This is a genomic window from Streptomyces sp. NPDC044033, from assembly GCF_056434425.1.
In genome coordinates this window covers 57672-109171 of record NZ_JBWKFF010000019.1, presented here as the reverse complement: position 1 = coordinate 109171, position 51500 = coordinate 57672, and the positions used below count along the sequence as shown (strand labels likewise).

General features: G+C 71.7%; 48 protein-coding genes (1 of these 48 only partly in view). 29 read left to right on the top strand and 19 right to left on the bottom strand.

The genetic code is table 11. The annotated features are described in order from the left end of the window. From AC07AB_RS29525 to AC07AB_RS29510, 4 genes are all read right to left on the bottom strand, one after another. On the bottom strand, nucleotides 1-1103 hold a 1103-nt coding region (locus AC07AB_RS29525; protein WP_478573042.1), incomplete at its 3' end, for a helix-turn-helix domain-containing protein. A gap of 186 nt (nucleotides 1104-1289) precedes the next feature. Further along, nucleotides 1290-2042, bottom strand: coding sequence for an SDR family NAD(P)-dependent oxidoreductase (locus AC07AB_RS29520; RefSeq protein WP_478573040.1), 753 nt, complete (start codon nucleotides 2040-2042; stop codon nucleotides 1290-1292). Then, nucleotides 2039-4606: an MFS transporter gene (locus AC07AB_RS29515; RefSeq protein WP_478573037.1), complete on the bottom strand. Its 2568-nt coding sequence runs from the start codon at nucleotides 4604-4606 to the stop codon at nucleotides 2039-2041. Before AC07AB_RS29515 ends, AC07AB_RS29520 begins: the two co-directional genes overlap by 4 nt. Then, entirely contained in the window at nucleotides 4603-5136 is a 534-nt protein-coding gene (locus AC07AB_RS29510) for a 2,4'-dihydroxyacetophenone dioxygenase family protein (RefSeq protein WP_478573034.1), read from the bottom strand. Before AC07AB_RS29510 ends, AC07AB_RS29515 begins: the two co-directional genes overlap by 4 nt. 319 nt (nucleotides 5137-5455) lie before the next feature. Between AC07AB_RS29510 and AC07AB_RS29505 the strand changes: the two genes are divergently transcribed. Continuing rightward, entirely contained in the window at nucleotides 5456-7030 is a 1575-nt protein-coding gene (locus AC07AB_RS29505; protein ID WP_478573031.1) for an MFS transporter, read from the top strand. Between the two features lie 438 nt (nucleotides 7031-7468). Then, on the top strand, nucleotides 7469-8008 hold the full coding sequence (locus AC07AB_RS29500) for a YceI family protein (protein WP_478573029.1): 540 nt from the start codon (nucleotides 7469-7471) through the stop codon (nucleotides 8006-8008). Between the two features lie 65 nt (nucleotides 8009-8073). Here the strand turns inward: AC07AB_RS29500 and AC07AB_RS29495 are convergent, their stop codons facing one another. Then, nucleotides 8074-8448 carry a VOC family protein gene (locus AC07AB_RS29495; RefSeq protein WP_478573026.1) on the bottom strand — a complete coding sequence of 125 codons (375 nt, stop codon included), beginning with the start codon at nucleotides 8446-8448 and terminating at the stop codon, nucleotides 8074-8076. Nucleotides 8449-8746: 298 nt separating this feature from the next. On the opposite strand from AC07AB_RS29495, the gene AC07AB_RS29490 reads away from it, so the two are divergent. After that, a complete protein-coding gene (locus AC07AB_RS29490; protein WP_478573023.1) occupies nucleotides 8747-10900 on the top strand; it encodes an alpha-amylase family protein in 2154 nt (717 codons plus the stop codon). A gap of 7 nt (nucleotides 10901-10907) precedes the next feature. Here AC07AB_RS29490 and AC07AB_RS29485 read toward each other — a convergent pair whose 3' ends face one another. From AC07AB_RS29485 to AC07AB_RS29460, 6 genes are all read right to left on the bottom strand, one after another. Then, nucleotides 10908-12011 (bottom strand): TolB family protein, encoded by a 1104-nt coding sequence (locus tag AC07AB_RS29485; protein WP_478573021.1) that lies wholly within the window; start codon nucleotides 12009-12011, stop codon nucleotides 10908-10910. Nucleotides 12012-12030: 19 nt separating this feature from the next. Beyond that, on the bottom strand, nucleotides 12031-14301 hold the full coding sequence (locus AC07AB_RS29480) for a xanthine dehydrogenase family protein molybdopterin-binding subunit (protein WP_478573019.1): 2271 nt from the start codon (nucleotides 14299-14301) through the stop codon (nucleotides 12031-12033). Then, a complete protein-coding gene (locus tag AC07AB_RS29475; protein ID WP_478573016.1) occupies nucleotides 14298-15302 on the bottom strand; it encodes an FAD binding domain-containing protein in 1005 nt (334 codons plus the stop codon). Before AC07AB_RS29475 ends, AC07AB_RS29480 begins: the two co-directional genes overlap by 4 nt. Before the next feature lie 4 nt (nucleotides 15303-15306). After that, entirely contained in the window at nucleotides 15307-15825 is a 519-nt protein-coding gene (locus tag AC07AB_RS29470) for a (2Fe-2S)-binding protein (protein ID WP_478573013.1), read from the bottom strand. A 33-nt stretch (nucleotides 15826-15858) separates the two neighbouring features. Then, a complete protein-coding gene (locus AC07AB_RS29465; RefSeq protein WP_478573010.1) occupies nucleotides 15859-17022 on the bottom strand; it encodes a MalY/PatB family protein in 1164 nt (387 codons plus the stop codon). An 88-nt stretch (nucleotides 17023-17110) separates the two neighbouring features. Further along, nucleotides 17111-18220 carry a hypothetical protein gene (locus AC07AB_RS29460; protein ID WP_478573007.1) on the bottom strand — a complete coding sequence of 370 codons (1110 nt, stop codon included), beginning with the start codon at nucleotides 18218-18220 and terminating at the stop codon, nucleotides 17111-17113. A 4-nt stretch (nucleotides 18221-18224) separates the two neighbouring features. Between AC07AB_RS29460 and AC07AB_RS29455 the strand changes: the two genes are divergently transcribed. The 15 genes from AC07AB_RS29455 (at nucleotide 18225) to AC07AB_RS29385 (ending at nucleotide 35644) form a co-directional block, all read left to right on the top strand. Then, nucleotides 18225-19760: an MFS transporter gene (locus tag AC07AB_RS29455; RefSeq protein ID WP_478573004.1), complete on the top strand. Its 1536-nt coding sequence runs from the start codon at nucleotides 18225-18227 to the stop codon at nucleotides 19758-19760. A 204-nt stretch (nucleotides 19761-19964) separates the two neighbouring features. Further along, nucleotides 19965-21278 carry an acyl-CoA dehydrogenase family protein gene (locus AC07AB_RS29450; protein WP_478573001.1) on the top strand — a complete coding sequence of 438 codons (1314 nt, stop codon included), beginning with the start codon at nucleotides 19965-19967 and terminating at the stop codon, nucleotides 21276-21278. A 154-nt stretch (nucleotides 21279-21432) separates the two neighbouring features. Beyond that, on the top strand, nucleotides 21433-23058 hold the full coding sequence (locus AC07AB_RS29445; protein WP_478572999.1) for an acetolactate synthase: 1626 nt from the start codon (nucleotides 21433-21435) through the stop codon (nucleotides 23056-23058). Between the two features lie 5 nt (nucleotides 23059-23063). Continuing rightward, nucleotides 23064-24122: an LLM class flavin-dependent oxidoreductase gene (locus tag AC07AB_RS29440; protein WP_478572996.1), complete on the top strand. Its 1059-nt coding sequence runs from the start codon at nucleotides 23064-23066 to the stop codon at nucleotides 24120-24122. A 113-nt stretch (nucleotides 24123-24235) separates the two neighbouring features. Then, nucleotides 24236-24925 (top strand): HAD family hydrolase, encoded by a 690-nt coding sequence (locus AC07AB_RS29435; RefSeq protein WP_478572993.1) that lies wholly within the window; start codon nucleotides 24236-24238, stop codon nucleotides 24923-24925. Next, nucleotides 24925-25944, top strand: a complete 1020-nt coding sequence (locus AC07AB_RS29430; protein WP_478572990.1) for a carbohydrate kinase family protein — start codon at nucleotides 24925-24927, stop codon at nucleotides 25942-25944. Before AC07AB_RS29435 ends, AC07AB_RS29430 begins: the two co-directional genes overlap by 1 nt. A 155-nt stretch (nucleotides 25945-26099) precedes the next feature. Beyond that, nucleotides 26100-27011 carry an ABC transporter substrate-binding protein gene (locus tag AC07AB_RS29425; RefSeq protein ID WP_478572988.1) on the top strand — a complete coding sequence of 304 codons (912 nt, stop codon included), beginning with the start codon at nucleotides 26100-26102 and terminating at the stop codon, nucleotides 27009-27011. Nucleotides 27012-27042: 31 nt separating this feature from the next. Continuing rightward, nucleotides 27043-28092, top strand: a complete 1050-nt coding sequence (locus AC07AB_RS29420) for a beta-ribofuranosylaminobenzene 5'-phosphate synthase family protein (RefSeq protein ID WP_478572985.1) — start codon at nucleotides 27043-27045, stop codon at nucleotides 28090-28092. A gap of 35 nt (nucleotides 28093-28127) precedes the next feature. Beyond that, complete coding sequence (locus AC07AB_RS29415) at nucleotides 28128-29111, top strand: phosphoribosylaminoimidazolesuccinocarboxamide synthase (RefSeq protein ID WP_478572983.1); 984 nt, start codon at nucleotides 28128-28130, stop codon at nucleotides 29109-29111. Next, a complete protein-coding gene (locus tag AC07AB_RS29410) occupies nucleotides 29111-30469 on the top strand; it encodes an adenylosuccinate synthase (RefSeq protein WP_478572980.1) in 1359 nt (452 codons plus the stop codon). The genes AC07AB_RS29415 and AC07AB_RS29410 overlap by 1 nt, the downstream gene beginning before the upstream one ends. Further along, entirely contained in the window at nucleotides 30466-31176 is a 711-nt protein-coding gene (locus AC07AB_RS29405) for a glutamine amidotransferase-related protein (protein ID WP_478572979.1), read from the top strand. The genes AC07AB_RS29410 and AC07AB_RS29405 overlap by 4 nt, the downstream gene beginning before the upstream one ends. Before the next feature lie 103 nt (nucleotides 31177-31279). Beyond that, on the top strand, nucleotides 31280-32536 hold the full coding sequence (locus AC07AB_RS29400) for a metal-dependent hydrolase family protein (RefSeq protein WP_478572976.1): 1257 nt from the start codon (nucleotides 31280-31282) through the stop codon (nucleotides 32534-32536). Nucleotides 32537-32548: 12 nt separating this feature from the next. Further along, entirely contained in the window at nucleotides 32549-33643 is a 1095-nt protein-coding gene (locus AC07AB_RS29395) for an LLM class flavin-dependent oxidoreductase (protein WP_478572973.1), read from the top strand. After that, entirely contained in the window at nucleotides 33643-34380 is a 738-nt protein-coding gene (locus AC07AB_RS29390) for a hypothetical protein (RefSeq protein WP_478572970.1), read from the top strand. Before AC07AB_RS29395 ends, AC07AB_RS29390 begins: the two co-directional genes overlap by 1 nt. A 58-nt stretch (nucleotides 34381-34438) precedes the next feature. Next, nucleotides 34439-35644, top strand: coding sequence for a CaiB/BaiF CoA transferase family protein (locus AC07AB_RS29385; RefSeq protein ID WP_478572967.1), 1206 nt, complete (start codon nucleotides 34439-34441; stop codon nucleotides 35642-35644). A gap of 29 nt (nucleotides 35645-35673) precedes the next feature. Here the strand turns inward: AC07AB_RS29385 and AC07AB_RS29380 are convergent, their stop codons facing one another. From AC07AB_RS29380 to AC07AB_RS29360, 5 genes are all read right to left on the bottom strand, one after another. Then, a complete protein-coding gene (locus AC07AB_RS29380) occupies nucleotides 35674-36234 on the bottom strand; it encodes a TIGR03086 family metal-binding protein (RefSeq protein ID WP_478572965.1) in 561 nt (186 codons plus the stop codon). A gap of 46 nt (nucleotides 36235-36280) precedes the next feature. Continuing rightward, nucleotides 36281-36865, bottom strand: coding sequence for a hypothetical protein (locus AC07AB_RS29375; RefSeq protein ID WP_478572962.1), 585 nt, complete (start codon nucleotides 36863-36865; stop codon nucleotides 36281-36283). 77 nt (nucleotides 36866-36942) lie between these two features. After that, nucleotides 36943-37500 (bottom strand): NUDIX hydrolase, encoded by a 558-nt coding sequence (locus AC07AB_RS29370; protein ID WP_478572959.1) that lies wholly within the window; start codon nucleotides 37498-37500, stop codon nucleotides 36943-36945. Between the two features lie 33 nt (nucleotides 37501-37533). Next, complete coding sequence (locus tag AC07AB_RS29365) at nucleotides 37534-38742, bottom strand: acyl-CoA dehydrogenase family protein (protein WP_478572956.1); 1209 nt, start codon at nucleotides 38740-38742, stop codon at nucleotides 37534-37536. Between the two features lie 68 nt (nucleotides 38743-38810). Beyond that, entirely contained in the window at nucleotides 38811-39926 is a 1116-nt protein-coding gene (locus tag AC07AB_RS29360) for an acyl-CoA dehydrogenase family protein (RefSeq protein ID WP_478572953.1), read from the bottom strand. Nucleotides 39927-40493: 567 nt separating this feature from the next. Here AC07AB_RS29360 and AC07AB_RS29355 point away from each other — a divergent pair. The 10 genes from AC07AB_RS29355 to AC07AB_RS29310 all read left to right on the top strand — a co-directional run bounded on the left by AC07AB_RS29355 (nucleotide 40494) and on the right by AC07AB_RS29310 (nucleotide 47734). Next, complete coding sequence (locus AC07AB_RS29355) at nucleotides 40494-41423, top strand: isopenicillin N synthase family oxygenase (protein ID WP_478572951.1); 930 nt, start codon at nucleotides 40494-40496, stop codon at nucleotides 41421-41423. A 140-nt stretch (nucleotides 41424-41563) separates the two neighbouring features. Further along, complete coding sequence (locus AC07AB_RS29350) at nucleotides 41564-42292, top strand: phosphoribosylaminoimidazolesuccinocarboxamide synthase (protein WP_478572948.1); 729 nt, start codon at nucleotides 41564-41566, stop codon at nucleotides 42290-42292. Continuing rightward, entirely contained in the window at nucleotides 42282-42983 is a 702-nt protein-coding gene (locus AC07AB_RS29345; RefSeq protein WP_478572945.1) for an SDR family oxidoreductase, read from the top strand. Before AC07AB_RS29350 ends, AC07AB_RS29345 begins: the two co-directional genes overlap by 11 nt. A 138-nt stretch (nucleotides 42984-43121) precedes the next feature. After that, complete coding sequence (gene hisG / locus AC07AB_RS29340; protein ID WP_478572942.1) at nucleotides 43122-44006, top strand: ATP phosphoribosyltransferase; 885 nt, start codon at nucleotides 43122-43124, stop codon at nucleotides 44004-44006. A 174-nt stretch (nucleotides 44007-44180) separates the two neighbouring features. After that, nucleotides 44181-44720, top strand: coding sequence for a hypothetical protein (locus AC07AB_RS29335; RefSeq protein ID WP_478572940.1), 540 nt, complete (start codon nucleotides 44181-44183; stop codon nucleotides 44718-44720). 344 nt (nucleotides 44721-45064) lie between these two features. Beyond that, nucleotides 45065-45319, top strand: a complete 255-nt coding sequence (locus AC07AB_RS29330; RefSeq protein WP_478572938.1) for a hypothetical protein — start codon at nucleotides 45065-45067, stop codon at nucleotides 45317-45319. Further along, nucleotides 45307-45459 carry a hypothetical protein gene (locus tag AC07AB_RS29325; protein WP_478572936.1) on the top strand — a complete coding sequence of 51 codons (153 nt, stop codon included), beginning with the start codon at nucleotides 45307-45309 and terminating at the stop codon, nucleotides 45457-45459. The genes AC07AB_RS29330 and AC07AB_RS29325 overlap by 13 nt, the downstream gene beginning before the upstream one ends. A 102-nt stretch (nucleotides 45460-45561) precedes the next feature. Continuing rightward, nucleotides 45562-46338 carry a GNAT family N-acetyltransferase gene (locus AC07AB_RS29320; RefSeq protein WP_478572934.1) on the top strand — a complete coding sequence of 259 codons (777 nt, stop codon included), beginning with the start codon at nucleotides 45562-45564 and terminating at the stop codon, nucleotides 46336-46338. 33 nt (nucleotides 46339-46371) lie between these two features. After that, entirely contained in the window at nucleotides 46372-47166 is a 795-nt protein-coding gene (locus tag AC07AB_RS29315; RefSeq protein WP_478572931.1) for a maleylpyruvate isomerase family mycothiol-dependent enzyme, read from the top strand. A 124-nt stretch (nucleotides 47167-47290) separates the two neighbouring features. Beyond that, nucleotides 47291-47734: an SRPBCC family protein gene (locus AC07AB_RS29310; RefSeq protein ID WP_478572928.1), complete on the top strand. Its 444-nt coding sequence runs from the start codon at nucleotides 47291-47293 to the stop codon at nucleotides 47732-47734. Between the two features lie 42 nt (nucleotides 47735-47776). On the opposite strand, the gene AC07AB_RS29305 is transcribed toward AC07AB_RS29310, so the two are convergent. The 3 genes from AC07AB_RS29305 to AC07AB_RS29295 all read right to left on the bottom strand — a co-directional run bounded on the left by AC07AB_RS29305 (nucleotide 47777) and on the right by AC07AB_RS29295 (nucleotide 50684). After that, nucleotides 47777-49030, bottom strand: a complete 1254-nt coding sequence (locus AC07AB_RS29305) for a glycosyltransferase (RefSeq protein ID WP_478572926.1) — start codon at nucleotides 49028-49030, stop codon at nucleotides 47777-47779. Nucleotides 49031-49098: 68 nt separating this feature from the next. Continuing rightward, nucleotides 49099-49839 (bottom strand): metallophosphoesterase family protein, encoded by a 741-nt coding sequence (locus AC07AB_RS29300; protein WP_478572923.1) that lies wholly within the window; start codon nucleotides 49837-49839, stop codon nucleotides 49099-49101. A 203-nt stretch (nucleotides 49840-50042) separates the two neighbouring features. Then, complete coding sequence (locus AC07AB_RS29295) at nucleotides 50043-50684, bottom strand: hypothetical protein (RefSeq protein WP_478572920.1); 642 nt, start codon at nucleotides 50682-50684, stop codon at nucleotides 50043-50045. Nucleotides 50685-51453: 769 nt separating this feature from the next. Between AC07AB_RS29295 and AC07AB_RS29290 the strand changes: the two genes are divergently transcribed. After that, nucleotides 51454-51500 carry the 5' end (the start) of a hypothetical protein gene (locus tag AC07AB_RS29290; protein WP_478572918.1) on the top strand. 775 nt of this gene lie beyond the right edge of the window, so the window shows 47 of its 822 coding nt (coding positions 1-47); its start codon is at nucleotides 51454-51456; its stop codon lies beyond the right edge, outside the window.

Here is a 51500-nt window from a genome sequence, read left to right as displayed (position 1 = left end):
ATGGCAATGGGGGGGTGAGTCCCCCCCCCCCCCCCCCCCCCCCCCCCCCCCCCCCCCCCCCCCGCTCCCCCCCCCCCCCCCCCCCGGGCCGCGCCGGGGGTGCGGTCGAAGCGGTCGCCGAAGACCCGGGTGAAGTGGGCCTGACTGGCGAAGCCCCAGCGGTGGGCGATCTCGGCGACCGTCAAATGGCGGGAGCCGGCGTCGGCGAGCTGCTCACGCGCCCCGGCCAGCCGCAGTTCGAGGATGCGGCGGGACGGGCTCACCCCGGACGGCTCGAAGATCCGGCTCAGCTGCCGCGCGGATACCCCGACCGCTCCGGCCACCCGCCCGGCGCTGAGCCCGGGGTCGGAGAGGTGCCGGCCGATGTAGTCCTCCGCCACGGCCAGCCGCGTCGCCCGCCCGGCCGTCGCCGCGCCGTCGCCCAGTCGGGGCCCGGCCAGTGAACGGACCAGGTCCAGCACGGTGGCCGCCGTGGCGGCGGGGTCCCCCGTCCCGCCGCGCGCGGCCCAGTCCGTCAGCACGGACCGCAGCGCGGAGACCAGCGCGCCCCCGGCCGCCGACCGCCCGCCGAACAGCAGCGGCGTCGGCACACCCCCGGCGGCGCAGCTCTCCGTGAACACCTCGCGCGGGATGTCCACCAGCAACTGCCGCATGGTGCACGGGAATCCGAAGAGATACGAGCGCCGGGTGTCGTAGAGGACCAGGTCGCCCGCCACCGGGGTGAGGCAGCCGCCGCCGTGGAAGAAGACGCCCTGCCCGGACACCAGCAGGGAGGCGAAGACCGAGTCCTTGGGCAGCGCGCGGCAGGTCTTCGCGGTCCGCTCGATGACGTGCTCGTTGCCGGTGATCTCGGCCAGCCGCAGCCCGCCGAGCCGGAAGTTGGTCTGCCGCGCCAGCAGGCCCTGCTCGGAGTACGGCGAACACGTCAGACCCACCAGGGCCCGCCGGTTGTAGTCCTCCCACAGCTCCACCCGGTCCGCCGGATCGACGGATCGCGTCGAGACGGTCGAGACGGAGGAGACGGCAGGGACCGCGGGCGTGGTCCGGGGGGCGGGGGAGGAGGGGGAGAGGGGAGAAGCGGTGGGTGTGGTGTGCTCGGGCATCGGGGGCCTCCTTACCGTGCGCCTGCCCGCCGCGTGGGGCGCGTACGTGTCCCACGGCTCCCGCGCCCGGCCCGGGGCAGCCGCAGCGTAACGCCCGGCGCGGACCACGGCCAGCGCCCCGGGCCGCCCCCTTCGGCCGGCCCACGCCCGTCACGGCATCAGACGGTCGAGTGCCGCAGTCGCCTCTCAGACGGCCGAGTAGCCGCCGTCGACCGTGAGGACCGCCCCGGTCACGTACGCGGCGGCCGCCGAGCACAGGAACGCGATGGCCGACGCGACCTCGCGCGGCCTCCCCAGCCGCCCGAGCGGGAGACGGGAGAGCACCGCCCGCGCCGCGTCCGGATCGTCCAGGACGCCGCGGGCGAGCGGAGTGGCGACGAAGCCCGGCGCGACGGCGTTGACCCGGATGCCGTCGGCGGCGTACTCGGCCGCCAGGGACCGGGTCAGCTGGGTGACGCCGCCCTTGCTCGCGCTGTAGGCGGGCCGGTCGCGGCTGCCGAAGAGGGCGAACATCGACGAGACGGTCACGATGCTCCCGCCGCCCGGTGCGAGCAACGGACGAGCCGCCTGACAGGCCGTCATGGTCGCGTCCAGGTTCACCGCCAGCACATGGTCCCAGGCCCCGCGGCCGTACTCCTCGCGGTCCCGGCTGACGCCCGCGCAGGCGACCAGGCAGTCGAGGCTGCCGCACTCCGCGACCCGGCGGGCGAGCCCGTCCCGGTCGGTGACGTCCTGCTCCACGACGCGGACGCGTCCGTGGTGCGGCAGCTCCCGCGGGGAGGCGGGCGGCAGGCCGAGCGCCCGTACCTCCGCGCCCAGTTCCGCGAGGAGCACGGCCGTCGCGGCGCCGATGCCCGAGGTGCCGCCGGTGATCAGTACGCTCCGGCCGGCGAAGGAGCCGGGGGCGAACGCGCCGGTCACATCAGGGGCGCCGGTCATGTCGCGGGCTCCGTTCCGTCGGCGGGAGAGAGCAGGGCGGCGGCCGGTCTCACCAGGATCTTGATCTGCGCGCCCGGCCCCTTGGACAGCGGGTGCAGACCGTCGGTCACCACATCGTCGAGCGCCACGGTCGACGTCACCACGGGCGTGAGGTCCACACCGCCCCGCCCCACCAGGCGGATGAGCTCGGGATAGGTGTCGCGGTAGCCGACGCTGGCCACGATGGACTGCTCGTTGTTGACCAGGGCGTAGGCGTCGAGCCGTACCTCGCTGCCCAGCCCGACCAGGACGACCCGGCCGCCGCGCCGGGTCGCGGCCAGACAGGTGTCGAGCGCGTCCCCCGACCCCACCACCTCGAACGCGACGTCGACGCCCTCCCCGCCGGTCAGCTCCCGGATCGCCGCGCCCGCCCCGCTCGCCCGGCCGGCGTCCACCGCGTCGGTCGCACCCAGCCGTACCGCCAACTCCAGCCGGTCCCGGGCGATATCGGTGGCGATGATCCGCGGCACACCGCGTTCGGCGGCGAGCCGTACGGTCAGCAGGCCGATGGGGCCGAGCCCGACGACCGCGAGGGTCGTGGGAGCGCCCCCGGCGCGCCGCAGCGCGTGCAGGGCGACCGACGCGGGCTCGAAGAGCGCCGCCTGCTCCAGCGGGACGTCCGGGGGGAGCCGGTGCACCATATAGGCGGGCAGCGCGGCGAATTCGGCCAGGCCGCCGTCGCCCATCAGACCGGCGAAGCCGAAGTGCCGGCAGATGTTGTACTCCCCGGCCCGGCAGCGCGGGCAGTCGCCGCACCGGTAGTGCGGTTCGACGGCCACGCGGTCGCCCACGGCGAGACCGGACACGGCCGGGCCGAGGGCGGCCACGGTCCCGCAGAACTCGTGGCCGAGGACGAGCGGGGCCCTCGCGCCGGAGGCGGGGTGCGGCGCGGCGACGGGGATCGCGTGCGGCCCGTCGGCGTACTCGTGCAGATCGCTGCCGCAGATGCCGCAGTACGCGACCGCCACCAGCACCTCGCCGGGGCCGGGTTCGGGCACGGCCCGCTCGACGACGCGGACGTCCCCGGGCCCGTACCAGACAGCGGCCCGCATCCGCCGCCCTCCCTGTGCGCCGGGACCCTCGCCCTGGCCCGAGCCCACGGCCGTACGCGCGTCCGCGTCCTTACACGCGTCCGCGTCCGCATCCGTATCCGCGCTCCCGTCTGTACGCGCCTCCGCGCCCGCATCCGGGCCTGTGCCCATGTCCGCACCGCTGCTCGCACCCGCACCCGCACCCGTACTCCGGACGCGGGCCGCCTCCCGCAACGCCCGTCGCCGCAGTACCTCCGGGGCCGTCTCGCGCAGCCCGAAGGAGAGCAGCACCACGACCACCGCGCCGCCCGCGGAGATGAACATGGCGGTCTGCGGCCCCCAGGCGTCCGAGGCGCGCCCGGCGATCACCGGCGCGAGGAATCCGCCCGCCAGCTCCCCGGCCCCCATGACGAGTCCCAGGGCCGTGGCGAGCGACCCGCGGGGCACGGTCTCGGCGGGAATCGTGGCCATGATCAGGGTGAAACAGCCCAGACCGGTGTACGTGAGCACCACGACCGCGCCCAGCGCCAGCGGATCGTCGAGGTAGACCACGGCGAGCGGGCACAGCGCGGCGACCGCGGTGAAGAGGATCATGGTCTTCCTGCGGCCGATGCGGTCGGAGACCGCCGGAGTGACGAAGCCCCACAGCACCCACGCCACGCCGAAGCACGTCATCACGCGGCTCATGGTCCCCGCCGAGAAGCCCTTGACGTCCTGGAGATAGGTGGGTGTGAACGTGATGATGACGATGAACCAGGTCAGATAGCAGCAGGCGGCCAGCACGCACAGCACGATGTTCCGGTGCCCGAGGAGCTCCCGTACGGACAGGTGATCGCCGGCCGGCGCGCGGGGTGCGGCGGCGACGGGCCCGGCCGGTGCGTACGGGCCGGGCGGCCGTTCCCGTACGGACCGCCAGATCCAGGCCGCGACGAGCAGCCCGGGGACGATCGTCAGCAGGAACGCCGTCCGCCAGCCGTACTGCCCCGCGACCCACACCACGGCCAGCGGCGAGAGGATGCCGCCCAGCAGCCCGGCCGACGAGCCCTGGAGCAGCCCCATGTTCAGGCCGCGGCGCTCCGCCCGGGACGCCTCCACCATCAGCGACTGCGCCAGCGGCAGGACCGCGCCCTCCGCCACCCCCATGAGCGCCCGGGCGAGCAGCAGGCCCGTGAACCCCGTCACCAGGCCGCCCGCCGACGAGAAGCAGGAGAAGAGCACGACGGCGCCGATCAGGATCGGTTTGCGGCGGCCGAGCCTGTCCGACAGCCGGCCGCACACCAGCCCCGACAGCGCCCAGGTGAGCGCCAGCACTCCGGACAGCGTGCCCAGTTGGGTGTTGGAGAGGTGGAAGTCGTCGCTGATGAAGGGGGCCAGGAAGGACAGCGCCTGCCGGTCGAAGAAGACGAAGCCGAAGGCCAGGAAGAGAATCAGCAGCAACCTGTTCTCGTAGGCCCGGGCCGCGCCGTCCGGCGGCGGGGACGGCGCCCGGGTCACCGGAACAGCGAATCGACGTAGTCGGCGCCGATGCCCACCTGGTCGTAGTGGGCGCGGCACATGGCGATGTAGTCGTGGACGTCGAAGTACCCGGCGCTCTCGCCGTTCTCGTCCAGCCAGATCAGCGGGCCCTTGACGATGAAGAGCGTCTTCATCGGCTCGCCGCTGTCGTAGGACACCAGGGTGTGGCCCTCGCCCGGCGCCTCGTACACGAAGTCGCCGGCGCGTGCGGTCCAGGGGCGTTCGAGATAGCCCCAGGTGCCGGAGATCGTGTACGCGAACACCTCGTGCGGGTGGTAGTGCCGGTTGACCAGCCCGGCCTCCCGCGCCCGCAGGATGTCGGCCCAGGAGTTGTCCTTCACATTGATCCACAGCGGCCGTGAGCCGACGGTCTCGGTGAACGGCACGTAGTACCGGTCGTCGTCGGTGGCCGCTTGCGCGAGATAGACCTCGGGCAGCGCGTCGGGTTTGAAGGAGTTGCGGATCGGCTTGAGCTCCTTCCAGAACTCGTTGCCGGGCTCCTCGGGCATGGCGGCCTCCGCTTCGTCGTTCGGTGTCCGGCAGTGAACCCCCGGCCGCACGGGCGTGTCTTTCCTCTGGCGGACATCTCCGCTTGCCTGTTCGGGACATGCGCCGCCACGCCGCCACGCCGCCACGATGCCGGGCTGCGGGCTGCGGGCTGCGGGCCGTGTCGCTGTGTCGCCGTGACGCCGTGACGCCGTGACGGCAGGGCGTCGTCCGGACGGGCGGCGGTCCCGGGCGCCGCAGGCCGAGCGACGAGTTCTACGGTCGGGCCCGGCGCCGCCCGCCGACCCGCCGACACCAGAAGATTCCGCCCCGCGGAACACAGTGGAAGGCTTCGCTGAGCGGTTCGGCACCGGCGCCGACCGGTCGTGCCGCGTCGGACCGTCCCCTCGCGACCGCCTCGCCCACCTGGAGACCCCCATGCAGGACGCTCCCGAGGACATCCCGAGTTCCGTACCGGCCGGCCGCCGGCTCCAGCCCTGGCACACCCTCTGGCTCCTGCTCCTCCTGGGCTGGACGGTGAGCGCCGCCGACCGGGCCGTGACCGGCCCCGTCGTCACCTGGATGATCGACAACGGCGTCGGCTTCCTCGCGGACGCGCGCCACCCGCACGCGCTCGGCGGCCTCATCGGCGGCCTGTTCTTCGCCGGCTACATGCTCACCCAGTTTCCCGGCGGCTACCTCGGCGACCGCCACGGCCACCGCACGCTCATCGTCGTCAGCCTGGTATGGGCCGGCGTGGCCACCATCGCCACCGGGTTCGCGGGCGGCCTTGTCGCGTTCATCGTGCTGCGCGTCGTCACCGGCCTCGGCGAGGGCGCGTTCTACTCCAACGACCGCACCCTGATCACCGCCGTCACCCCCGAACGCCAACGCAGCCTGGGCATGGGCGTGGTCATCACCGGACTCGCGCTCGGCATCACCGTCGCCACCGTCTTCACCCCCCACTTCATCGGCATCGGAAAGCACGTGCTGCCCCGCGCCGAGGCATGGCGGATGGCGTTCTGGATCCTCGGCGTCGCGACGCTCGCCGTGGCCCTGCTGCTCACGGTGCGCTTCCGCGCGCACCTGAGACCACGGATCGTGGCCCGCGCCACGCTGCAACTCGCCGGATACTCGGCCGTGTCACTGGTCCTGGTCATGGCCGTCTATCTGCTCGGCGACCGGGCGGGCGTCTCCGGCCTGTGGATCGCCCTGCTCGAAGTCGCCCTGGCCATCGCCTTGGTGCTCTTCGCCCTGGCCCGCAAGGGCGCCGAACTCGGCCCGGTGCTCAAGAACCGCGACCTGAACCTGATCTACCTCGCCAACATCGCGATCCTGTGGAACCTGTGGTTCTTCAGCTTCTGGTCGGTGTCCATCGTCGCCGGAGCCGCCCACTCCTCCTTCATGAGCGCCGCCCTCACCGCCGGCTTCAACGCGGGGGCCGGACTCCTCGGCTTCCCGGCGGGCGGGTGGCTCTCGGACCGCACCCGGCGGCGAGGGTGGAGCCGCAAATCCGTCATGCTCGCCTGCACCGGCGTCCAGGCCCTGCTCACCGTCGCCTTCGCCTGGTACCTGACCGCCGCCGCCCACCCCGCCCTGTGGGCCATGGGCCTGCTGCTGTTCACCGCGAGCCTGTTCTTCAACGCGCTCCAACCCGTCGGCCACGCCTGGACGGCCGAGATCGCCGAGCCGCGCATGCGCGGCTCCGCCTTCGGCATGGAGAACCTCATCGGCGAGATGGGCGCCGTCCTCGCCCCCGCCGTCGGCGGCGCGCTCCGCGACCGCACCGGCGACTGGACCGCCGCCCTGTGGCTTGACGCCGCGATCGTCGGCGCCGGCTTCGTCCTGCTCGCCGCCGTACGGGTCCACCCCCCGGCCCGTACCGCCGAAGCGCCCGCCGCCGCCACCGTGCCCTGAACCCAGAGGCGCCCCCCCCGAACCGCCTCCGGAAGGAATGCACCTTGCGCACCGTACGAGCCGCCGCCTTCGACGTCCTGCGCCGGCACCACCTGACCACCATCTCCGCCAACCCCGGCTCCAACGAGGCCCCGACCGTGCTCGCCGATCCGCGGGGCGCCTCCCCGGCATACCGCGTGGAAGCCTGGGCCCGGTCGCTCCCGTACGGCCTTTCGCCATCCTGGACGAGGCGGCCGCCCTGGCGGCGGACAGCGAGTACGGGCTGTCGCTGGGCGGCCCTCCGCCTGGACGTGTTGCCGGTTCCGCGCGCTCCCGGTACTGGAGCACGTATCGCGCGGTCACCGGGAAGCGGCGCGATCGACGATTGCCAATGGGCGGGCGCCGCGAGAAGCTGACGCGACGGCAAGGTGCCGGATACGGGCGGAGGCGACGGTTTAGATGGCAACCGAGGGCGCAGAACAGCAAGATGCGGAGCAGCGAAACGAACCGTCGCCCGGTCTCTACCGCATCGACCCGGACGCGTCGGCGGTCCACTTCACCACGCGCGCCATGTTCGGGCTGTTCCCGGTGCGGGGCACCTTCGCCATCGATCGGGGACAGATCTCGATCGCCGAGGCCGAGAAGGACTCCGCGGTGGAGGCGGTGATCAGCGCGGCCAGTTTCGCGAGCGGCATCGCGAAGCGTGACGAACACGTACGGTCCGCCGACTACCTCGACGCGGCGGCGCACCCCGAGATCCATTTCCGAGGCCAGGGCGCGCGGCGGAGCGCCGGGGAGCTCACCGTGCACGGGGAGTTGACCGTACGCGGCATCGCCCGGCCGATGGTGCTGACGCTCGGGACCGTGGCCGCCGACGGCCCGCGACTGACCGTCGGGGCGACGGCCGTCGTCGACCGCTACGCCTTCGGTATGACCAACGCCAAGGGCATGACGGGCCGCCGCCTCGACGTCGTCCTCGAAGTCGTCGCCGTGCGCTGACACATGACTCCTCGGTGAGAAACGCCGAGACCGGTGGGTCCGGCGACGGGAGACACGGGATTCGCTCAGGCCGTAGCGCTGTTCACCGAGAACAGGACCCGGAACGGGGCGCGGAGCGCGGCCTGCCGGCCTATTCCCTTCGAGGACTCGGCGGGCAGGGCCAGCGTGGCGCCATGCTCGATGGCGATGGCGACGGCGGCGCAGTCCTCGACCGCGAGGTACGGGTGCAACCCCGGGTCCGTCGTGCACAGCTGCGTCCGCCACAGCGCGCCGGGGACGTCGACCGTGCCGAGTTTTCCGGCCCGGCCGGACTCCCGGACCGCGAACCGCGCGTGGTCGGGGTCGCTGAAACCGGCGGCCCTACAGCCTCCGACGGCCTCGGACGGCGCGAGCCGCACGGCACCGCCGGCCCGCTCGACCGCCTCGGCCGTCGCTTCCACGCCCGCGCAGCGGAAGGACGGCGTCCACGCGGAGCCCGTCCCCGCCGCCCGCCATTCGCGGCGCGGCTTCTTTTCCGCCTTGACGCGCGGGAAGCCGCGGCGTATGAGAAACCACCGCTGACGGACCGTTGTCTCATTTCTCCCGTAAACTGCAAGTCGCGATCGAGACGTTTCCCCTCCACGGATGAAATCTCTCTCTGATTTCCAGAAATGATCAGTAAACGATCAGGCACAATTCTCGGACACCGGACGGAACCGGCAGAACCGGCGGAACCGACACGAGAATGAGGGAGAAGCCGTGAACCGAGAGCGAAGATTCGGCCGCAGAAGGCTCTTACAGGCGGGTCTGGGGGTCGGCGGCGCGGCCCTGGCGGCGAATCTGCTGTCCGAACTCCCGGGTGCGCAGGGCCGGGCCGCCTGGGCCGTGCCCGCCGAGGCGCCGCCCGGAGCGGGCCGCCTGGGCGGCGGCTTCCCGGACTGGAGCAGGTACGCGCGGCTGGCCGACGCCACGTTCGACGACGACGCCGAGGCCGGGGCGCTGAAGCCGGTGATCGCCGCCCTCAAGGCGCAGCACGTCAGCGTGATCGAGGTCGACACCATCCTGTCGAACTGGCTGACGGACGCCGAGTACACCGCGCACCTGAAAACGATCAAAACCTTTGCGGGGCTGGCGCACCAATCCGGAATGCGGGTCGTCATGTATTACCCGTCGCTCGAATTGATCAGCGCGGGCGGTGAGAAGGGCCCCTCGTTCTACAAGAACAGCAACGGAAAGGCGTGGGTGCAGCACTCCCTGGACGGGAAGCCCAATGTCTTCTACGGCAGCCTGGTCGTATGGGTGGACCCGGGCGACGAAAGCTGCTGGATGAGCCCCAACTCCCCGTGGAGCGACTACTACCTGGGCCGGATCAAGCTGCTCGCGGCCACCGGCGTCGACGCGATCTGGCCGGACGTCCCGATCTACTTCGACGGCGCGGCCGACTGGTGCGACGCCTCCACCTGGGCGGCGACCGCCTTCAAGGCGGACACCGGTCTCGACCTGCCGGTCAAGAAGGACTTCAACAACCTGACCTTCCGCCGCTTCGTGGAGTGGCGCCACCGCAACCTCCACCAGTGGCAGGTCGACATCGCCGCCGCCGGCAGGTCCGTCAACCCGGAACTGGTCACCTTCTCCGAGACGGTGAGCATGGACTACCAGTACGCCACCCTGATCGGGCTCGACGGCGCGTACACGCGGCAGTCCCCGGGGCTCAGCCAGTGCTGGGAGGTGGACATCCTCAGCAACTACGACGGGATGCGCCACGCCACCGCGTCGGACTGGACCTGTCTGATCTCGATGTACAAGTACGCGCGGGCCGCCAGCGGCGCGAAGCCGGCCTGGGCGTTCTCCTACGGCTGGAAGGCCGATGACGCCTCCCTGGTGATGGCCGAGGTACTGGCGACCGGCTGCAACGCGTACGAGGTCAAGACGCCCTTCAAGAGCGACAGCGCCGACCTGCCGATGCGCAGCCGCATGTACGGATTCATCGAGGCACACGAGAAGCAGCTGTACGACGCCACGCCGCTGGCGGCCGTCGGCATCTACCACTCCGGCGCCTCCCGGGACTTCGTCAGCCCCTCCCCGGGCAACGGCATGTACGTCAACACCAAGAAGCCCGCCGGGGTCAAGGAGTGGTGGGCCGGCGAGGCGGAGGAGAGCTGCACCCGGCAGCAGTGGCTCGGCGAGTTCCGCGGCACCGTCAAAGCCCTGGTGTTCGAGCACATCCCGTTCACCACCGTGACCAGCCCCGGGCTCACCGCCGCCGACCTCACCGGCTACCGGGCGCTGCTGCTGCCCAACCTCCAGGCGGTCTCGGACGCCGAGGCCGAGGTGCTGCGCGGCTTCGTCTCCGGCGGCGGCACCGTCGTGATCACCGGCCCGGCGCCCACCGCGTACGACTCCTTGGGCACGGCCCGCACCGAACTGGCCCTCGCCGACGTGCTCGGCTTCCGCAAGGCCGACCCGCGGCCCGAGAGCAAGGAGAACCGGTTCGGCTCCGGCGTCTGCTGGTACTTCAAGGCCCTGCTGGGCCTCGGCTATCTGTCGACCACCGACCAGGCCGCCGCCGACCAACTGCTCGCACCGGTCCGCGCGGCGGCCCCGGCACAGGTCAAGTACGCCGGCGACCACCGCGTCCACCTGGAGGCGAGCCGGCTCGGCGACGACACCATCGTGCAACTGGTCAACTTCAGCGGCTTCGGGGACACCCCGGCCGCCTTCCGCGTCACCCCGGCGGCCTGCTCGGTCTCGCTCGTCGTACCAGCGGGCAAGCAGGTGACGGCGGCCACGGTCAGCTCGCCGGACAACCCCTCGCCCGCCCCGCAGCCGGTCCCCTGGACGGTCGCCGGAGACGAGGCCACCGTCGCCCTGACCGTCAAGCAGTACTCACTCGTGACGATCACCACGGCCTGACCGCGCGCTACGCCCCGGGGACGCGGATCCGCCACAGAGACGTCGGCCGCTCCTCGTCCCCGGGATGGGACTCGAAGGCGATCCACCGCCCGTCCGGCGACCAACTGGGCGCACCGTCATAGCTGTTGTTCCGCGTCACCCGGACCGGACGGCCGCCGTCGACCGCCATCACGAAGATCTGCGGCACCTCCAGCCCGCCCGAGGTGGAGGAGAAGACCACCGAACGGCCATCGGGCGACCAGCTGGCGTCGGTGTGCTCCCCGGCGCCCGCCGCGAGCCGCCGCGGCCCGCCGCCGTCCGCGTCGACGACGTACAGCTCCCACGCGTCGCTGTGCTGCTCACGGCGCTGGAAGACGAGCCGGCCGCCCCGCGGCGACCAGTTGGGCTGCCGGTTGTCCGTACCGGTGGCGGGGCCGTCCAGCAGCCGGGTCTGCCCGCTCCCGTCCCGCCGGACCTTCCAGAGGGAACCGAGCGCGGCACGTTCCGGCCGCGCCGCCGCTTCCTCCTGCCCGTCGCCGGTTTCCGGGTCCTCCCGCTGGACGCTCTCCTGGAAGGCGATCCAGTCGCCGCGCGGGGAGAAACTGGGCTCCAGATACCCCGAGTCGCCGTCGTGCCTGGTCACCCTGGTGGGTCGGCCGCCCGGGCGCAGTACCCAGATCTCGTCCCGCTCCGCCCGGTCGGAGGCGAAGGCCACCCCGGCCGACCGGTTCCAGCTGGAGCCGGGCAGGTTCACCGCGGCCTGATCGGCCTCGTCGAGCAGCGTCCGGGGGCCGCCGCGCGCCGCGCGGCCGGACGGCCCGTCAGGGCCCGGCGGGAGCACCCGCAGCGCGGCGGCGCCCTTGTTGTAGCCGTCGTGGAAGAGGGTGAAGAGCGTGGACTTCCCGTCCGGTGAGAACGCGGGGTTCTGCGCGCTGGCCCGCCCGCTCGCGCGGTACGCCAGCTCGGCGCCGTCCCCTCGGGTCACCCGCTTGTCGGCCGGCCCCGTGGGGTCCTTGGATTCGGCCGTGTCCGACCCGCTGGGCTTGGGCGGGCGCGGTGGCTCGCCCTGGGAGCCGCACGCCGTCAGAACGAGGGCGGACAGGAGAGCTGCGACGTACGGACGGCTGCGCATCGCCCCGACAGTACTGGAGTCAACTCCAGTATCCCGCCGGCGAATTGATATTCCGGCCACCCTTTCGCCCCGCCGTCCCCGCTCCGAGCACGTCCTCCACCCGGATGGGCAGCGCCCGATGCCGACGGCCCGTCGCGTGGTGGATCGCGTTGGCGATGGCGGGGGCCACCCCCACCAGCGCCACCTCGCCGCACCCCTTCACCCCGAGGGGGTTGACCAGCGGATCGGGCGTGTCGATGAAGTCGACGTCGATCCGGCCGACGTCGGCGTTGACCGGGACGACGTACTCGGCCAGATCGGCGTTGTGGAACCCGCCGAAGCGGGGATCGGGTTCGCTGCGCTCGCGCAGCGCGGCGCCGATGCCCCAGACGACGCCGCCGCGGAGCTGGCCGGCGGCGGTGACCGGGCTCGCGACCCGCCCGCAGTCCACGACGCTGACCACCCGCGGCACCCGGACCCGCCCGAGGGCCGGCTCGACGCGGACCTCCACGAAGTGGGCGATGAAGCTGAACGCCGAGAAGCCGGGGTACTCCGGCCCGGCCGGAGTCGGCAGCCCCGCCCGCAGCCGGTCGGCGGCCTGCGCGGACTGGCCCGGCGGCAGGGAGGTGGCCTCGACCACGGTCTCCGGCCGCCCCGCCGCGACCAGCGCGGCCGCCGCCGCGACCGTATCGACCGGCCCGGCGTCCGGCGCCCCGAGGCGCACCCGCAGCTCCCGCAGCGCGGCATGGACCGCGGGCAGCGCCGTGGCCGTCCCCCACGACCCGGCGGTCAGATGCTGCGGCACCCCGCCGGTGTCGCCGACGCCGATCCGTACGCCGTCGGCCGCGATACCCAGGTCGAGGGCGACCGTACGGGCGATCGCGGTCCGGATGCCCTGACCCATCTCGTGCCCCGACACCTCGACGGAGATCCCGCCGTCGGCCGCCAGCCGCACCCGCGCGACGGCGGGACCGGCCGAGGCGCGGTACGCCCCGGCGGCGACGCCCCACCCGATGAGGGCGCCGTCGGCGGCGCGCATCGAGCCGGGCCGGGCGGTACGGGCCGACCAGCCGAACCGTTCCGCGCCCCGGCGCAGACACGCGGCGAGATGCCGGGAGGAGAACGGCCGGCCGGTCACGGGGTCGGTGCCGGTGTCGTTCGCCAGACGCAGCGCCACCGGGTCGCGGCCCGTGGCGCAGGCGATCTCGTCCACCGCCGATTCGAGGGCGAACACCGCGGCGTGCTCGAAGGGGGCGCGCATGAAGCCAGGGGTCTGCACATCGGTGCGGGTGAGCCGCTGATGGCCTCGGAAGTCCTCGATCCCGTACATGCGCGCGGTGACCGACGTGAAGTCGGAGGCGAACAGGTCGTGCCGCGACGTCTGCTGCCGTGTCTCGTGGACGGCGGCCGTCAGGCGCCCCGATCGGTCGGCGCCGAGCCGTATCCGGTGGCGGCTCGCCGGCCGGAACGTACTCCCGTGGAACGTCTGCGACCGGGGTACGACGAGCTTGACCGGCCTGCCGAGCCGGCGCGCGGCGACGGCCAGCGGGCCGACATGCGACTGGAGCCAGGTCTTCTGCCCGAAACCGCCGCCGACCTGCGGGGAGATCACCCGGACGCGGGCGGGGTCGATGCCCAGCTGCTGGGCCAGGCCGTGCTGTACCGCCCCCGAGTTCTGCGTGCACTCGTGCACCACCAGGTCGTCGCCGCGCCACTCGGCGACCGTGCCCAGCAGCTCCATCGGGACCTGGTGCTGCGGACTGATGCCGAACTCCGCGTCGAGGCGCACCGGGCTCCGCGCGAACGCGGCGTCGGCGTCGCCCACCGCCGTGTCCGCGAACATCGGCTGGGGGAGGGCCGCCGCCTGCCCGACCGTCTCGGCCCCCGGCGCGTCGAGCGTCACGGCCACCGGCTCCGCCTCGTACCGTGCCTCGATCAGTGCGGCGGCCTCGGTGGCCGCGACCAGCGTGTCGGCCACGACCAGCGCGATCGGCTGGCCGCGGTAGGCGATGCGGTCGTCCAGCAGCGGCTGCAGGGTCTGGAAGCCGTAGCCGCCGCTCAACCGGTAGCCGGCGGGGCGCAGTTCGTGTTCCTCGAAGCGGGTCAGGACCAGCAGTACGCCCTCGACGGCACGGGCCGCGGCGGTCTCGACGCGCGTGACGCGGCCCTTGCCGACGGTGGCGACCGCGAGCATGGCGTGCGTCAGGCCGGGCGGCGTACGGTCCGCGCTGTAGCGGGTCGCGCCGGTCACCTTCTCGTAGGCGTCGACGCGGGGGACCGGGGCGCCGACGCGGGCGTCCGGGGCGCTCACGCGCCGGCCCGTTCCGCGGCCGCCCGCAGCGCCCCGGCGACGACACGCGCCCCGAGGCGGATCTTGAAGGCGTTGTGCCCGCCCGCCCGTGCGCCGTCGAAGGCCGCCTCGCCCGCGCGCTCCGCGCTCTCTTCGGTCAACGGCGCGCCCACAACCGCTCGTTCGGCCGCGTGGGCGCGCCAGGGACGAGTGGCGACGCCGCCCAGCGCGATCCGGCAGTCCACGACCCGGCCCCGGCCGTCGAGGGCGAGCGCCACGGCCGCGGACGCCAGCGCGAAGGCGAACGACTCGCGATCCCGGACCTTGTGGTAGACGGAGGCGCGCCCGGTGGCGGTGGCCGGGACGCGGATCCGGACGATGAGTTCGCCCGCGCCGAGCGTGTGCTCCCGGTGCGGGGCGTCCGCCGGCTCCCGGTGGAGTTCGGCCAGCGCGATCGTACGGGCGCCATCCGGCCCGTACAGGTCGAGGCGGGCGTCGAAGGCGAGCAGCGCCACCGCCCAGTCGCCGGGGTAGGCGGCGGTGCAGGCGTCGCTGGTGCCGAGCACGGCGTGGCCCCGGTCGAGGCCGCCGCGGGCCGCGCAGCCGCTGCCTGGCCGCCGCTTGCCGCAGGCGGACGCCGGGCCGCCGCGGAAGTAGCCGCACCGCGTGCGCTGGAGCAGATTGCCGCCCACCGTCGCCATGTTCCGCAGCTGCTGGGAAGCGGCCTTGGCCAACGACTCGGCCAGCGCCGGATAGTCCTCGCGCAGCACCGCGTCCTCGGCGACGTCGGCCATCCGCGCGCAGGCGCCGAAGACCAGTTCGCCGGGCCCGGCGGTGTCGAACTCGGTCAGTTCCGGCAGCCGCCCGATGTCCACGACGGCGGTCGGCGTCTCCACGCCCAGCTTCATCAGGTCGTACAGGCTCGTCCCGCCGGCCAGCAGCCGCGCGCCGGGCCCGCCGTCGGCCAGGGCGGCCACGGCCTCGGCGACGGTGGCGGGCGCGCGGTAGGAGAAGGGGCGCATCGCCTCAGCCCGCCGTGGTGCGCGCGTAGTCGCGGACCGCGGCCACGATCCCCGGATACGCGCCGCACCGGCACAGATTGCCGCTGAGGTACTCCCGGATCTCCTCGTCGTCCCCGGCGTGGCCCTCGGCCACGCACGCCAGGGCCGACATGATCTGGCCCGGTGTGCAGTAGCCGCACTGCAGCGCGTCATGGTCGATGAACGCCTGCTGGAGCGGGTGCGGGGCGCCGTCCGGCGCGGCCACCCCCTCGATGGTCGTCACCGCCCTGCCCCGGACCTGGACGGCGAGGGTCAGGCATGCCAGGACCCGGCGGCCGTCGACATGGACGGTGCACGCGCCGCACTGGCCGTGGTCGCAGCCCTTCTTCGTCCCCGTCAGCGCCAGCCGCTCGCGCAGCACGTCGAGGAGCGATTCGCGGGTGTCCACCGCCGGGCCGACCGCGGTCCCGTTCACGGTGAAGACCACCTCCGCCGAGTGGCCGGCGGACGAGCCGTACTCCGGCTCCGCTGCCGTGTCAGTCACCAGGACCTCCGGGGCGTGCGGGTGTCGGGGCGCTCACAAGCGCTCCCGCGCTGCCTTGACCAGCGCGGTGACGATGCGCTGGAGCAGGGGGCGAGAGGTGGCGAAGTTGAGCCGTACGAAGCCGTGTCCGGCGGCGCCGAACACGGACCCGTCGCTCAGCGCGACCTTGGCGTGCCGGAGGAAGTACCCGCCGGGGTCGTCCAGGCCGAGCCCGCGGCAGTCCAGCCACGCCAGGTAGGTGGCCTCCGGGGTGCGGTAGCCGACCTCCGGGAGCTCGGTCGCGAGCACCTGGTCCAGGTACCGGCGGTTCCCGTCCAGATAGCGCACCGCGCGCCGCCGCCACGCGTCACCGTCGCGGTAGGCGGCGATGTTGGCGACGATCCCCAGCGTGCTCGACCCGTGCCGCGCGTGGAAGGGCAGCTCCCGCCAGCGCACCACGTCCGGCGGGTTCGTCAGGATCACCTGGGAGCACTTGAGGCCGGCGACGTTCCACGCCTTCGACGCGGACGTCACCGTGATGGTGTGCGCCGCGGCCTCGGGGGAGGTGGAGGCGTACGGGATGTGCCGGTGCCCGGGGTAGACCAGGCCCGCGTGCACCTCGTCGACGATCACCCGGGCCCCGTGCGCGGTGACGAGATCGCGCAGGGCGGTCAGTTCGGCCAGGGTGAACACCCGGCCGGCCGGGTTGTGGGGGTTGCACAGGACGACGGTCCGCGCGCCCGCGGCCAGCGCCGCGCCGATGCCGTCGATGTCCAGGGTCGGGCGTCCGCCGTCGGGTGTCAGCGCCACCTCGACGAGCGGGCGGCCCAGCGCCTCGACGATCTCGAAGAACGGCGGATAGGCGGGCGTCGGGACGACGACGGGCGACCCGGGCGGGCTGTAGGCGTCGATGCCCAGGCCGACGCCCGTCAGGATGTCGGGCACCAGGAAGATCTGCTCGGCCGGCACCGACCAGCCGAAGCTCTCCCGGAGCCAGTCGGAGCAGGCCGTCGGCAGGCCCGTGCGGATGTCGCGCATCGGGTAGCCGGTCTCGCCGTGGTCGACCGCCCGGTGCAGCGCCTCCCGTATCTCCGGCGCCGGCGGGAAGTCCATCTCGGCCACCCACGCGCCCATGACCGAGGGGCCGTTGCGCCCCCACTTGAGGGAGTGTCGCGCCATCACGTCGTCTATGCCGATGTCGTGGAACTCGGATGCCATGCCGCGACCGCCCGCCGTCCGGTGGAAGCTGCCCCATAGGAGATGCAGGGAGATGCTGGGGGAATTCAGTGGGAATTCAGGGGGGAATTCAGTGGGAGAACAGCCTCAGTCCCGTACGGACCAGCACGATGCCGTGCTCCCGGCAGGCCGCCTCGACCTCGTCGCTCCGCCTCGAACCGCCCCCCTCGACCACGCAGCGCACACCGTGCCCGGCGGCGACGTCGACGTTGTCGCGGAACGGGAAATAGGCGTCCGAGGCGAGCGTGCAGGGCGATTCGCGGGACAGCCACGCCTCGCGCTCACCGGCGTCGAGCGCCTCGACCATCCGCAGCACGGTGTTCACCCGCTCCTGGAGCGGGGTGCCGCTCGGGAACGCGGCGCCGGTCATCCGCGGATGCCGCCGCAGCCGCCAGCGGTCGGCCTTCTCGCCGGCCAGCCGCACGCAGTCCACCCGTGACTGCTGCCCGGTGCCGATGCCGACCGTTCTCCCGCCGGAGACGTACGCCACCGAGTTGGACTGGGCGTACCGCGCCGCGATCAGCCCCAGCACGGCGTCCCGGCGCAGCTCCTCGGTGAAGCCGTCCGCCTCGCCGAGGCACGCGCCGTCGATCGTCACGGGGTCCCGGTCCTGGACGAGGCGCACCCCGAAGACGTCCCGGACCTCCTCCTGCGGCGGTACGTGGCCGGGGTCCATCTCCAGTACCAGGAACGCGCCGTGCTTCTTGCGGGAGAGCGTCGCGAGGACGCCCGGCTCGTACGCGGGGGCGATGATGCCGTCGGAGACGACCCGGGCCAGGAGGCGCGCGGTGGCCATGTCGACGGGGTGCGACACGGCCACCATGTCGCCGTAGGACGAACGCGGATCGCAGTCCCGGGCCCGCGCGTAGGCGGACGCCACGTCCGAGAGCGGTGCGTCCAGCGTGAACGTGGCCCGGGTGGTCGGGTCGATCTCGCCGGCGAGGGCGGCGCCGGCCGGGGAGACGTGCTTCATGGAGGCCGCCGCGGGCGCCCCGAGCGCCGAACTCGCCGCCCGCACCAACTGCCAGCCCTGGAGCGCGTCGAGCAGATTGACGACGGAAGGCGTGCCATTCAATACGGAGAACGGGAGGGGGCCGCCGTCCGGCATTGTCACCATGGCCCGGGCCTGCTGGGGGTTCAATCCGTATTTGAGCGGTAAGCCGGTCTGACTACTCGGCATTCGAATGACCTCTCCTGTGTCAACAGCAGTTGGTCGGCAGACGGCCGGCGCGCGCCGGACGGGCCGCGAGGCGGCCGGGGAGATTGCCCTCCGCCAAGGTAGCGGCAAGCCGGTGGCGGCCGTCAACCCGGTAACAAGGCCGCCGCGGCACAGGCGCGGCGCCCCGAGGTGTCCCCTTGCTGTCGGCGTACCGCTCCCATACGCTCCAACGAGCTGTCCGCGAACGGGAAATGAGCCGGTTCGCCGAAGGAGGAGCCTCGCCGCCTTGGACGTAGAGAAGAAATCGGATACTCCGCAAGGAGTATTACCGGTGGGCCCGGCCCCGACAAGTTTTTCGTGGAGCTATTGGTCGCGGTTCGCGCTCGTCTACTGCTGTGGGATTCTCACGGCCATGAGCCTCGGCAAGATGGCGCCCATCGCCGTGGAACTACGGGGCGCGCTGGGGCTTTCCCTCGATCAGATGTCGCTGGTCACCTCCGCCACGACGGCCGTCGCCGCGCTGTTCGGCATCCCCATGAGCTATCTCCTGGTGCGCTTCCCGCTCCGCTGGGCGCTCGTGACCGGCTGCCTGGTGATGGCGGTGGCGGGCTTCCTCGGCTCGCGCACCGGCGACTTCGGCTCGATGATCGCGACGAGGCTGGTGGAGAGCCTCGGCTACGTGGCCGTCGTCGTCGCCGCGCCCGCGGTGATCATCGCGATGGGCGGGGGAGTGCGGCGCATCACCGCGCTCGCCGTCTGGGGCACCTTCTTCCCCGTCGGCCTGGCGCTGGGGCTCTTCGCCGGTGGCCTGCTCTCGGCGTGGTTCAGCTGGCGCACCTGGCTGGCCATCGCCGCGGCCGCGCTCCTGGTGATGGGCGTCGTGACCGCGGTCGTCCTGCGCAGGCCGGCCCGCGGCGACGCGGACGGCGGCACGGACGCGGACGAGGGCGAGAGCGCCGAGGAGCGGTCCGCACAAAAGGGGGGCCGGCAGATCCGCAGGCTCACCCGGCCGCTGCTGCTCGCCCTGGGCTTCGCCACCGCCAGCGGCTCGATCGTCGCCGTCGTCTCCCTGCTCCCCACCTACCTGCACGAGGAACTGTCGGTCTCCACGGCCGAGGCCGGGACTCTGACCGGCGGCGTCTCGCTGGTCGGCACGGTCGGCGGCTTCCTCAGCGGCTGGATGCTGCGCCGCGGCGTACCGGTGCGCCGGGTCTTCACCACCTCGCTGCTGATGCCGGTCGGCACCGCCATCGCGTTCCTCAGCTCGTCGGGCGTCGCCCTGAGCGCCGTCGGAGCGGTGATCGTCGCCATCGCCAACGAGCTGGTGGTCGCCGCCGTGTTCGCCACGATTCCGGCGGTCGTCTCGACGCCCGCCGACATCGGCATCACCAACGGCCTCGTCGCGCAGGTCGGCAGCGTGGGTTCGCTGGCGGGCCCGCCGATGGCCAGTTTCGCTGTGCTCGCCGCGGATGGCTGGTGGGCCGTGGTGCCCACGGTGCTGCTGGTGTGCGTGGCGGGGACCGTACTGCTGCGCGTTTCCGTACGGCGGCTGCCTGCCTGATCACGGTGGCGGCAAGGAGAGCGCTGTTCAGCGCCCCGGCACGGCATATTGATCAATTCCCGATCGTGCCGCCGATGGTTATGAGCCAAACCGATAAGATCGCCATTGTCACCGGGCCGTGCGTGAGTATGCTGAACGCGGTTGACCACGGGGTTGGATGATCATTCGGCGTTTCCCGGCAACGCTGCCCGGAGGTGGGGACACGTGTTCCAGAGCCAGAATTCCGATCTCTTGGACGAACTGCGCGCCGAAGTACGGACCTGGCTCAAGGAGAACTGGCAGGTCACCCTGTTGCTCGGGGAATGGTGGCAGCTGCTCGCCGACGCGGGGCTCGCATTTCCCACGTGGCCGACCGGTATGGGCGGCCGGAAAACGCAGCGCAAAGAAGCCAAGATCATAACCGAGGAAATCGGCCGGGCCGGTGCGCTCGGCCCGCCCGGCGGCGTCGGCCAAATGATCGGCGGCCCCATCCTCATCGAATTCGGAACCGACGAGCAGCGCCGGCGCTGGGTGCCCGCGCTGGCCGCCGGAACGGAATCCTGGTGCCAGCTGTTCAGCGAGCCCGGCGCCGGCTCCGACCTCGCCGGCCTCCAGCTCCGCGCCGACCGGGACGGCGACCGATGGGTGCTGAACGGTCAGAAGCTGTGGTCGCGGGAGGCCGAGGCCGCCGAGCGCGGCCTGCTCCTCGCCAGGACGGACTCCTCCGTCCCCAAGCGCAAGGGCATCAGCTACTTCGTCGTGGACCTCGACCAGGACGGCGTCGAGGTACGGCCCATCCGGCAGATGAACGGCCGCGCCACCTTCAACGAGGTCTTCCTCACGGACGTGACCGTCCCCGCGGAGAACCTCATCGGCGCCCTCGGCCAGGGCTGGCCGGTGGCCCAGGCGAGCCTCATGTACGAGCGCGTGGAGGTCGGCGGCGGCGGAGTGCTCCGGCCCGCCCGCATCGCCTCGCCCGGCAGGCGCAACGGAATGCTCGACCGCAGGATCGCCGACCTGCTCGAAGACAGCCGCCGCGCCGAGCGGGAGCGGCCCGTCGTCCCCGGAGTCCGTACGCCCGGCGCGATGACCCGCCTGGCCCAAGAGGTGGGCAAGGACCAGGACCCGCTCGTACGCCAGCGGATCGCGGCCATGCACGCGCTATCGGAGGCGAACCGCATGCGCATGCAGCAGGCCCGCGCCATGCGCCGCAAGGGACGCAATCCCGGGCCGGAGGCGTCTTTGGGAAAGGTCGTCAGCTCCGCACTCGGCCGCGAGGCACGCGACGTGAGCCTTTCGCTCCTGGGCGCCGAGGGAATGGTGACGGACGGCGAAACCACCGCCGGCGGCGCCTTCCAGCAGATGGCGCTCTCCGTCCAGTCGCTGTCCATCGCCGGCGGCACCGATGAGATCCAGCGCAATCTGATCGGCGAACGCCTCCTCGGACTGCCCCGCGAGCCGGAAACCGACCGGGACGCCCCATTCCATCAACTGCGCGTGGGCACCCAGAAAAAGGAGCCGGACGACACCGGCGCCTGACCCACACCAGCATCCGCACCACCGCGCGACGAAGACGGCCTCAATGCTGTGGCCGGTACGGACGTAATGGCATCGGCGGCACCGGGGGCAGCGTGAACCACACGAGTTCGACCCGAACCTCAGGTACGGCGGCGGAGCCCGCCGGGGAACGCCCGTGAGCATCGCACGCGGCATCGACGGAGAAGGCGGCGAACTGGCGGTCGCCGCCCTGCGGAACGCGGGTGTGGACACCGTCTTCACACTGTCCGGCGGCCACATCTTCTCCCTGCTGCACGCCGCGGCCGAGGCCGGCCTGCGCATCATCGACGTCCGCCACGAACAGACGGCCGTCTTCGCCGCGGAGGCGTACGCCAAACTCACCCGCCGCCCCGGCGTCGCCCTGCTCACCGCCGGCCCGGGCATCACGAACGGCATCAGCGCCATGGCCGGCGCCTGGTTCAACGGCTCCCCGCTCGTAGTGCTCGGCGGCCGGGCCTCGCAACGCCGCTGGGGCTCCGGCTCCCTCCAGGAGCTGGACCACGTTCCCATGGTCGCGCCGGTGACGAAGACGGCCCGTACGGTCACGGCGACCGACCGCATCGCCGACGAGGTGCGCGACGCGCTCGCGCTGGCGGCGAGCCCCCACCGCGGGCCGGTGTTCCTGGACTTCCCCATCGACGTGCTCCACCGCCGGGCCGCCGCGACCCTCACCGAGGCGCGGCCCCACTCGGTCGCCCCGCCCGACCAGGAGGAGATCGACAAAGCCGCCGCCCTGCTCGCCGGCGCCGAGCGGCCCGCCCTCGTCGCGGGCGGCGACGTCTGGTGGGGCGGGGCCTGGACGGCGCTGCGCCACTGCGCCGAGGAACTGCGGGTGCCGACGTTCATGAACGGTCAGGGGCGCGGCTGCCTCCCCGCCGACCACGAACTGGCCTTCTCCAGAACCCGGCGCGCCCTCACGGAGGCCGACGTCGTCGCCGTCGTCGGCACGGCCCTCGACTTCCGCCTCTCCTTCGGGCGGTTCAAGGACGCACAGGTCGTGCACATCGTCGACGAACCGGCGCAGCGGGCGACCCATGTGGCGACGGCGGCGGCGCCGGCCGGCGACCTCGCAGCGATCCTCGACGGCATGGCCGCGTGGCGGGGCGAACGCCGCGACCACGAGGAGTGGATCGGCCGGCTGCGGGGACGCGAGCGGGCCCTGCGCGTCGCCGAGGAAGCGGAACTGCGCGCGGACAGCGCCCCCATCCACCCGGCGCGGGTCATCGGGGAGGTGCGCGCACAGCTCGACCAGGACGCCGTCGTGGTCGGCGACGGCGGCGACTTCGTGTCGTACGCCGGCAAGTTCCTGGACTCCCACCGCCCCGGCCACTGGCTCGACCCCGGCCCGTACGGATGCCTGGGCAACGGAGTCGGATACGCCGCCGCGGCCAGGCTCCGCCACCCCGGCCGACAGGTCGCGCTGCTCCTCGGCGACGGCGCGTTCGGCTTCTCCGCGAGCGACGTCGACACCCTCGTACGCCATGACCTTCCCGTCGCCATGATCGTCGGGAACAATGGGATCTGGGGGCTGGAGAAGCACCCCATGCGCGATCTCTACGGCCAGGACGTCGCCGCCGATCTGCGGCCCGGGTGCCGGTACGACCAACTGGTCCAGGCGCTCGGCGGCGCCGGCGAAGTGGTCGAACGCCCGGCGGACATCGCCCCGGCGCTGCGCCGCGCGTTCGCGGCGGGCGTGCCCTACCTCGTGAATGTGCTGACGGACCCCAAGGTTTCCTACAAGCGCTCGTCGAAACTCGGATGATTGCCATGAACTCAACGACTGGTCATGCCGCGCCCACGCGGGAGCGGCTTCAATTCGGCGTGCTGCAGTTCTTCTCCTGGCCGGGCAGAAAGCACTCCCTGCCCACCGTCTACGAACGGGCCCTGAACCGCATCGACATCATGGAGCGGTCCGGGGCGTACGAGGCCGTATGGCTGGCCGAGCACCATTTCACGACCTACTCCGTCTCGCCCTCGGTGAGCATCATGGGGACCCTCGTGGCCGCCCGGACCGAGCGGCTGCGGATCGGCACGGCCGTCTCGCTGGCCTCGATGTACCACCCTCTGCGCCTCGCCGAGGAGATCGCGCTGCTCGACGTGGTGTCCGGCGGCCGGGTCAACTGGGGCGCGGGGCGCGGCAACGACCCCGGCGAGTTCAAGGTGTTCGACCTGGACCTCGACAGCAGCTACGCGAAGTTCCGCGAGAACGTGGACATCGTGCTGCGGGCCTGGCAGGACGACCGCCTCACCTACCGCGGCGACTTCCATACCTTCGAGGACATCGAAGTCCTGCCCAAACCCCTGCAGCAGCCGCACCCCCCGGTCTGGCTGGCGTCCTCGTCGCCCGACGCGATCGCCTGGTCCGCGGCGGCCGGCTACTCCATCCTCATGGACCCGCACTCCACCCACGCGGACATCGGCGTGAAGTACGCGGCCTACCGCGCGGGGCTGGCGGCGGCCGGGCACCCCGTGGCGGGGCGGGTCATCCCCATGGCACGGCTGATCGCCGTGGCGCCGACGGACGAAGAAGCGCGCGAGATCGCCCTGCGGGGCGCGCAGTGGACCGTGGGATCGATGAGCGACCCCTCCCGGCGCAAGTACTCGAAGCGCTTGCGTCCGGGGACGCCGCCCCCGGACGAAGGAGCGCGCCGGAGCGCGGTGGAACGCTATGTGGACGACGTCATCATTCACGGCAGCCCGATCCGGGTCGCCGAACAGATTCAGGCCCTTCAGGAACGGATAGGGCTGCACTACCTGCTCTGCGCTCCGCTCAGTCACAGCTCATTCCTGCTGTTGACGAACGAGGTGATCCCGAAGCTCGTGTGAGGCATAATTTTCGCACCAGGCCGAACAGGAAAAGCGAACGCCGAACGTCTCGGTGCGACGCGGCAGATGGCCTTTCACCCGAGTTCCGTGTGATCACCCGTTGGGGGCTGAGCTTGATCGTCAACCAGTGTCTGCTCGTCGATGGGGACGACACGCTATGGGAGAACAACATCTATTTCGAGCGTGCCATCGAGGAGTTCATCGACCTCGTGTTTCACGACCGGACGACGCGCGGCGAACTGCGCGGCATGCTCGACGAGATCGAGACCGCGAACTGCAAGGTGCACGGATACGGCGCCAAGAGCTTCGTACGGAGCCTGCACGAGTGCTATGAGCGAGTCCACGCACAGGTGGCGTCCGTCGACCACGCGCAGGCCATCGCCGAGCTCGGCGACCGGATCCTGGACCAGGTGCCCGTACTGATCCCGGGGGTGCGCGAGACGCTCTCGCACCTCCAGCGCCGCCACCGGCTGATCCTGCTGACCAAGGGGGAGTTCGAGGAGCAGACCACCAAGGTCGAACGGTCCGGGCTGGCACCGCTCTTCGAGGACGTCGTGGTGGTGCCGGAGAAGACCGTCGACACCTACACCACGGTGGTGGAGCGGGCCAAGGCCGACGCCGCCCGCACCTGGATGATCGGCAACTCCCCGAAGTCGGACATCGTGCCGGCCCTCGCGGCCGGACTCCGCGCCGTGTACGTGCCCCACCCCGACACCTGGGTGCTGGAGCGGCAGCCCGTGCCGGAAGCCCCCGACCACCTGCTCCAGGTCGACCGCTTCTCCGACCTGGCGGAGCACTTCTGATGGACCGCCCGCGCCTGGTCGCCGTCGGGGACGCGCTCGCCGACATCGTCGTCGCGGTGCGGCCGGGCGTCTGCGAGGCGTTGGGCGTCACCCCCGGCACGGCGGTGTTCCGCGACCGCGCGGGCCTGGAGGCCGCGGTGGCGCGGCTCGCCGGCGGACAGGCGGCCGCCACGGCGGGGGGCAGCGCGGCGAACACCTGCGTCGCCTTCGCGGCGAGCGGCGGGCACGCTTCGCTGCTGACGGCCTCGATGACGGACGGCCTCGCGCGGGCGATCCGCGACGACCTCGCCGCCCGCGGCGTCACCGTGCCGCTGGCGCCCGGGGCGGACGGCGCGACCGGCCGATGTCTGGTGCTGCTCCTGCCGGACGGCGAGCGGGCCTTTCTGATCTGGCAGGGCGAACCATGGCGGCTGCGGGCCCTGCACGACGGTGTGGCAGCCCACCTCGCCCGGTCGGAGCCGTGCGACGCGGTCCTCTTCGAGGGGTATCTGCTGGCCACCGACGAGGGGCTGGAGGTGGGGCGGTCCGCCATGGCCCGCGCCTCCGCCCTCGGCGCGGCACGGATTCTGGCCCTCTCGGACCGACGGCTGATCCTGGACCACCGGCAGCGCTTCGACGCCGTACTGGCGGCCGGGGTGGATGTCGTCCTCGGCAACGAGGCCGAGGTCACGGCGGTCTCCGGCAGGGCGACGGCGGACGACGCGGCGGCCGAACTGGCCCGGCAGGGCGTGCTGGCCGTCGTCACCCTCGGGAGCCGCGGCGCGCTCGTCCACGGACCCGCCGGCCGCCATGTGGTGACCTGCGAGGAGATTTCCCCGGCCCCGAGCGCGCTCGGGGCCGGGGACGCCTTCGCCGGGGGGTTCCTGTTCGGCCTGCTCTCCGGCGCGGAACACCCCGTCTGCCTCGCACTGGGCACCGGCAGCGCGCAGACGGTGCTGAGGGTCAGACAAGCGCGCGCACCCGTCCGCGACCCCACCGGATCCCGGGCCCTGATGACGCGGACCGGTGAAATACCGTGACCCCTGTATCTGCTGTCCCGCCACCGCACCCGTGCGCCTCAAGACATTACTGACGGCGGAATTCTGTTGAGCAGAAAGCCCCTTGCCCCGACCGCACCACTGTGTTTAGCCTGACCGGGCGAGAAAACCCCCTTTGTGAGAAGGAGATCGTCAACGTGACGACTACGGTTCGCACTGAAGGAATTGGCCCCTCCGCGGTTTTCGCACTCCCTTGGCTGGTAGCGGAAGAACACGGCTACTTCGCGGCGGAGGACATCGAAGTCGAATTCGTCAAGAACCGAGCCGAACAGACCCTCACCGAGCCCGCCGAAGACCACCAGCTCGTCGACTCCATCCGCAATCACGTGCCCTTCGAAGAGGGCCAGGTCGACCTGTACCGCGCCTGTGAATGGGGGCAGATCCGGCGGGCCCACGACAGCCGGCGGGGCGCGAAGATCATCGGCAAGCGGTCCTCCATCGCGGTCATGGCCCTGATGGCGGCGCCCGGCTCGCCGTACACCTACCCGCAGACGCTCGCGGGCGCCCCGATCGCCGTCAGCTTCCACAACGGCAACCACTACGCGGCCATCCAGATGCTGGAGGGATTCCTGACGCCCTCCGAGATCAAGACGGTCGGCTACCACACGATCGATGGCTACCGCGCCGTCCAGAAGGGCGAAGCCGCGGTGGTGGCGCTCTCCGAGCCGTGGATCGCCCTGGCGGAGAAGCAGGGTTTCCAGAAGGTCATCGAGACCCACTACGCGGGCCTGGAACTGGCCGCGCCCGACTTCGACCCCGCCGTGTACGCGGCCTGCAACCGCGCCGTCAGCCGTGCGATCGCCGACATCAACGCCGACAAACGCCGGTATCTGCACTACCTGATCGACTCGCTGCCGGAGGAATTCCACGGCGAGATCACCGCGGACGACTTCCACCTGCCCCGGCTGCGCTACGCGGAGCCGGCCCCGTACACCCGCGAAGAGTTCGAGAAGTCCTACGCGTGGATGCAGCGGTGGGACCTGATCGAATCCGGCGCCGCATATGCGGATCTGGTCGTCGGCCTCCCCGGCGAGGACGCGCTCAAATAACCGGCGCCATCACTTCGCGAGGGAGAGAGATATGTCAGAGGCAGACTCGCAGGAATGGGGCGTCCGCATCCGCACGGGATGCCGCGTCAGTTTCACCCTCATCGACCTCAACGGCGAGACCGGCCGCCGGAACGGCATGGCCTCCATGGCGCTGCGCTCACCCGGCTTCGAGGCCCTGGTCCTCCCGGCGGAGACCAACACGGTGGAGACCGATGAGAACGGGGCGGCCCACGCGGAGGCCGTGACCGCGCTCCTGGACCGCCTGCGGGCCGCGTGGGACGGGCCCGCCGCGCGCGTCGTCATCCGCAAGGGGCTGCCGCCGCACACCGGCTTCGGCTCCGGCACCACCACCGCGGTCGCGGTCGGCCGGGCGTACGCCCAGTTCACCGGCCGGCCGATCGACGGCGCGGAGATCGCGCGGGCCGCGGGGCGGGCGGGCACCTCGGGCGCCAGCCCCAATCTGATCGAGCGCGGCGGATTCCTGGTCGACGGCGGGCACCGCAACCCCGACGACTTCTCCGACGACCCGAAGCGCTATCTCGTGCCGACCCGGTACGCGGGCGGCGGACAGCGGCCGCCGGTCCTGATCTCCACGCAGTTCCCGTCCTGGCCGATCCTGGTGATCATCCCGAACGGCCACCAGATGCACGGCGAAGTGGAGCGGGAGTTCTTCGCCCGCACGCTGCCGATCCCCGCCGAAGAGGCCCGGCGCACCGCGCACGCCGTCCTGATGAACCTCGCCACCTCCGTCATGGAGGCCGACTACCGGGCCTTCTGCGAGGCGGTCAACTTCCTCACCTACGAGAGCTATTTCAAGCAGAAGCAGATCGCCATGCAGTCCGACCAGGTCAAGTTCCTCCTGGAGGAGGCCCGGACCGGCAAGGAGATCGACGCCATCGCGATGAGCTCCGAAGGCCCGATGTGCTACGCCTTCACACGGCGGCCGCAGGCCGCGGTGGAGCGGCTCACGGAGCTGCGCGAGAGCGGCGTGGTGCGCGAATTCTGGTTCAGCGGCGCGCGGAACGCGCCCGCCACCGTCGAGTGGATCCCCGCGCTCGACGATCTGTCCCTGGTCGACTGAGAGACCACGAGACTCGCGAACGGGAGGACGGCGCGTTGCCCAAGAGGTATTCGACGAAGAACCTGGTCGCCCGGCGGGAGCCGCAGCCCGGCAGGAGCGGGGTGGGGCAGTTCGAGTTCACCGATGACTACTCGGTCTTCCACTACGGGAAGATGCCCGACCCGATCCCGGACAAGGGAGAGGCGTGCTGCCGCATCGCGGCCTTCAACTTCGACCTGTTCGCCCGGGCGGGCATCCCCACGCACTACCGGGCCTTCCACCCGCCCAACCAGCTGGAGTTCACCCTCCTGCGCGTCATCGACCCGCGGCGCCACCCGCTCGCACCCACGGACGTCAACCACCTGATCCCGCTCCAGGTCATCTTCCGCAACATCATCCCGCCCGGCTCGTCCGTGCTCCGCCGCCTCGAACTGGGGCGGCTGGCACCGGGTGACATCGGGCTGACCGAGCCGCCCCGGCCGGGCGCCGTCCTGGACCGCCCCGCCATCGAATACACCACCAAACTGGAGGAGATCGACCGCTTCATCGACCGGGGAGAGGCGGCCAGGACCGGTGGTCTGGACGGCGATCAGCAGGCCGCCCTGGAGGAGTGCACGCGGAACGTGGACGAGGCCGTGACGGCGCACGCGCGCGGCGTCGGCCTCGTACACGCCGACGGGAAGGTCGAGTTCGGCCGCGACGACCGGGGCGCGCTGATCCTGGTCGACCACGCCGGGACGCCCGACGAGGCCCGGCTGCTGCTCGACGGCGCCCATGTGAGCAAGCAGGTACTCCGCGACCACTACGCCGCGAGCGGCCTGCAGGGCAGGGTCGAGGAGTGGGTGCGCGAAGGGCGCCCCCGCTCGACCTGGCCCGCGCCGCCGCCGCTGCCGCACGAAGTGGTGGACCTGGCCGCGGAGATGTACCGCTCCCTGTGCGAAGCCTGGACCGGTACGCGCGTCTGGGGCGCCCGGCCTCTGGACCAGGTCGTGCGGCAGCTCGCGGACGCCGTGCCCGGAGCCGGCCGGGGAGGTGCGTGATGGACCTGGTCATTGTCGGCTGTCAGGCCGGCGACGAGGGCAAGGGGAAGATCACGGACCTGGTGAGCGAGGGCGCGTACGCCGTCGTCCGCTACCAGGCGGGCCCCAACACCGGGCACACCGTCGTGGCGGAGGGCGGGGAGCACCGCTTCGTACAGGTCCCCGCCGGGGTGCTGCGCGGCGCCGTCGGCGTGCTGGGCAGCGGGTGCGTGGTCGACCCCCGCTCCCTGCTCACGGAGTTGGCGGGGCTCCGGGAGAGCGGACTCGACATCGATCTGCGCATCAGCGAGTCGGCGCACGTGATCTTCCCGTACCACATCGAGCAGGACATCGCCCAGGACCATTGGCGCGGCGCGGAGCTCGCCACCTCGGCGGCGACCGGCTTCGCCGACGGCACCGGCCGGATCGGCACGACCGGCCGCGGTGTCGGCCCCTGCCGCGAGGACAAGGTCGCGCGGATCGGGCTGCGCCTCGTCGACCTGCTCGACGAGGACCTGCTGAAGGCGCGGCTGGCCCGGATCGTCCCGCTCAAGAGGGCCCTGACGGAACAGGTCTTCGGCGGGCCGGACGGGAAGGGGCCGGTGGCCGATGAGGTCGCCCGGCTCGTCGAGGAGTACGCGGCGGCGGGCCGCCGGCTGGAACCGTATCTGTGCGACACCTCGAAATGGCTGCGTCAGGCACGGGCCGAGGGCCGGTACCTCGTCTACGAGGGTTCGCAGAGCTTCGGCCTCGACCTGGAGCAGGGCACGTACCCCTACGTCACCAGCGGATTCACCGGCGCCGCCGGGGTGACGGTGGGGACCGGCACCTCCCCGGCGCAGCAGTTCACCGTCCTCGGCGTCGCCAAGGCGTACATGGTGCAGGTCGGCGGCGGCCCACTGGTCGGCGAGCTCGACGGAGAGGTGGCCGAGCACCTGGTGAACCGGGGCCGGGAGTGGGGCACGGTCACCGGCCGCCGCAGGCGGGTCGGCTGGTTCGACGCCGCCATGGTCCGGCGCGCCATCGAGGTCGAGGGCATCACCGAACTGGTGCTGACCAACATCGATGTGCTGGCCGGCCTGTCCGAGGTCCAAGTCGTCACGGGCTACCGCGTGGACGGGCGCGCCGTGGACGCCTACCCGGTGCGGCTCAGGGACGCAGCGAGGGCGGCCCCCGTGCTGGAGCGGCTGCCGGGCTGGCCGGAGCGGGACTGGACCGAGGTGGCGCGCCGGGGCGCGGACGCGATACCGGAGGCCGCCCGGCGGTACATCGACTATCTGTCGTCGCTCCTGGACGTGGAGATCGTCGCCGCGGGCGTCGGCCCGGACCGCCGGGACACGGTCATGCTCTCCGAGACCTCGCTGCTGTCCAAGAGATGAGCGCGGGCCCGGGGGGCCCGGGCGTGATACCGACGAGGCGGGTGTGCGGACCGGATGGCAGCGGAGCGCGGCGGCGAAGAGCCGCCGGCCGGAGGGCAGTCATGTCGACGGATGAATTCACCACCGCCGGTGGCGCGAGGGCGCAGCGGGAGCGCTCTGCCGTCGGCGCCGGAGCGCTCGGCAAGGCCGTGACGTCCGCGGGCCGCCGCCCGGCTCCGGCGAGGAGGGGCAGAGCCGGCGGCCGTCCGAGGAGCGGCCGGAACTGCCGGCCCCGCTCGCCCCGGCCGGGCCGTCCGACGGATTTCGATACGCGCCGGACGCTCCCGGCGGCATTGCGGATCGGGATTCCCTTATTCGGTGTGCGTCCGGGACCGCGGGCGATCGCCGAATATCTCGGCGGGGGCCTCTTACCGCTTCCCGAACCGGTGTGCGGCAAGGTGTCGCCCATCGACGCGAGAGGCCGCGGGTTGCTCGCCGGGATCCCGAATCGATTCACGGCAGGGCGCGATCACCCGATCTTCGCGGCACAGATCCCCGAGTTCCCGGAGATCACGGCGAGGACGGCGGAAGGAGTCGTCATGGCAGTGGAACACCGGAGTATGACTGTGGCAGGAGTGCGATTCCATCCAAAGCCGATCATCGGTCCGCGCGGCGAATCGGGCCACCGAATCATTGAAGCAGCGCTACGCGAGCTCGTGTTGAAATGATAAAGTCTGGAATACGGAGTGAAGGACCCTCCGCCACGACAGCGAATATCCGGACAGTCGATATCGGGAGAACCTGCGGACGTGGTGGAGGAGGGGGCGGGACGTGGGCGAGCACGGCGTGAACCGATGCCTGATAACAGCCGAGCGGGTCTGGGACGGCAGCGCGCCCGAACCCATCCGTGAGGGCTTCGTCCGTGTCGAAGGCGAGCTGATCACCGCGGTAGGGCGTCGCGCCGACCTCGGGCACGACGCCGCGGACGACACCCTCCACATCGACCTGCCCGGCGCCACGCTGCTCCCCGGCCTCATCAACGGCCATGCGCACATGGCCCTGTCGGGCTCGGACGCCCCCATCCGCGACTACCGGCGCGAGGCCCGCGCCGGAGACGCGGCCCTGGCCGTACGGGCGGTGCGCAATCTGCGGTCCTCCGTGGAGGCCGGCGTCACCACGGTGCGCGACCTCGGCACGGTGAACGAGGTCGCCTTCCCGCTGCGCGCCGCGATCGCCGACGGCCTCGTACCGGGCTCGCGGGTGCTGGCCACCGGCCGGCCGATTACGGTGACCGGGGGCCACTGCCACTGGTTCAGCCATGAATGCGACACCGCCGCCGAGATCCGGGTCGCCGTCCGGCGCCAGGTGCGCGACGGCGCCGACTGGGTCAAACTCATGCTCAGCGGCGGCAATCTGACCCCCCGCACCAACCCGCTGAGCCCCCAGTACAGCGAGGAGGAGGTCCGGGCCTGCGTCGAGGAGAGCGCCCGGCTCGGCGTGCGGGTCGCGGTCCACGCCTACGACCCCGTGAGCATCCGCTGGGCGGCGGACGCCGGGGCGCACACGCTGGAGCACTGCCTGTTCGAGACCGCGCAGGGCATCGAGTACGACCCGGCCACCGCGGAGCTGATGGCCGAGCGCGGCGTCGCGTTCGTCCCCACCATCAGCGGCGCGATGCACCGCATGCGCGGCGCCGAACCCGGTACGCCGGCACCGGTCGCGGCGCGGTTCCACAAGAAGCAGGTGCAAATCCGCGAGGTCTTCCGGAACCTGCTGGCGGCGGGGGTGCCGGTGGTCGCCGGATCGGACGCGGGGGTACCCCAGCGGCAGTTCGACGGCTACCCGGCCGACCTGGCCGCCCTCGTCGGAGACGACGGCATCGGAATGACCGCGCGCCAGGCCCTGGCGGCGGCGACCTCCGGGGCCGCGGAACATCTGGGAATCAGCGATACGGGCGTTCTCGCGCCGGGCAGACGGGCGGATCTGCTCGCGGTGCGAGGCGACCCCCTGAGCGATATCAGCGCCATCGTCCAGCCCATCGTGGTCCTCGCCGGAGGAGTACGGGTGCTAAGGCCCGCGAGGGCCTGACAGGAGCGGCACATGAAATTCGGTATTTTCTTCGAGCTTTCGGTACCGCAGCCATTGACGCGGGGCGCCGAGGCAAAGACCTACCAGGACGCGCTGGAACAGTGCCGGTTAGCCGATGAACTGGGATTCGCCACGGCGTGGGCGGTGGAGCACCACTTTCTCCAGGAGTACTCCCACTGTTCGGCTCCCGAGCTATTTCTGACGGCCGCCGCCATGTCGACCGAGAAGATCCGGGTCGGCCATGGCGGCGTCGTATGCGTGCCGCAGATCAACCACCCCATCCGGGTGGCGGAGCGGGCCGCCGTACTCGACATCCTCTCCGGCGGCCGCCTCGACATGGGCACCGCGCGGGCGTCGACCATCACGGAACTCGGCGGATTCATGGTCGACCCCGACAGCACGAAGATCTCCTGGGACGAGTACGTCCATGTGCTGCCCAGGCTCTGGACCGAGGAGCGCGTGGCGTACGAGGGCACCACCTTCTCCTTCCCCGAGCGGCCCGTCGTCCCGAAGCCCGTACAGGACCCGCACCCGCCGCTGTGGGTCACGGTCACCTCGCCGGGGACCGAGTGCGACGCCGCCGACCGGGGCATCGGCTGCCTCGGCGTGGCCGCGGCGAGCTTCAAGGAGCAGGAGACGCGCACCGCCGAGTACCGCAGGCGGATCCAGCAGTGCGACCCCGTCGGCGCGATGGTCAACGACCAGGTCGCCACCATGAACTACCTCTTCTGCCACGAGGACGACGCCGTCGCGAGCCGGATCGGCGGAGCGATGTTCACCGGCTTCGGCCTGCTCAACAGCCATCTGCTGTGGGCCCGCGAGGTCTATCCCACACCGGCCTACCGGTCGCTCGGCAACCTGGCCGCGGGCAGCGTCGCGCAGATCCGGCACGACGACCCCGGCGAGCAGCGGCCGATCCCCGACGGCATCGCGATCGGCAGCCCCGACCAGATCATCAAGGCCATCGAGATCTGGGAGTCCATCGGCGTGGACGCGATCAACTTCCTGCTGAACACCACCGATCTGGTGCCGCAGGAACAAGTGCTGGAGAGCATGCGGCTGTTCGCCTCGGAAGTCATGCCCCACTTCGCGAAGGAGGCGCACTGATGCTCAGCGGTACCGCGGACCCCGAGGCGCTGGCCGCCGGCGCCCCGTACGTCACCGCCCTCGCCACCGAACCCCTGGTGTGCCGCGGCGTGGAGCTGCTCCAGGCCGTGTACGAGGTCCACAGCGCGTCCCGGCTCGACCTGCTGCCCCCGGGCCTGCACCCCGTGAGCCCCCCGGCGATCACGCTGACGGTCTTCACGGCGCGCGAGAGCGAGGCCGGCCCGTTCGCCCTCGCCGAGACCCGGATCGTGTGCCGCAGCGGCGTCCGCAGCCGGGGCTTCCAGGTGTCCTGCTTCGTCCAGGGCACCGAGGCCGGGCGGCTGCTCGCCGACCGGTGGGGGTACAAGGTCCGCGAGGCGGAGATCGACGTGCGCCTGCGCCACTTCGGCGCCTCCGCCGTGGTACGGCGCAGCGGGCACGTGGCGCTCGACGTGCGGATGCTGCGCCCCCAGGCGATCTCCGCCGCCGACGTGCAGTTCACCGACACCATGCAGCTGGCCCGGCTGCCGGTCGGCAGCCGGCTCGTACAGGTCGAGCGCGCGTACTCCATCGCGTCGGTGGAGCGCGGCCGGCCGTCGCTGCCGGTGTTCGACTCCGCCGCGTGGGGCGAGCCGCGACTGCGCCCGACGCAGCCGGTGTCGGCGCTCGCGCTCACCGGCGAGCTGACCATCCGGCCGGTCCGCTATGTGTGCCGGGCCGACATCAGCGCCTTCGAGGGGACGGAACGAGTTGGCTAGGCAGCCGAGTTCACAGGACGAGCCCGCCTATCTGAGAGGGCACGAACAGGCGGCCCCCATGCAGACCGCGCCCGGGGGACCGCTGCGCGGGGTCCGGGTGGTGGACCTCACCCGCGCGGTCTCCGGTCCCTTCTGCACGATGATCCTCGCCGACCTGGGCGCCGAGGTGATCAAGGTCGAGCCGCCGACGGGCGATCTCCCGCGGTTCAGCGGCCCGTTCACCAAGGACGACACCGGGCGGCAGATCGGCGGCCTGTTCGCCAGCATCAACCGCAACAAGCGCGGCATCGTCCTCGACCTGTCCACCCCCGCCGACCGCGAGACCCTGCTGAGGCTCGTCGACACGGCGGACGTCCTCGCCGAGAACTACCGGTCGGGCGTCATGGAGCGGTGGGGGCTGTCCTACGAGGCGCTCCACGAGCGCAACCCCCAGATGGTGTACGCGTCGATCCGCGGGTTCGGCGACCCGCGCACCGGCAGCAGTCCGTACGTCAACTGGCCGGCGTACGACGTCGTCGCGCAGGCCATGGGCGGGATCGTCAGCATGACGGGGGCCGACGCGTCGGAGGCGGTGCGGGTCGGCCCGACCATCGGCGACCTCTACCCGGCCACCCTGTCGGCGATCGGCATCGTCTCCGCCGTGCTGCACGCGCGCCAGACGGGGCAGGGGCAGATGGTCGACGTGGCGATGGTCGACTCGATCGTCTCCCTCTGCGAGACGGCGGTCTACCGCTACTCCTACACCGGCGCCGTGAGCCGCCCGACGGGCAACAGCCATCCGCAGCTCGCGCCCTTCGACATTTACCCGACGAAGGACGGGAAATGCGCGATAGCCGCGCCGACCCCCAACCACTGGAAAGTGCTCTGCGATGTCATCGGCCGCCCGGAACTCGTGGGCGACGAACGGACGAATTCCAACGGCGACCGGGTGGCCAACGCCGAATTCGTCAAACAGGTGGTGACGGAGTGGACGGTCGGGCGGACCACGGCTGAGATAGCGGAAATTCTGGGCGGCCGCGTTCCGGTGGGTCCCGTCAACGACGCCGCGGATCTCTTCACCGACCCCCATGTCAGAGCCCGGGACATGCTCGTCGCCGTCGAGCAGCCGGAGGGCGCCCGCCCGGTGGTGTTCCCCAACTGCCCGATTCGCTTCACCTCGACACCGTCGGGCGTCTACCGGCGGCCGCCGCTGCTCGGGGAGCACACCGAGGAGGTGCTGGCGGAGCTGGACGAGGCCGGGAGCGGAGCGGCGGAAGCACCGTAGAAGCCCCGCCGCCCGGCTCGCGGCCGATCTCAGCCGCGGCGACCCGTGAGGGCCAGCAGCCTGGCCTGCGGGTCGCCGGCGGCCGGGGCCGGGTCGAGCTCGGCGAAACCCCACTGCTGGAGCATCTGCGGACGCGCGTCGAAGACGGCCGCGCACGCCTCGACGAGATCCGCCGGCAGCCGCGGCTCCTGCCCGGCCGCGGTGCCGATGTCCCAGCCGTGGATCAACACGTCGATGAACCGCTGCCGGGCGTAGACCCGGCCCGGCCTGGCGCCGTACGAAAGGGGCCACAGGCGCTCCATGGCACCCTCGGCCGCGAAAGCCTCGGCCGCCGCCGCGGCCGACGCCTCATAGGCGGCGACCGGGTCGTCCTGGAGCAGATCGCCGTCGAGGTCTTTCCCGACCTCCTCGATCGTGCGGCCCAGGCCGAGTTCCCGGACCCAGAAATTCCCCGCCACCAAGTGGTTGACGATATGCCGGACGTCCCACCCCGCGCAGGGACTCGGCGCGCCCCATTGATCCGCGCGGACGCCGCCGATGAATTGGCCGGTCGAGCGGAGCGATTCCTCATGTAATGCTCGAACATCCATGGCAGCACAGTAGGCGATTCTCGGGATGCTTCTCATGGGAACCGCGCTATTCGGGCTCCCCGGCGCGGTCGAGAATCCGCTGAATCGACCGGTCGTACGCACCGGTGCGGCCGAACGCCTTCGCCGCCAGCGACCGGCGGAACACCGGATCCACCGACCCCACCTCACCCCCGGCGGACGCCAGGGCGAGCAGCACCTCTCCGTAGTCCGCCGGGTCCACGACGGGCAGCACGCTCACGAAGTTCTTGGCGGCGGCCCGCAGCATGGCGGGGCCGCCGATGTCGATCGAATCCAGCGCCCCGGCGACCCCGCCATCGCCCGCGAGATCCCGGAAGTTGCAGGCGAGCACATCGATCCGGGGAATGCCGTGCTGCCGTACCTCGGCCTCGTCCGACGCGTTGCCCCGCCGGTAGAGCAGCCCGCCGAAGACCGACGGGTGAAAGGCCCGCACCCGCCCGCCCATCATCTCCGGAACCCCGGAGAGATCCCCGATGACGGTCGCCTCCATGCCCGCGTCCGCCAGCAGCCGCGCGGTACCGCTGGTGGCCACGAGCTTCATGCCCAAGTCCCGCAGCCCGGCACCGAATTCCACGATGCCGCTCTTGTCCGTCACCGACAGCACTGCGTACATCCTTCAATCCCCTCCGTCGTCCTCGCGCGGGCGGGACCGCTCGCGGCGTGCTGGGCCGCCGGCGGACTCCGGTGGAATCAACCGGCGAACAACTTCTCCACCCGGGACAGCGTCTCGCGCACATTCGCCTCGTCGATGGCCTCGTGCGCCTCATGCGGCGACAGCCAGCGCAGCGGCGCGTCCGAGTGCTCCGGCCGAACGGCGTCCGGGTGGCGGGTGGCCAGTACGAACCGCAGATCGGCGTGGTCGTGCGCGGGCTCCCGGCTGTTGGCCGGTACGGGCACGATCACCGCGTGCACGATCTCCGCGTCCGGCCAGGGCGCCAGGTCGCTCAGCCCCGTCTCCTCCTGCCCCTCCCGCACGGCGATGGCGAGCGGGTCCGTTTCGCCCGGATCGCCGTGGCCCCCGACGAGCAGCCATGACTCATGGCGCTTGTGCCAGCGCAGCAGCACCCGGCCGCTGTCAGGGTGGACGATGAACGCGGAAGCGGTGATGTGCAGGGGCAGAGACCGCGGCCAGGGGTCCTCGGCGGTCTCGATGAGGGTGCGGATCCGCTCGACGTCGGCGCGCTCCGCCTCGTCCTGCGGGGTGAGGCGGGCAAGCCTGTCGGCGACTGACTGCTGGGCGGCAAACATACGAGGCATCCTAGGGTCTTCACCCGCCCCGATTCAGGCGTCACCGCCGTCCTTCGGCAGCCCCAGCACCCGCTCCGCGATGACGTTCCGCCGGACCTCGCTCGTCCCCGCGCCGACCGTCGCTCCCCGGCCCGCCAGGAACGCCTCCTGCCACCCGCTCAGGCCGTAGCCGTCCCCCTCCGGACGCACCAGTCCCGCCGCCCCCGAGACGCCGACCGCGATCTCACCGAACCGGCGCCGGAACTCGGAGCCGAACAGCGCCGCGACGGCCTCCTCGGCGCCCGTATCAGCCCCGGCGGCGGCGCGGGCCGCGAGCCGCAGACCGCCCGCGCGCATCAGCGTGATCCGGGTGTACGCCCACGCCAGCTGCGAGCGGACCTCCGACTCACGAGCCCGGCCCGACTTCCGCGCCTCCCGGACCAGCTCCCAGAACCGCTCCTCGAACCCGAGGTGCGCCGACGCCGCCTCGTGGGCCCGGCCGTGCGCGAGAGCCGTCATCGCGGGCGCCCAGCCGTTGCCCACACCCCCGATGACATGCGACAGCGGCGCGCGGGCCCCGTCGAGACGGACCTCGCCGAGCCCGCGAGAGCCGGTCAACTCCCGTACCCGGTGGACGTGGACGCCGTTCGCGGGCGTCAGCGGCACCAGGACGAGGGAGAGCCCCCGGCGCGCCGGGGCGGCGGGGGACGTACGGCACAGGACGGCGATCATGTTCGCCCGGTGCGGCTCCGCGACCCAGGTCTTCACCCCGGTGACGACGACCTCCCCGCCGCGCACCTCCCCGGCCGTGGCCACCGACGCCAGGTCGGAGCCGTGGTCCGGCTCCGAGAACCCCAGGCAGTACCGGTCCTGGCCGGAGACGATGCCCGGCAGGAGGGCGGACCGCTGCGCCGGTGTGCCGTGCTCCATGACGGCGGGTCCGACCAGGTGCTCGCCGGCGCACCGCTGGACGAGCGGCGCCCCGGCGCGCGCGCACTCCTCCGCGAGGACGAGCACGTCCAGCGGGCTCAGAGCCGACCCGCCGTGCTCCTCGGGCCAGGCCGGACAGATCAGCCGCGCGGCCAGCAACCGCTGTTCCCACTGGTCGTACGGCCCTTCGGGAGCCGGCGCGTTGGCCGTGATCCACTCGCGGACGTACCGGCGGAACGCGTCCGCCCCGCCGGTGCGGGGCGGCTCGCAGGGCGGGCGGGCGTCGGTCCGCGAGCCGCGGGGTTCCACGGTGTCGTCGATCGCTCGGTGCACGGTTTCCCTCTCCAAATCCCTCTGCCGCAGCGGTAAGCGGGTCCGTCGGCCCGCGATGCGCCCTGGGCTCAGATGCCGATGCGCTGGGCCAGCAGTTCACGGTGGTAGGCGCCGTCGCCGAACATCAACTCGCTGCTCTTGGCCCGTTTGAAGTACAGGTGGGCGGGGTGCTCCCAGGTGTAGCCGATGCCGCCGTGGATCTGGATGTTCTCGGCGGCGGCGTGGAAATACGCCTCGGAGCAGTACGACTTGGCCAGGCTCGCCAGCGCGGGGACCTCGTCGCTGCGCTCCGCGGCCGCCCAGCCGGCGTAGTACGCCGCCGACCTGGCCGACTCCACCTCGATGAGCATGTCGGCGCACTTGTGCTTGATCGCCTGGAAGCTGCCGATCGGCCGCCCGAACTGGACGCGCAGCTTGGCGTATTCGACGGACATGTCGAGCACCCGCTGGGCGCCCCCGGCCTGTTCGGCCGCCAGGGCGATCGCCGCGAGGTCGAGCATGGCGGAGACGGCGGGCCGGCCCTGCCCGTCGGCGCCTATGAGGCGGGCGGGCGTACGGTCGAAGCGGAGCCTGGCGAGCTTACGGGTCTGGTCCAGGGTGGGGACCGGCGTCGCCGCGAAGCCGCTCGCCCCCCGGTGCACGGCGAACAGCGACACCCCGGCCGGGGTCCGGGCGACGACGAGTACCAAGTCGGCGGCGTGGCCGTCGGGCACGTAGAATTTCTCGCCGCTGAGGCTCCAGCCGCCACCCTCGCCGACGGCTTCCAGGGTGACGCCGTCCGCGTCCCAGCGCCCCGAGCGCTCGGTGAGGGCGACCGTCGCGATGGAGCGGCCTGCGGCGATCGCGGGCAGGAATTCTCGTTTGGCCGTTTCGTCGTCCGTGGCGAGCAGAAGGTTGGCGGCCAGTGCGACGGTCGAGAAGTACGGGGCGCAGAGCAGCGCCCGCCCCATCTCCTCCAGGACGACGACCAGTTCGGCATAGGAGTGTCCGGCGCCGCCGTACCGTTCCGGAATGACCAGGCCCTGGAGGTCCAGTTGCCCGGCCATCTGCTGCCAGACCGCGGGATCGAAGCCTTCGGCGCTCTCCATCAGCCGACGTACCTCGGACTCGGGTGACTTCTCGATGAGGAATCGGCGCACCGTGCGCCGTAACTCCTCCTGGTCGTCGCTGAAGGGGTAGCTCACAACCGCTCCCGTCGGCTCGCGCGAATCACGCAGAGATAATCTAAGGGATCTGCTGCCGGTGCGGAAGGCGGTCGAGTGCGAATGAGTATTTCCGGGCTGCGCGAAGAAGCGGTCGGGCAGGGGCATTCTGGGTGATTCAGGGCATCGGTAGAGATCGATTACCGCCGCATCCGTCCCTGGCGGCAGGATTTCACCACTGGTCACAAGGCATTTGCAGTGCTCCCGGGCATTTACTCAACGGGCCCCGGACCGGGCGACCTTGACTGATCGAGAGGCAATGATAATCTTTGATTTTATGGCGGCGGGGACTGTCCGGATCCCGGCTTGCTGATCGGAAAGCGCTGATCGGAAAGGTTCGACCGGGAGGCGCCGATCGGAAGGCGCCCGGTCGGATGGCGGCGATCGGATGGCATCGGTCGGAAGGTGCTGATCGGAAATCACTGGGCACGAAGCGCTGATCAAAGGGCGCTGTGCAGGACGCGTTGTCGGAAAAGCGCCGATGGGGAGCGCCGGCGGGAGAGTCCGGTGCAACCGAGGACCTGACCAAGAAGAGGACCTGGTGTAACCATGGATGTCACCCCGATGCGACTCAGCGGATTTGTACCGTCCGTACGGATCGGTGAACTCCGAACGGATATGCATTCCGCCGCCAAAGAGATCGAGACCCAGCTGACCGACTGGGGCTTCATGTCCGTCGAGGTGCCGGGCATCGGGGCACGGGTCGACGCCATGATGAACAGCTTCGCGACGGCCTGCGCCTCGCACGAGCCCAGCCTGGCCGACTACGAGTACACCTCCGTGCCGCAGCTCTCCAACGGTGGCACGCACGGCTTCTTCCCGTACCTCTCGGAGATTCCGCGGCTCGCCAAGGGTGTGCCCGACCCCAAGGAATTCATTCATGTGAGCGGCGCCATGCTGGCCGGCAAGCCGTCGGGAGCGGGCGCCGTCCTGGCGGCATTCCCGGAATTCGGCGACCGGGCCCGCGAGGTGTTCGACACCGCGTTCACCCTCATCTCGCTGTTCGGCGAGGTCATCCGGGGCATGATGCCCGACGGCACACCGGACTTCGGCCTCTCCAGGGACGCGACCAACCTGCGGGTGATCCATTACCGGGACCTGGACGGCCGGGAGGTGCTCGCGCACGAGCACTCCGGAATCCAGTTCCTGGGGCTCCAGCTCCCGCCCTCCGACCAGGGGTTGCAGTACATCCTGCACGACGGCACCTGGGTCGAGCCGGTGATCGCGAAATCGGACGTCGTGCTCTGCAACGTCGGCAGGATGCTGTCCAGCGCTTCGCAGGGCCGATTCCGCCCGTCCACGCACCGCGTGCACTGCACGTACACGGAGACCGATTACGAGCGGCTCTCGTCGGTGCTCTTCGCCTATCCGGCGCACAAGGCCCAGCAGTGGCAGATCTCGGACGAGGGGCTCACGGTTCTGGACGAGACATGGGGGGACTTCATCGCGAACAGGTTCCGCGGCCTCGGAAATGAATGAACGGAAAAGCGGGTGGCTGTACGGCGCGGCGGCGTGATGGCGTGACGGCGAGCACCCGATCGGTACGGGAGAACGCGCGGCACATAGCAACGCCCGGTTCGCGAAAGCGCTCGATCCGTATGTGAGTGGGAGGCAGAGATATGCGTGAAGGCGCCGTCGACACCGACGCCCTCGCCCGCCTGGCGGCCAGTGAGCCCGCCGACATCACCGGCCGCAGCAAGGAACTGTGGCTGCTGCCGGACGACCTGTGCCTGGTCCGGCTGATCCCGAGCCTGCGCAGCTTCACCTACGACCGCGACGAACTCGTCGACGAGACCGGGCCGTTGCGCCTGGACTTCTACGAGCGCGCGGCGGCGGAACTGACCAAGGCCGGGGTGGACTGCGCCTTCCGGGAGCGGGTCGGCGAGAACATGTACCTCGCCCGGTACTGCCCCGCGCCGCCGTTCGAGGTCATCGTCAAGAACGTGGCGAACGGCTCGACGACCCGCAAGTACCCCGGGCTGTTCCCGGACGGGGAGCCGCTGCCCCGCCCCGTGGTGAAGTTCGACTACCGGACCGATCCGGAGGACCAGCCCATCGGCGAGGACTATCTGCGCGCCCTCGACCTGCCCGTGGACGCCATGCGGGCCCACGCGTTCACCGTCAACGACGTCCTGCGGTCCTGGCTGGCGCCGCTGGAGATCTGGGACTTCTGCGTCATCTTCGGCTTCGACGCGGCCGGCGGGCTCAGCCTGATCTCCGAGGTGTCGCAGGACTGCATGCGCATCCGGCACCCCGACGGGTCGCGGCTCGACAAGGACCTGTTCCGCGACGGGGTCTCCGGCGCGGAGATCGTCGCCCAGTGGAAGCGGGCCTTCGATGGCATCTGACGCGCCGGTGGCGCTCCTGACCGGTACGAACCGGGGGAGCGGCCGGGCCATCGCCGCCGCGCTGCACGACCGGGGCTACCGGGTCCGCTCGCTCAACCGCACGACGGCCGGCGAGCGCTGGCTGGGCGAACACCGCTGCGACCTGGCCGACCCGGCCCAGATCGCCGAGGGCGTCGCCCGGGTGCTCGCGGAGACCGGACGGCTGGACGCCTGCGTGGCCAACGCCGTGGACCGGGTGCTCGACCCGATCGAGAAGCTGTCCGCCGAGGACTGGGACCGCATCGTCGCGGTGAACCTCACCTCCGTCTTCCATCTGATGAAAGCGGTGCTGCCGGCGCTGCGGCGCAGCGGCGGGCTCTTCGTGACCATGGGCAGCAACGCGAGCACCCACTACTTCGAGGGCGGCGCGGTCTACAGCGCCACCAAGGCCGCGGTCAAGGCGCTGATGGAGACGCTGCTGCTGGAGGAGCGCGGCAATGGCGTCCGGGGCTGCCTGGTCACGCCGGGGGCCATCGCCAATCTGGAGGGCGACGACTCCCCGTACAAGATCAGTACCGAGTCGGTCGGCCGGTGCGTCGCCGACATCGTCGACGTCTGGCCCACCGACCTCGTGGTCGGCGAGGTCGAGCTCCGCCCGGCCGCTCTGCCGGCCCCTCCGGTGACCGGAATCGACCGGCTGCTGCATGTCTAGAGCCCGCCGATGAGTCCCGGCCGCGCGCCGACCACGATCGTGGCCTCGGACCCGGTCGGCAGCGACGCGGAACGAGTCGCCGTGTTCCCGGAACCGATCCTCGCCGACCGCTTACCGAGCACAGGATGACGAACGGTGATGACCATGGTCTCTCTCGCACTCCCCACAGGTTCTCTCGAAGAGCCGACGCTCGAACTGTTCCGGGCCGCCGGCCTGGCCGTGCGCAGGAACTCGCCGCGCGCCTACCGTGCGAGCATCGACTACCCCGGCGTCGAACGCGTGGTGTTCTTCAAGCCCAGGGAGATCCCGCTGATCGTCGCGGACGGGACCTTCGACTTCGGCGTGACCGGCGCCGACTGGATCGAGGAGACCGGCGCCAAGGTCGAGGTCGTGCACACCTTCGGGTACTCGAAGACGACCGACACCGGCTGGCGCGTGGTCCTCGCGGTGCCCGCGGACCACCCCGCGCGCAGCGAGCACGACCTCGGCCACGGGACGCGGATCGCCACCGAGTACCCGACCATCGCCCAGGACCACTTCCAGCAGCTGGGACTGCACGCCGAGGTGGTCCACTCGCACGGCACGACCGAGGCGAAGATCCCCGAACTGGCCGACGCGGTCATGGAAGTGGTGGAGACCGGCTCCTCACTGCGCCAGAACAACCTGCGCATCCTCAGCACGGTCCGCAGGTGCGGGGTGGACCTCGTCGCCAGCCCGGCCGCCTGGGCCGACAAGCCCACCCGCACCTCGATCGAGACGCTCGCCTCGCTGCTGCGGGCCGCGCACGCCGGGGCGGCGCACCTGCTGCTGACCGTCGTCGTTCCCGCGGACCGGTGGACCGAGATCGAGCCCCTGATGCCGGCCCGCTGGTGGCGGCTGGGCGGCGGCGGGTCCGAGTCGCACCAGACGGTCGTGCAGGGGGTCTTCAGGAAGGACAGGATCGCCGTGGTGATCGCCGAGCTGTCCCGGGCGGGCGCGGTCGAGATCGTGGAGACGCCCATCGGAAAGCTGGCGTCGGCGTGAGACGAGTCCGGAATCATGGACACCGGGCAGCACATGTCCGCCAATTTGCACACCTGTCACGGAGGCCCTCAGGTCACCCACCTGCCCCAAGTCCCCTGAGCCTGCTGAGGCGTATGGCCGGTCCTGTGCGGTAGGGGGCGCGGAATGGCCCGGACCTCTCTACGCTCCCCGGCCATGCGTAGAACAAGACTCAGGCAGCTCGGTCTGTCCGCGATATTCGCCCTTGCCCTCGGCCTGTTCGGCCTCGGGCAGCCCGCCTCCGCCACCGCCGCCGACACCCCGCCGATCACCTTCACGGTCGACAAGCCCACGGCGACGCCCGGCACCACGGTCTCCATCACGATGACCTTCACCAACCCCGAGGCCACCTACGTGCAGTTCGCGTACCAGTCGCTGCAGCCGACCTGGGAAACCGTGAGCTACGGGATGAAGTTCAACTTCCTCACCTGTAAGGGTGACGTGGGTGTCTGCGAGCCCGGCGGTGCGGTGAACTACACGGCGCCCATCGCGCCCGGAGCCAGCCGCTCGGTCACGATGACCTACCAGGTCGCCGCCGACTCGCCCTGCGTCGGCAACGGCACCATCGGCTTCTACGCCTACCTGCACTACGAGTTCGACTCCGGGAAGAACACCAAGGACGGCAGCTACTTCTCCCCGACCACCGCGGTGCAGTGCGCGCCGAGCGGCGCCAAGGCGGCCCTCAGCCACGCCTGATCAGGCCGTGGAACCGATGAAGCGCGACCGGTGATGCGGGCCCGGTGAATCGGGACCGATGAAGAGGGCGGCTCGGGCGGTTTTCCCCGCGATGACAGCGACCATCGCGGGCAGCGGCCCGGGCTGCCGGAACCGGGACGGCCCACCGAGGGCCGGGTGTCCGCCAGCCTGCTGTCCCCGAAGTCCGATCCGCGGAACGCTTCCCCCGGGGGGAGCAGTCGAGGAGCGCAGGGGTACGCAGCGAGCGGTCGTCCTGGGCGGGAGCATCGCCGGGCTGATGGCGGCACGGGGTCTCAACGACCACGCCGACGAGGTCGTGATCGTCGAACGGGGCCGACGAGGTCGTGATCGTCGAACGGGACGGATTCGGCCCGGAGGACACCGTGCGCCTCGGTGTCCCGCAGATCAAGCAGCTGCACGTGGTGCTGGAGGGCGGCCGCCTCCAGATGGAGCGCTGGCTCCCCGGACTGACGGCCGAGCTGATCGCGGACGGCGCCGTGCCGAGCGAGGGCGACGCCATCGAGCACTACATCGACGGCGTGCTCAAGGTGCCCGTGGCGGAGGAGACCACCACCGGGCTGTGGGCATGGCCTCCATGACCGACGCCGAGATCAACCGCCGCTACCTCGCCGTGGCGCACATGCGCGAACACCCGCGCGTACTGACCGGCCTCAGCACGCTGTGGGCCGTCGCCCGCACCCTGCGCGCCCGCCGCGCCGTCCCGGCCCTCGTCGCGTAGCGGACCCGCCTCCGTCCCGCGACGGGACGGCCCGGCTCTCTCCGGCGGGGCCGGGGCCGATATTCGGTTGCGGCCCCGATCGGGGGCTGTTGAAGTCCGGGGATGGACGACGAAGCAGTATTGGCCGCCTTTGACCAGCAGATGCGGCGGGACGCCCGGCCGGACGCGCCGGGCGCCCGCGTCGATCGCACCGATGATGTAGTGCGGCAGGTCGGGGACGAACACGGGTGGAGCGCTGTCCTCTGGTCGCACCTGACCGAAGACACCGCCGACCGCGCCATCGCGGAGCAGGTGGAGTACTTCGCCTCCCTGGGGCGGAAGTTCGAATGGAAGCACTACGCCCACGACCGCCCCGACGACCTCGGCGAGCGGCTGAGCGCCGCCGGGCTCATCCCCGAACCCGCCGAGTCCCTGATGGTCGCCGAGGCCCGGGACCTGCCCACCGACGTCGCGCTGCCCGACGGCATCGAGCTGCGTGCCGTGACCGACGAGGCCGGTGTGCACCTCATGGCGGACGTCCACGAGCGGGTGTTCAAGACGGATGCCACCCGGCTCAGGAACGCGGTGCTGGCCCGGCTCGCCGAGGGCTCCGACGCCATCGCCGCGGTCGTCGCCATGGACGGCGACGAGCCGGTCTGCTCGGCGCGGATCGAATTCAACCGGGGCACCCAGTTCGCCGGCCTCTGGGGCGGCGGCACCGTACCGCGCTGGCGCGGCCGCGGCATCTACCGGGCTCTGATCGCACAGCGCACCCGCATCGCCGTGGAGCGCGGCTACCCCTATCTCCAGGTCGACGCGTCGGACGAGAGCGCCCCGATCCTGAACCGGCTGGGATTCACCCGGCTCAGTGTCACCACCCCTTACGTGTACCAGCCTTGACAGAGTGATCCGTACGGTCAGTAGCGTGCCGCCATGACCCGCATGAGCCTCCAGCGCTACGCCGCTGAAATCAGCGCGCAGACCGACCACTTGCGGTCGGCCGTCGACGGTGCGGACCACACGGCACCCGTGCCGACCTGCCCCGGCTGGAACCTCGGCCGACTGCTGCGGCATATCGGCGCCGCCCACCGCTGGACCGAGACGATCGTCGGGACCCGGGCGTCCGGGCCCGTACCCCATGACCAGCTCGACGACGCGGCCGCCTATACGGACGTGCCCCCCGCCGAGCTGGGCGACTGGCTGACCGAGGGCGCCCGGCGGCTGGCGGACACGCTGTGCGACGCCGGGCCCGACACTGCGGTGTGGACCGTGGCGCCGGGCGGGACCCCGGTGTTCTGGGCCCGGCGCATGACATACGAGACCCTCGTCCACCGGTCCGACGCGTCCCTGGCCGCCGGCGCGGAGTTCGCTGTCGCCGAGGACGTCGCCCTCGACGCCCTCGACGAGTGGATGGGGTTCGGCACCCTGCCCCAGGTGCTCGAACCCGCCCCCGGCGGGCGCGAGTTGCTCGGCCCGGGACGTACGCTCCACCTGCACGCCACCGACGCCCGGCCCGAGGAAGCGGACTGGTCGATCGACCTCACCGGCGACGCCATCACCTGGAGCCGTGCGCCGGGCCCGGCCGCCGTCACCGTACGCGGCCCGCTGACCGATCTGCTGCTGGCGCTCTACCGCCGTCCCGCCCGCGGCGAGCCCATCGAGATCATTGGCGACGCTTCGCTGTTCGACCTCTGGCTGGAACGGACCGGAGCCTGGCTTCAGGAGTGACGGACGGCCGCTGTCACCGGGGGCGGTCGCGGCGACTGCCCCTTGTGCCGCCGCCGCTCCTGCCATCATGGGCTCCCGCACGGACCACGCGGAGAACAACCGCACACACAGTGAAGGCAGGCCGATGCCCGAAACTTGCGCAAGCGCCGTCATCCCAGCAGACGCCCCCTCGGTCTGGCGGGTTGTCAGAAACTTCGACGGCCTGCCCGACTGGCACCCGGCCATCGCGCACAGCACCCTGGGCGACGGCGACGCCCACGACCGCGTCGGGAGCGTACGGACCCTGCGTCTCGCCGACGGGAGCGAGGTCGTCGAGACGCTCATCGCGCTCGACGACCAGCGGCGGTCGGTGACCTACGAAATCATCGGAAGCCCCTTCGCCGTCCGTTCCTACCGTTCGACGATCCAGGTCATGCCGCTCACCACCACCGGGGAGTCCTTCGTCATGTGGTCCGTCGGGTTCGGCTGCGACGCCCGCGACGCCGACGCCCTGGTCGCGCTCTTCCGGGACGACGTCTTCGCCGTCGGCCTGCGCGGGCTGGCCGGGTACTTCGCCCGTCCCCGATGACACGCGGCCCCTGCCCTGTCGCCGTCTGACGCCGAGGGACCGTCACCCACCCGCTTTCGCGGGCCGGTCGATCGCCGTCTTCACAGCGTGGCGCACCCGCTCCGCCGCGCGCTCCGGCAGATGCCGGGACCGGTACAGGGCATGGGCCCGGTCGGCCATGGCCTCGGCCGCGCCCCGGTCCGAGAGCAGCCGTACGCACCTCTCGGCGATCTCCTCCGTCGTGCCGCCCAGTTCGAGGTGGACGCCCGCGGCGGCGTCCAGTCCCTCGGCGCCCACCGGGGTCGCGACCACCGGCAGCCGGTGCGCGAACGCCTCCAGGATCTTGATACGGGTGCCGCCCGCCACCCGCAACGGTGCCACCAGGATGTCCGAACCCCTGAGATACGGCGTCATGCTGGGCACCGTCCCGGTCACCTCGACCCCGGGGTGACGGGCCAGCGCCCCGATGCGGGGCGAGGACTGCCCCGCCAGGAGGACCCGCAGGTCCGGGAACTTCTCCCGGACCACCGGGGCGATGTCCTCCACGAGCCAGGTCGCCGCGTCGGCGTTGGGCGCGTAGGCGAGCACGCCCTGGAAGAGGATCGTGGGCGGCCTTCTCCCTTCGTCCGGCGCGGGGCAACCGTCCACCGCCGGATACGTGTTGGGCACGACGACGGAGTTCGGGTACCCGGCGCGTTCCAGGTCCGGCGTGCTCGAATAGACCAGCACATCGGCGCCGCGCGCCGCCTGCCGGTGCACGCGTTCCCAGCGCGCGATCACCCGGTGCATGTCGAGCCGGCGGAGCGGCGTGAGCGGCGCGCCGCGGTCGGCCTTCCCGATCGAAAGCCACCGCCGGAGCAGTACGTCCCTGAGATCGTCGACATCGATGACCGAGGGCGCGTCCACCAGCCCGCGCGTCATGAGCCAGATGTGCTCCCGCATGTACCAGACCACGTCGTAGCGCGCCCCTGCCAGCCATGCGGGCGCCTCTTCGCATACGGCCGCGCGCGTCATACGGACCTGGGCCCGCAGCGTCCCCAGGGCGAACTCGACCATCGACCGCACCGGGCTCCGCCCGCGGTCCAGCGGCGAATAGCGCTGCGGGACCGTCAGGACGCGCCCGTAGACCGAACCCCGCGGCGGCTCCTCGGCCTTGCCGTCCAGCGGCAGAACGAGCAGGTCGACCGTGCCGAGCTCGGCCAGCGACCGGGCGATCACCTCAGTGCGCATCGCACCGCCGAACGGGTCCCAGGGACGGATTCCGCTTACCAGCAGGATGCGCAACTCAACACTCTCCACTTGTCGTTGGCCCGCCATGACGGACAGTGAACCGTGCAGCGTACACACGGCCCCCGAGCCCCCGAACGGCCGCCGCCGTCGTCCGGTCAGGTGCCGCGCCCGTCGAGGGGGCCGAACACGGCGATGGCCTCCTCCGCCGAGGTACGGGCGTTGACATAGTTGTCGGCCCACTCGGCGGCGCCGGGGAAGGTGGATTCGGCGGCGATACGGGCACAGGCCGCCGCGTAGTCGTACGGAGTGCGGCGCAGTTCGACGCCGGGCCCCAGGAGGGCCCAATGGGCGCCGGGCCGCCCGTAAGGCATGCCGACGCTACCGGGGTTGACGACCATTCGACCGTGCGCGATCCGGGCGTACGGCATATGCGTGTGCCCGCATACGACCGTGCCGACCCCCTCCTCGACCACGGCCATGACCTCGGCCCAGCGGTCGGCGCGGGAGTCGACGAGGACGACCTCCTGGTCACTGCGCGGCGTCGCGTGGCAGAACAGGACGCGGCCGAGTCCGTCGACGTCCAACTCGACGGCGGCGGGGAGAGAAGCGAGCCGTTCGGTCTGCTCGGGGCGGAGCCGGTCGGCGGCCCAGGCGCTGACGGGGTAGGGGGACGGCTCGTTCCGGACCAGTTCGCGATCCGCGTTGCCGCCGATCCACAGGGCCCGTTCACCCAGGGAGTCGAGCAGGTCCAGAGTCTGGACCGGGAGGGGGCCGTCGGCGATGTCGCCGGTGAGGACGATCCGGTCGGCGGCCCGGACGTCGGGCTCCGCGAGGACCGCCTCCAGTGCGGGCAGGACACCGTGGATATCGGACAGAACAGCGACGCGTGGGGTCATACGGCCGAACGTAACCGCGTCCGGTGTTCGTGGCGGGCGAGTTCGCTGGTGGCGCACGAGGCCGCGGCGGGCGCGGGGGCCGGGGAGACGCGAATGGCCTCGGGCGGCGCGAAAGACTGCGGGGTTGGTCAGGTCCCGCAGCCCGTCGCGCCGCCCGAGGGAGAATCCGCCCGAGGGGGACCGGACGCGTGACACGGTGAGGATCAGGGGTGGTACTTCTCGACGACCTTGGTGGCGACACCGCCCTGAAGCGTGACGCGCACCGTCGGGGACCCCGCCTTGGCCGCCTTCTCCAGCTGGGCGCCGGTGCAGGTCGAGGTGCCGTATCCGGTGCCGTCCACGGTGACGTTGCCGTTGGACGCGCAGATCGCCGCCGCGCCGAGCACCTTGGTGTCGCTTCCGACGAGGAACGCCTGCTCCATGCCGCTCTCCGGGGTCACGGTCAGCTTCCCCGGCGCGAGGTACTTGAGGACGCCGACCCACGTGCCGTTCACGCTCTTGCCGCTCTCCCCGCCCATCTCGCTCTGGCCGCCGTTCTTGCCCGTGCCGGCGTGCGAGCCCTGTCCGGCACCCGCACCCTGCTGGTCGCCGCCCGCGCTGCCGGAGGAACCGGAAGCGCCGGAGCCGCCGCCCGTCGACCCCTCGCCGGACCCCGAGCCGCCGCCCCCGGAGGTGGCGGCCGCGCCGGCGGAGGAGTCGGAAGCGGCGTTGCCCTTCCCGTCGTCCTGGCAGGCGGTGAGCGAGAGCGCGGCGACGGCGATCAGCGAGGCGGCCGCCACACGACGAGTGCGGCGGACGGCTTTGGCGGCGAGCGACATGAGGGTTCCCCCGAGTTGTCCGGTCATGCTGTGCTTTCGGCGGTACTGGTTCATCCTTCGGTAGACCGTTGGCGAACCACTAACGTCACACTAACGAAACGGGATTGGGGGCCCTCCGGGCAGGGCTGCGACAGCGGCACGGGAAGACGAATTCGCATGGGATGTGAACAATTTCTTCATGAGTCTTCCTCAATGCCCGGTACGTGGCGCGCGGGGCAGTGGTACAGACCAGTGCAGGTCAACTGGGGGACCGGTGGTCGAGGCGCCCGAACCGGAGAATGCTCCGGATTCGTCGTGACGTCCACCGCTATCGGCGGGCTTTCGCGATGAGAAGGTATTCGCCGGATATCGAGAAATCGCCAAGATTTGCAGAGACGCAGAGGCCGGAGCTGGCCGCAAACGGTGTCGGGAATCCGACTGTTCCGTAAGGAATGTGAATGCGGAATGTCCGGTGCGAACTCTCCGGTGCGAACTCTTCGGTGCGTCGCTCGGACCCGCTGTCCGGTACGGACCGACGGCGCGAACGGTCGTGCATTTGGCCAGTTCACGGGTCGCCGTCCGCCGCGCCGGGCAGACCCGCGACCGCTCGCCACCGGGGTGCGGGCACGGGCGTAACGCGAGGTCGGAGACGAGCCAAGCGCCCCGCGCACCTGCCCCCGGCAATCGGGGCCCACCGGATTCGCCCGCGCTCCGCCCGGGTCCGTGGCTGATTACGCCCCTGCCTGCTATCGGCTCCGCGCGCCCATCCGATAGACGTTCATGCTCAGCATGCCCGCCCACCTCTGGAGGTACATCCATGACCGCAGGCAGGATCAGCACCGCTTCGGGGAAGACCCGGTTCGA

Coding starts and splice junctions, on each gene's coding strand:
- AC07AB_RS29520 (WP_478573040.1), bottom strand. CDS start 2,042: ATGACCGGCGCCCCTGATGTGACCGGCGCGTTCGCCCCCGGCTCCTTC.
- AC07AB_RS29510 (WP_478573034.1), bottom strand. CDS start 5,136: ATGCCCGAGGAGCCCGGCAACGAGTTCTGGAAGGAGCTCAAGCCGATC.
- AC07AB_RS29500 (WP_478573029.1), top strand. CDS start 7,469: ATGGCAACCGAGGGCGCAGAACAGCAAGATGCGGAGCAGCGAAACGAA.
- AC07AB_RS29485 (WP_478573021.1), bottom strand. CDS start 12,011: ATGCGCAGCCGTCCGTACGTCGCAGCTCTCCTGTCCGCCCTCGTTCTG.
- AC07AB_RS29475 (WP_478573016.1), bottom strand. CDS start 15,302: ATGCGCCCCTTCTCCTACCGCGCGCCCGCCACCGTCGCCGAGGCCGTG.
- AC07AB_RS29465 (WP_478573010.1), bottom strand. CDS start 17,022: ATGGCATCCGAGTTCCACGACATCGGCATAGACGACGTGATGGCGCGA.
- AC07AB_RS29460 (WP_478573007.1), bottom strand. CDS start 18,220: ATGCCGAGTAGTCAGACCGGCTTACCGCTCAAATACGGATTGAACCCC.
- AC07AB_RS29455 (WP_478573004.1), top strand. CDS start 18,225: ATGACCTCTCCTGTGTCAACAGCAGTTGGTCGGCAGACGGCCGGCGCG.
- AC07AB_RS29440 (WP_478572996.1), top strand. CDS start 23,064: ATGAACTCAACGACTGGTCATGCCGCGCCCACGCGGGAGCGGCTTCAA.
- AC07AB_RS29430 (WP_478572990.1), top strand. CDS start 24,925: ATGGACCGCCCGCGCCTGGTCGCCGTCGGGGACGCGCTCGCCGACATC.
- AC07AB_RS29420 (WP_478572985.1), top strand. CDS start 27,043: ATGTCAGAGGCAGACTCGCAGGAATGGGGCGTCCGCATCCGCACGGGA.
- AC07AB_RS29410 (WP_478572980.1), top strand. CDS start 29,111: ATGGACCTGGTCATTGTCGGCTGTCAGGCCGGCGACGAGGGCAAGGGG.
- AC07AB_RS29405 (WP_478572979.1), top strand. CDS start 30,466: ATGAGCGCGGGCCCGGGGGGCCCGGGCGTGATACCGACGAGGCGGGTG.
- AC07AB_RS29395 (WP_478572973.1), top strand. CDS start 32,549: ATGAAATTCGGTATTTTCTTCGAGCTTTCGGTACCGCAGCCATTGACG.
- AC07AB_RS29390 (WP_478572970.1), top strand. CDS start 33,643: ATGCTCAGCGGTACCGCGGACCCCGAGGCGCTGGCCGCCGGCGCCCCG.
- AC07AB_RS29385 (WP_478572967.1), top strand. CDS start 34,439: ATGCAGACCGCGCCCGGGGGACCGCTGCGCGGGGTCCGGGTGGTGGAC.
- AC07AB_RS29380 (WP_478572965.1), bottom strand. CDS start 36,234: ATGGATGTTCGAGCATTACATGAGGAATCGCTCCGCTCGACCGGCCAA.
- AC07AB_RS29375 (WP_478572962.1), bottom strand. CDS start 36,865: ATGTACGCAGTGCTGTCGGTGACGGACAAGAGCGGCATCGTGGAATTC.
- AC07AB_RS29370 (WP_478572959.1), bottom strand. CDS start 37,500: ATGTTTGCCGCCCAGCAGTCAGTCGCCGACAGGCTTGCCCGCCTCACC.
- AC07AB_RS29355 (WP_478572951.1), top strand. CDS start 40,494: ATGGATGTCACCCCGATGCGACTCAGCGGATTTGTACCGTCCGTACGG.
- AC07AB_RS29350 (WP_478572948.1), top strand. CDS start 41,564: ATGCGTGAAGGCGCCGTCGACACCGACGCCCTCGCCCGCCTGGCGGCC.
- AC07AB_RS29345 (WP_478572945.1), top strand. CDS start 42,282: ATGGCATCTGACGCGCCGGTGGCGCTCCTGACCGGTACGAACCGGGGG.
- hisG (WP_478572942.1), top strand. CDS start 43,122: ATGACCATGGTCTCTCTCGCACTCCCCACAGGTTCTCTCGAAGAGCCG.
- AC07AB_RS29335 (WP_478572940.1), top strand. CDS start 44,181: ATGCGTAGAACAAGACTCAGGCAGCTCGGTCTGTCCGCGATATTCGCC.
- AC07AB_RS29325 (WP_478572936.1), top strand. CDS start 45,307: ATGGCCTCCATGACCGACGCCGAGATCAACCGCCGCTACCTCGCCGTG.
- AC07AB_RS29320 (WP_478572934.1), top strand. CDS start 45,562: ATGGACGACGAAGCAGTATTGGCCGCCTTTGACCAGCAGATGCGGCGG.
- AC07AB_RS29315 (WP_478572931.1), top strand. CDS start 46,372: ATGACCCGCATGAGCCTCCAGCGCTACGCCGCTGAAATCAGCGCGCAG.
- AC07AB_RS29310 (WP_478572928.1), top strand. CDS start 47,291: ATGCCCGAAACTTGCGCAAGCGCCGTCATCCCAGCAGACGCCCCCTCG.
- AC07AB_RS29305 (WP_478572926.1), bottom strand. CDS start 49,030: ATGGCGGGCCAACGACAAGTGGAGAGTGTTGAGTTGCGCATCCTGCTG.
- AC07AB_RS29300 (WP_478572923.1), bottom strand. CDS start 49,839: ATGACCCCACGCGTCGCTGTTCTGTCCGATATCCACGGTGTCCTGCCC.
- AC07AB_RS29295 (WP_478572920.1), bottom strand. CDS start 50,684: ATGACCGGACAACTCGGGGGAACCCTCATGTCGCTCGCCGCCAAAGCC.